The 57671-nt window shown below is 58.2% G+C and carries 49 protein-coding genes and 3 pseudogenes (1 of these 52 running past the window's edge); 25 read left to right on the top strand and 27 right to left on the bottom strand.

Going from position 1 to position 57671, the window contains the following annotated elements; translation table 11 throughout:
• Window positions 1-26, bottom strand: the 5' end (the start) of a protein-coding gene (locus AC1Q5O_RS23805; RefSeq protein ID WP_492566448.1) for a LysR family transcriptional regulator. It extends 862 nt beyond the left edge of the window; 26 of the gene's 888 nt are visible here — the first part of the coding sequence; its start codon is at window positions 24-26; its stop codon lies beyond the left edge, outside the window.
• 227 nt (window positions 27-253) lie between these two features.
• On the opposite strand from AC1Q5O_RS23805, the gene AC1Q5O_RS23800 reads away from it, so the two are divergent.
• The 11 genes from AC1Q5O_RS23800 (at window position 254) to AC1Q5O_RS23750 (ending at window position 13039) form a co-directional block, all read left to right on the top strand.
• A complete protein-coding gene (locus tag AC1Q5O_RS23800) occupies window positions 254-907 on the top strand; it encodes a hydrolase (protein ID WP_492566446.1) in 654 nt (217 codons plus the stop codon).
• 240 nt (window positions 908-1147) lie between these two features.
• Complete coding sequence (locus AC1Q5O_RS23795) at window positions 1148-2188, top strand: Atu2307/SP_0267 family LLM class monooxygenase (protein ID WP_492566444.1); 1041 nt, start codon at window positions 1148-1150, stop codon at window positions 2186-2188.
• Window positions 2189-2219: 31 nt separating this feature from the next.
• Window positions 2220-3086 (top strand): SDR family NAD(P)-dependent oxidoreductase, encoded by an 867-nt coding sequence (locus tag AC1Q5O_RS23790; RefSeq protein ID WP_492566442.1) that lies wholly within the window; start codon window positions 2220-2222, stop codon window positions 3084-3086.
• 135 nt (window positions 3087-3221) lie between these two features.
• The gene (locus AC1Q5O_RS23785) at window positions 3222-4064 is read left to right on the top strand and encodes an alpha/beta fold hydrolase (RefSeq protein WP_492566440.1); all 843 of its coding nucleotides are present in this window, start codon (window positions 3222-3224) and stop codon (window positions 4062-4064) included.
• A 112-nt stretch (window positions 4065-4176) separates the two neighbouring features.
• Window positions 4177-5919 (top strand): monovalent cation:proton antiporter-2 (CPA2) family protein, encoded by a 1743-nt coding sequence (locus AC1Q5O_RS23780; protein WP_492566438.1) that lies wholly within the window; start codon window positions 4177-4179, stop codon window positions 5917-5919.
• Between the two features lie 232 nt (window positions 5920-6151).
• Complete coding sequence (locus tag AC1Q5O_RS23775; protein WP_492566436.1) at window positions 6152-7162, top strand: alpha/beta hydrolase; 1011 nt, start codon at window positions 6152-6154, stop codon at window positions 7160-7162.
• A gap of 225 nt (window positions 7163-7387) precedes the next feature.
• Window positions 7388-8062, top strand: coding sequence for a response regulator (locus tag AC1Q5O_RS23770; RefSeq protein ID WP_492566434.1), 675 nt, complete (start codon window positions 7388-7390; stop codon window positions 8060-8062).
• Window positions 8059-9381 (top strand): sensor histidine kinase, encoded by a 1323-nt coding sequence (locus tag AC1Q5O_RS23765; RefSeq protein WP_492566432.1) that lies wholly within the window; start codon window positions 8059-8061, stop codon window positions 9379-9381. Before AC1Q5O_RS23770 ends, AC1Q5O_RS23765 begins: the two co-directional genes overlap by 4 nt.
• A 156-nt stretch (window positions 9382-9537) precedes the next feature.
• Window positions 9538-10227, top strand: a complete 690-nt coding sequence (locus AC1Q5O_RS23760) for a CPBP family intramembrane glutamic endopeptidase (protein ID WP_492566430.1) — start codon at window positions 9538-9540, stop codon at window positions 10225-10227.
• Window positions 10228-11197: 970 nt separating this feature from the next.
• Window positions 11198-11965: an alpha/beta fold hydrolase gene (locus tag AC1Q5O_RS23755; RefSeq protein WP_492566428.1), complete on the top strand. Its 768-nt coding sequence runs from the start codon at window positions 11198-11200 to the stop codon at window positions 11963-11965.
• 108 nt (window positions 11966-12073) lie between these two features.
• Window positions 12074-13039, top strand: a complete 966-nt coding sequence (locus AC1Q5O_RS23750; protein WP_492566426.1) for a zinc-binding dehydrogenase — start codon at window positions 12074-12076, stop codon at window positions 13037-13039.
• Window positions 13040-13055: 16 nt separating this feature from the next.
• Here the strand turns inward: AC1Q5O_RS23750 and AC1Q5O_RS23745 are convergent, their stop codons facing one another.
• The 4 genes and pseudogenes from AC1Q5O_RS23745 to AC1Q5O_RS23730 form a co-directional block, all read right to left on the bottom strand.
• Window positions 13056-13454 (bottom strand): RidA family protein, encoded by a 399-nt coding sequence (locus tag AC1Q5O_RS23745; RefSeq protein WP_492566424.1) that lies wholly within the window; start codon window positions 13452-13454, stop codon window positions 13056-13058.
• Between the two features lie 60 nt (window positions 13455-13514).
• On the bottom strand, window positions 13515-14459 hold the full coding sequence (locus tag AC1Q5O_RS23740; RefSeq protein WP_492566422.1) for a pirin family protein: 945 nt from the start codon (window positions 14457-14459) through the stop codon (window positions 13515-13517).
• A gap of 320 nt (window positions 14460-14779) precedes the next feature.
• A pseudogene (locus tag AC1Q5O_RS23735) lies at window positions 14780-15021 on the bottom strand (P-type conjugative transfer ATPase TrbB); the annotation flags it as partial.
• A gap of 327 nt (window positions 15022-15348) precedes the next feature.
• Window positions 15349-15984 (bottom strand): TetR/AcrR family transcriptional regulator, encoded by a 636-nt coding sequence (locus AC1Q5O_RS23730; protein WP_492566420.1) that lies wholly within the window; start codon window positions 15982-15984, stop codon window positions 15349-15351.
• Window positions 15985-16078: 94 nt separating this feature from the next.
• Between AC1Q5O_RS23730 and AC1Q5O_RS23725 the strand changes: the two genes are divergently transcribed.
• Window positions 16079-17017: an alpha/beta hydrolase family protein gene (locus AC1Q5O_RS23725; protein WP_492566418.1), complete on the top strand. Its 939-nt coding sequence runs from the start codon at window positions 16079-16081 to the stop codon at window positions 17015-17017.
• 89 nt (window positions 17018-17106) lie between these two features.
• A complete protein-coding gene (locus tag AC1Q5O_RS23720; RefSeq protein WP_492566416.1) occupies window positions 17107-17856 on the top strand; it encodes an SDR family oxidoreductase in 750 nt (249 codons plus the stop codon).
• Between the two features lie 340 nt (window positions 17857-18196).
• On the opposite strand, the pseudogene AC1Q5O_RS23715 reads toward AC1Q5O_RS23720, so the two are convergent.
• A pseudogene (locus AC1Q5O_RS23715) lies at window positions 18197-18436 on the bottom strand (putative quinol monooxygenase); the annotation flags it as partial.
• A 127-nt stretch (window positions 18437-18563) separates the two neighbouring features.
• Entirely contained in the window at window positions 18564-19208 is a 645-nt protein-coding gene (locus AC1Q5O_RS23710) for a hydrolase (RefSeq protein WP_492566413.1), read from the bottom strand.
• Window positions 19209-19564: 356 nt separating this feature from the next.
• Between AC1Q5O_RS23710 and AC1Q5O_RS23705 the strand changes: the two genes are divergently transcribed.
• From AC1Q5O_RS23705 to AC1Q5O_RS23695, 3 genes are all read left to right on the top strand, one after another.
• Complete coding sequence (locus AC1Q5O_RS23705) at window positions 19565-20500, top strand: LysR substrate-binding domain-containing protein (protein ID WP_492566411.1); 936 nt, start codon at window positions 19565-19567, stop codon at window positions 20498-20500.
• Between the two features lie 249 nt (window positions 20501-20749).
• Window positions 20750-21595 carry a type IV toxin-antitoxin system AbiEi family antitoxin domain-containing protein gene (locus AC1Q5O_RS23700; RefSeq protein WP_492566409.1) on the top strand — a complete coding sequence of 282 codons (846 nt, stop codon included), beginning with the start codon at window positions 20750-20752 and terminating at the stop codon, window positions 21593-21595.
• The gene (locus AC1Q5O_RS23695) at window positions 21585-22502 is read left to right on the top strand and encodes a nucleotidyl transferase AbiEii/AbiGii toxin family protein (protein WP_492566407.1); all 918 of its coding nucleotides are present in this window, start codon (window positions 21585-21587) and stop codon (window positions 22500-22502) included. Before AC1Q5O_RS23700 ends, AC1Q5O_RS23695 begins: the two co-directional genes overlap by 11 nt.
• A gap of 61 nt (window positions 22503-22563) precedes the next feature.
• Here the strand turns inward: AC1Q5O_RS23695 and AC1Q5O_RS23690 are convergent, their stop codons facing one another.
• The 6 genes from AC1Q5O_RS23690 to AC1Q5O_RS23665 form a co-directional block, all read right to left on the bottom strand.
• A complete protein-coding gene (locus tag AC1Q5O_RS23690) occupies window positions 22564-22926 on the bottom strand; it encodes a 4Fe-4S binding protein (protein ID WP_492566405.1) in 363 nt (120 codons plus the stop codon).
• Window positions 22923-24482: an FAD-dependent oxidoreductase gene (locus tag AC1Q5O_RS23685; RefSeq protein ID WP_492566403.1), complete on the bottom strand. Its 1560-nt coding sequence runs from the start codon at window positions 24480-24482 to the stop codon at window positions 22923-22925. Before AC1Q5O_RS23685 ends, AC1Q5O_RS23690 begins: the two co-directional genes overlap by 4 nt.
• Window positions 24483-24545: 63 nt before the next feature.
• Window positions 24546-25337 (bottom strand): ABC transporter ATP-binding protein, encoded by a 792-nt coding sequence (locus tag AC1Q5O_RS23680; RefSeq protein ID WP_492566401.1) that lies wholly within the window; start codon window positions 25335-25337, stop codon window positions 24546-24548.
• Window positions 25310-26188, bottom strand: a complete 879-nt coding sequence (locus AC1Q5O_RS23675) for an ABC transporter permease subunit (RefSeq protein ID WP_492566399.1) — start codon at window positions 26186-26188, stop codon at window positions 25310-25312. Before AC1Q5O_RS23675 ends, AC1Q5O_RS23680 begins: the two co-directional genes overlap by 28 nt.
• A gap of 11 nt (window positions 26189-26199) precedes the next feature.
• Entirely contained in the window at window positions 26200-27177 is a 978-nt protein-coding gene (locus AC1Q5O_RS23670; protein WP_492566398.1) for an ABC transporter substrate-binding protein, read from the bottom strand.
• 43 nt (window positions 27178-27220) lie between these two features.
• Window positions 27221-28555, bottom strand: a complete 1335-nt coding sequence (locus AC1Q5O_RS23665) for an LLM class flavin-dependent oxidoreductase (RefSeq protein WP_492566396.1) — start codon at window positions 28553-28555, stop codon at window positions 27221-27223.
• A 433-nt stretch (window positions 28556-28988) separates the two neighbouring features.
• Between AC1Q5O_RS23665 and AC1Q5O_RS23660 the strand changes: the two genes are divergently transcribed.
• Both AC1Q5O_RS23660 and AC1Q5O_RS23655 read left to right on the top strand, forming a co-directional pair.
• Window positions 28989-29588 carry a peroxiredoxin-like family protein gene (locus tag AC1Q5O_RS23660; protein WP_492566394.1) on the top strand — a complete coding sequence of 200 codons (600 nt, stop codon included), beginning with the start codon at window positions 28989-28991 and terminating at the stop codon, window positions 29586-29588.
• A gap of 25 nt (window positions 29589-29613) precedes the next feature.
• The gene (locus AC1Q5O_RS23655; RefSeq protein WP_492566392.1) at window positions 29614-30132 is read left to right on the top strand and encodes a cupin domain-containing protein; all 519 of its coding nucleotides are present in this window, start codon (window positions 29614-29616) and stop codon (window positions 30130-30132) included.
• Between the two features lie 46 nt (window positions 30133-30178).
• Here the strand turns inward: AC1Q5O_RS23655 and AC1Q5O_RS23650 are convergent, their stop codons facing one another.
• The 7 genes from AC1Q5O_RS23650 to msuE are packed head-to-tail and all read right to left on the bottom strand — an operon-like array spanning window position 30179 to window position 36512.
• On the bottom strand, window positions 30179-30700 hold the full coding sequence (locus AC1Q5O_RS23650) for a hypothetical protein (RefSeq protein ID WP_492566391.1): 522 nt from the start codon (window positions 30698-30700) through the stop codon (window positions 30179-30181).
• 34 nt (window positions 30701-30734) lie between these two features.
• Window positions 30735-31535 (bottom strand): ABC transporter ATP-binding protein, encoded by an 801-nt coding sequence (locus tag AC1Q5O_RS23645; RefSeq protein ID WP_492566389.1) that lies wholly within the window; start codon window positions 31533-31535, stop codon window positions 30735-30737.
• Window positions 31529-32548 (bottom strand): ABC transporter permease, encoded by a 1020-nt coding sequence (locus tag AC1Q5O_RS23640; RefSeq protein ID WP_492566387.1) that lies wholly within the window; start codon window positions 32546-32548, stop codon window positions 31529-31531. Before AC1Q5O_RS23640 ends, AC1Q5O_RS23645 begins: the two co-directional genes overlap by 7 nt.
• Before the next feature lie 15 nt (window positions 32549-32563).
• Window positions 32564-33595, bottom strand: coding sequence for an ABC transporter substrate-binding protein (locus tag AC1Q5O_RS23635; RefSeq protein WP_492566385.1), 1032 nt, complete (start codon window positions 33593-33595; stop codon window positions 32564-32566).
• A 52-nt stretch (window positions 33596-33647) separates the two neighbouring features.
• Window positions 33648-34775 (bottom strand): LLM class flavin-dependent oxidoreductase, encoded by a 1128-nt coding sequence (locus tag AC1Q5O_RS23630; protein WP_492566383.1) that lies wholly within the window; start codon window positions 34773-34775, stop codon window positions 33648-33650.
• A gap of 28 nt (window positions 34776-34803) precedes the next feature.
• Window positions 34804-35943 carry an acyl-CoA dehydrogenase family protein gene (locus tag AC1Q5O_RS23625; RefSeq protein ID WP_492566382.1) on the bottom strand — a complete coding sequence of 380 codons (1140 nt, stop codon included), beginning with the start codon at window positions 35941-35943 and terminating at the stop codon, window positions 34804-34806.
• 5 nt (window positions 35944-35948) lie between these two features.
• Window positions 35949-36512, bottom strand: coding sequence for an FMN reductase (msuE, locus tag AC1Q5O_RS23620; protein ID WP_492566380.1), 564 nt, complete (start codon window positions 36510-36512; stop codon window positions 35949-35951).
• A gap of 21 nt (window positions 36513-36533) precedes the next feature.
• Between msuE and AC1Q5O_RS23615 the strand changes: the two genes are divergently transcribed.
• Window positions 36534-36920: a hypothetical protein gene (locus AC1Q5O_RS23615; protein WP_492566378.1), complete on the top strand. Its 387-nt coding sequence runs from the start codon at window positions 36534-36536 to the stop codon at window positions 36918-36920.
• A 118-nt stretch (window positions 36921-37038) separates the two neighbouring features.
• Here the strand turns inward: AC1Q5O_RS23615 and AC1Q5O_RS23610 are convergent, their stop codons facing one another.
• The 3 genes from AC1Q5O_RS23610 to AC1Q5O_RS23600 form a co-directional block, all read right to left on the bottom strand.
• Window positions 37039-37707 (bottom strand): HNH endonuclease, encoded by a 669-nt coding sequence (locus AC1Q5O_RS23610; protein WP_492566376.1) that lies wholly within the window; start codon window positions 37705-37707, stop codon window positions 37039-37041.
• Between the two features lie 331 nt (window positions 37708-38038).
• Window positions 38039-41116 carry an AAA family ATPase gene (locus AC1Q5O_RS23605; RefSeq protein WP_492566374.1) on the bottom strand — a complete coding sequence of 1026 codons (3078 nt, stop codon included), beginning with the start codon at window positions 41114-41116 and terminating at the stop codon, window positions 38039-38041.
• A complete protein-coding gene (locus AC1Q5O_RS23600; RefSeq protein WP_492566373.1) occupies window positions 41113-42255 on the bottom strand; it encodes an exonuclease SbcCD subunit D in 1143 nt (380 codons plus the stop codon). The genes AC1Q5O_RS23605 and AC1Q5O_RS23600 overlap by 4 nt, the downstream gene beginning before the upstream one ends.
• 79 nt (window positions 42256-42334) lie before the next feature.
• On the opposite strand from AC1Q5O_RS23600, the gene AC1Q5O_RS23595 reads away from it, so the two are divergent.
• The 5 genes from AC1Q5O_RS23595 to AC1Q5O_RS23575 all read left to right on the top strand — a co-directional run bounded on the left by AC1Q5O_RS23595 (window position 42335) and on the right by AC1Q5O_RS23575 (window position 51105).
• A complete protein-coding gene (locus AC1Q5O_RS23595; RefSeq protein ID WP_492566371.1) occupies window positions 42335-43162 on the top strand; it encodes a BrxR family transcriptional regulator in 828 nt (275 codons plus the stop codon).
• 275 nt (window positions 43163-43437) lie between these two features.
• Window positions 43438-46008: an ABC-three component system protein gene (locus AC1Q5O_RS23590; protein ID WP_492566369.1), complete on the top strand. Its 2571-nt coding sequence runs from the start codon at window positions 43438-43440 to the stop codon at window positions 46006-46008.
• Window positions 46005-46700, top strand: a complete 696-nt coding sequence (locus AC1Q5O_RS23585; RefSeq protein ID WP_492566367.1) for an ABC-three component system middle component 1 — start codon at window positions 46005-46007, stop codon at window positions 46698-46700. Before AC1Q5O_RS23590 ends, AC1Q5O_RS23585 begins: the two co-directional genes overlap by 4 nt.
• Window positions 46697-49834 carry an AAA family ATPase gene (locus AC1Q5O_RS23580; protein WP_492566365.1) on the top strand — a complete coding sequence of 1046 codons (3138 nt, stop codon included), beginning with the start codon at window positions 46697-46699 and terminating at the stop codon, window positions 49832-49834. The genes AC1Q5O_RS23585 and AC1Q5O_RS23580 overlap by 4 nt, the downstream gene beginning before the upstream one ends.
• A 395-nt stretch (window positions 49835-50229) precedes the next feature.
• The gene (locus AC1Q5O_RS23575) at window positions 50230-51105 is read left to right on the top strand and encodes a hypothetical protein (RefSeq protein ID WP_492566363.1); all 876 of its coding nucleotides are present in this window, start codon (window positions 50230-50232) and stop codon (window positions 51103-51105) included.
• 31 nt (window positions 51106-51136) lie between these two features.
• Here AC1Q5O_RS23575 and AC1Q5O_RS23570 read toward each other — a convergent pair whose 3' ends face one another.
• From AC1Q5O_RS23570 to AC1Q5O_RS23560, 3 genes are all read right to left on the bottom strand, one after another.
• Window positions 51137-51637 carry a DUF1612 domain-containing protein gene (locus AC1Q5O_RS23570; protein WP_492566361.1) on the bottom strand — a complete coding sequence of 167 codons (501 nt, stop codon included), beginning with the start codon at window positions 51635-51637 and terminating at the stop codon, window positions 51137-51139.
• A 130-nt stretch (window positions 51638-51767) separates the two neighbouring features.
• Window positions 51768-54023, bottom strand: a complete 2256-nt coding sequence (locus tag AC1Q5O_RS23565; protein ID WP_492566359.1) for a hypothetical protein — start codon at window positions 54021-54023, stop codon at window positions 51768-51770.
• A 138-nt stretch (window positions 54024-54161) separates the two neighbouring features.
• Entirely contained in the window at window positions 54162-55343 is a 1182-nt protein-coding gene (locus AC1Q5O_RS23560) for a TIR domain-containing protein (protein ID WP_492566357.1), read from the bottom strand.
• A gap of 222 nt (window positions 55344-55565) precedes the next feature.
• Between AC1Q5O_RS23560 and AC1Q5O_RS23555 the strand changes: the two genes are divergently transcribed.
• Entirely contained in the window at window positions 55566-56696 is a 1131-nt protein-coding gene (locus AC1Q5O_RS23555; protein WP_492566355.1) for a DUF3800 domain-containing protein, read from the top strand.
• A 26-nt stretch (window positions 56697-56722) separates the two neighbouring features.
• Here AC1Q5O_RS23555 and AC1Q5O_RS23550 read toward each other — a convergent pair.
• Window positions 56723-57044, bottom strand: a pseudogene (locus tag AC1Q5O_RS23550) (SMC-Scp complex subunit ScpB); the annotation flags it as partial.
• Window positions 57045-57671: the final 627 nt, after the last annotated feature.

Genomic DNA, 57671 nt, shown 5'->3' with positions numbered 1-57671 from the left:
AAGGTCCGCAGGTCTTCAATGTCCAAATCAACGTTCCTGTATTCACGACAGATGAGTGCTCGAATCGTTCCAATTGTATCACAAATAGAAAGGACGGGGCCGACGTTGGCGTTCCTCATTTCGCGACACAGCTTCACGAGAACAGGCGCTACCGCATCACAAATGAAAATGACACTGTCGATCAGGGCGCCCTCGGAAGGCAGTACGCGCCTGCCGATTTCCCCACGCCTCAACAGCAGCAAAGGATGCTTCCATGACTTTTCGTAACGGCCTTGATTCGCTTCTTCGCCCCGAAGACTCGGTTCTCGTTCTGATCGACCACCAGCCCTACCAGCTAGCGAACCTGAACAGCCACGACCCGCAAGCTGTGGTCAACAGCACGACCGCGCTGGCGAAGCTGGCAAAAGCCTTCGATGTTCCGACCATTCTGACCAGCGTGATCGCGGGGCGCGGCGGTCATCTCTTCAAGCAGATCACCGACGTATTTCCGGACCAGGAGGTCATCGATCGCACCTGGGTGAACACCTGGCAGGACGAGAATGTGGTGAACGTCGTCAAGGCGACGGGCCGCAAGCAGCTGATCATCGCCGGCCTGTGGACCGAGGTCTGCGTCGCAATGCCTGTCATCCAGGCGGCCGGTGAAGGCTGGGACGTGACCGTGATCACCGACGCGTCGGGCGGAATTTCGAAGGAGTCTCACGAGGTTGCCGTCCAGCGAATGATCGCGGCCGGCGCGAACCCGATGACTGTGATGGCGCTTGCTGGCGAATGGCAACGCGATTGGGCGCGCACCGGACATGTCGAGCAGCTGACCGAGATTCTCATCCAGCACTTCAGCGGCAGCGGCATCGCGTATCTTTGGGAGCAGCAGCTTCTCAATACGCCGGTGCCAGGCAAAGTCGCCTGATCCGAACCGGGTAATGGGAAGGGCGCGCAACCGATCGCGCCCTCCTTGCCGCTGTTTTCATCAACGCCGTCGACGGCGAGACGGAGTTTGCATTGGTGCCGGAGGCCGCCGTGAAACGGCACGCACGGCCGCAGTCGAGGCGACCTATCGCGCTGAACGATATCGGGTGCAGAAGAGGTCGAGCAGCAGCCTCGTTCTCGCGGCCACCCCCATCGACCAAAGAGTTTCGAAGGAGCCTTCATGGAAATTGGTGTCGACAGTTTTGCCGCGATCCTTCCTGATCCGACGACAGGAAACCTTCCCTCCGCGACCGACCGCATGGCCGATCTTCTTGAGGAAGTGGAGGTCGCAGACCGGGTCGGGCTCGATGTCTTCGGCATCGGCGAGCATCACCGCGATGAATTCCTCGATTCCGCACCGGCGATCATACTCGCCGCAGCAGCGGCACGCACCAGCCAGATTCGATTGACGAGTGCGGTGACGGTACTGAGCGCCGCCGATCCTGTACGCGTCTTCCAGGAATTCGCGACCCTTGACCTGATTTCCAGAGGGCGTGCCGAGCTCGTCGTCGGCCGAGGTTCATTCGGCGAGGCCTTTCCACTCTTCGGTCTGGACAAACGGGCATATGACGAACTCTTCGCCGAGAAGCTAGACCTGTTCCTGAAGCTTGGCGAGACAAGTAATCCCGTCTGGGAAGGCCAATTCCGCCCGGCGTTGAACGGTCAGGGGGTGTTTCCGAGGCCCCACCAACCGCGACTGCCGTTATGGCTTGGCGTCGGCGGTACGCCGCAATCCTTCGCGCGTGCCGGCGCGCTCGGGCTTCCGCTGATGGTGGCGATCATTGGTGGAACATTTGAACGGTTTCGTCCACTCGTCGATATCTATCGCGAGGCCGGTATGCGCGCAGGGCACGATCCCGAAAAGCTCAAGGTGGGCGTTCACGCGATGGGCTTCGTCGGTGAGACCGACGCGACGGCAATGGATGCCTTCTTCCCGGGCTGGGCGCATCTGACGACCAAGGTCGGACGCGAGCGGGGCTGGTCACCCCCGACACGTCAGCAGTTTGAAGACATGGCGGGCCCTCAAGGCGCCTTCCTGATCGGCGCTCCGGCGACGGTTGCCGAGAAGATGCTTCAGACCAGCAAGGCGCTGGGCGGTCTTTCTCGCATCACCTTTCAGATGAGCACCGCCTCCTTGGAAACGGCGGCAATGAAACGCTCGATCGAGCTTCTCGGTACCAAAGTCGCGCCAATCATTCGAGCAGCTACGGTGCAGGCATGAGAAGCGTTGCATTTCCGAAGGGAGATACATGATGGCAATGCGCTCTGCCCGACGTTGGCGTTCCGTGGCGATCACTGACGCTGGCTCCGGCCTGGGCCGTGAGATCGCACTTGGATTCGCCGCCAAGGGCTGTGTCGTCTTCGGTACAGCAATGTCCGCTGCTCAGGTACAGGATCTCAGGGAAGCTTCAGGCGGCCGCGTTAGCCTCGCGGTCTGCGACATCACCAGGGAGGACGCCGTCAGGGCCTGGGCCGGCGGCGTATCGGACGCGCTCGATGGAGCCGGGCTGGACACCTTGATCAGCAACGCAGGTATTCCAACGCCCGGTCCGATCGAAATCCTTGCGCTGGACGCCATACGGCACGAGTTCGAGGTGAATATGTTTGGTGGCCTTTCGGTGATCAACGCATTCCTGCCGGCTCTGCGCATAGCCCATGGACGGATCGTTCAGATCAGCTCCTGGATGGCGAGCGTGCCGCTCCCCTTCAACGGGGCATCGGGTGCGTCAAGGGCCGCGATGGAGGTACTGTCGACAGTTTATCGCGCAGAACTGAGACCCTTTGGCATCGACGTGGTTGTGATTTCCGCCGGCAGCATGAAGACCGACGGCGCAGCGGAGACGGCGGCTCTGGCGCGAGTGGCAGACGGAATGACCTCGAAGCAACGCGAGCTCTACGGCAAGGCGTTCGCAACCTTCGCAGATCGGCTCAACAGCCTTCAGGCAGGCGGGATCGAGCCGAGTGCGGTGGCAGCTCGCGTTATCGAAATTGCCGAGCAGCACCCAGCGCCAAGCCGCGCGGCTGTGGGTTCCGAAGCTGAGGAGATGTTTCGGATGGCGCGGGAGAAATTCGATGCGGAACTGGATAAGCTGTGCCTGCAGTTCGTCGGCCCGCGTTGACCCGCATGTGAAGCAACAAGAACATCCGGATGCCGATGGTCGACCAGTTAACGCCTCAACGGCGATCGTTCGCCATCGGGAAGGGATGGCAACCTAGTCTCCTCTGTCGAAAACCCAAGGAAATGAAAGAACACCATGACGACGATTACGACGCAGGACGGAACCCGGATCTTCTACAAGGATTGGGGTTCGAAAGATGCGCAGCCCATCATGTTCCATCACGGCTGGCCGCTAAGCGCGGATGACTGGGACAACCAGATGCTGTTCTTCCTCGGCAAGGGCTACCGCGTCATCGCACATGACCGGCGCGGTCATGGCCGCTCGGACCAGACCGATACAGGGAACGAGATGGACACATATGCGACCGACGTCGCGGAGCTTGCCCGGGAACTCAATCTGAAGGACGCGGTTCACGTCGGGCACTCGACCGGTGGCGGCGAGGTGATCCGTTATGTCGCTCGCAGCGAGCCTGGCCGTGTGTCGAAGGCCGCTCTGATTGGCGCGGTGCCACCGATCATGTTGGCGACGCCGCGATATCCAGGTGGCCTGCCAATGCAGGTGTTCGATGGACTTCGCGAGGCGCTCCTGCGCAACCGCGCTCAGTTCTTCCTCGATGTCCCAACTGGCCCCTTCTACGGCTTCAATCGCGAAGGTGCCGAAGTAAGCGAGGGGTTGATCCGCAACTGGTGGCGGCAGGGCATGATGGGCGGCGCAAAGGCCCATTACGACTGCATCTCCGCCTTCTCGGAGACGGATTTCACCGAGGACCTAACGGTTGTTACTCTGCCGGTTCTGCTGATGCACGGCGAGGACGATCAGGTGGTGCCTATCGACGCTTCGGCCCGCAAGGCGATCAACCTCCTGCCGAACGGCACGCTGAAGACTTATCCGGGCCTATCGCACGGCCTGTTCGCCACGCATCCCGAGCTGATCAATGCCGATCTGCTGGCGTTCATCGAAGGCCGTGACAAGGTTTAAGCGAGGTGGCGGACACCCTGCCTGGCCTCGCTTCCAACTATCGATCACGGGCGACGGCTTATCGTCCGTCGCCCTTCGATCATGAACAATGCAAAGCAGGAAAGGCACATCGATGGCTGAAGTGAGCCTGGGGCAAACGATTGGACCGGCAGTTGTCCTGATGGGAGCGGCTGTTGTCGCTGTACCGCTATTCCGCCGGCTAGGGCTCGGATCGGTGCTCGGCTACTTCGCCGCTGGCGTTGTTGTCGGGCCATCGGTGCTGGGGCTGTTCACCGACACCCAATCCATCCTCCATTTTTCCGAGCTTGGTGTGGTGATGTTCCTGTTCGTGATAGGACTGGAACTGCGCCCGAACAAGTTATGGGCGATGCGAGCCCAGATTTTCGGGCTGGGCCTCGTCCAGGTTTTCTTCGCCACAGGTATCCTCACACTGACGGGCGCGTTGCTCCTTGGCCTTTCCGCGACCGTCGCTTTCATCGCCGGGGCGGGCTTTGTTTTATCCTCGACCGCCGTCATCATGTCGGTGCTGCAGGATCGGGGCGAAATCTCGAGCGCAGAGGGACAGAAGTCGGTGGCTATCCTCTTGTTTGAGGATCTGATGATCGTACCGCTGCTGGCGGTGGTCGCCTTTCTCTCACCGCTCTCGCATGGGCAGGCAGGATGGACTAACGCCCTCGTGGCCGTTGCGGCGCTACTCGTGCTTCTGGGCGTATCGCGCTGGGGCCTGAATCCGTTCTTCGCCTTGCTGGCACGCGCCCGCACCCGCGAAGTGCTGACGGCAGGTGCGCTACTGGTCGTGCTCGGCGCAGCACTGCTGATGGACGTCGCCGGCTTGTCGATGGCGATGGGCGCGTTCCTCGCCGGAGTGATGCTTTCGGGCTCGAGCTACCGCCACCAGATCGAAAGCGATATCGAGCCGTTTCGCGGCTTGCTGATGGGACTTTTCTTTCTTGCGGTCGGCATGTCGCTGAACCTTTCGATCGTCGCGGCCGAATGGCCGCTCCTGCTGGCTCTGCTGGGCGCGTTCACGGTCACGAAGGGCGCTGTGGCCTATGTGGTCGCGCGTCTGTTCGGCGGCTCGAACCATCAGGCCCTGCATCGCACATCTATGTTCCTCCAGGGCGGTGAATTCGCCTTCGTCCTTTATGCGGCAGCGACCTCGGGCAGTGTGATCGAAACTCGGGAGAACGCACTGTTTGCTACCGTCGTGATCCTGTCTATGGTACTGACCCCGCTGCTCACGATAGCGACCGACCTTCTGCTTCGAACGGAAGCGTCGATGGATGGCGTCGATGCCGCCCACGATCTCAAGGGACGGGTCCTTGTCATCGGGTTTGGACGCTTCGGTCAGATCGCGTCGCAGATACCTCTATCGCAGGGCGTGGAGCTTTCTGTCATCGACACGGACCCTGACCGCATCCGCGATGCCGGGCGATATGGGTTCAAGGTCTTCTTCGGCGACGGAACCCGGCTCGACACGCTGCGCCACTCCGGTGCGGGGGAAGCCGATGCGATCATGGTCTGTGTCGACGACCCGAAGGCTGCGATGAAGATCGTGGAACTGGCGCAACACGAGTTCACCCAGGCGAAGCTTCTTGTCCGCAGCTACGATCGTGGAAACGCGATAGAACTGATCCGCGCCGGCGTTGATTACCAGATTCGTGAAACGGCCGAATCCGCTTACCTGATGGGGGCCGAAGGTTTGCGGGCGTTGGGCTACGGGGAAGCCGATATTGAAGATGCCACCATCGACATTCGTCGGCGCGATGCCGAGCGCCTGTCCGAGCAGGTTCACGGGGACATCATGTCGGGCAGCAACCGGCTGCTCCTTCAACCCGTGCGAAAGCCGCTCTGATGGTCAGGCTTTCTGCAAACGTACCTGTGACCGTCTCTGCTGTGAATCTTTCCGGAACGAGCGTGCGGATGCTGAATGAATAAAATGATCCATCTGCACATAAAGCGTGAGCAGTGGCTGACGCCTTGAAAGTAAATGGTGCGCCCGTGGAATTGCGTGAGCTTCCAGTCGGCCACGGACTGGCGCACGAAGACATCAGCGAGACGGATGGATGGATTGGGAGAAACTTTCAATGAAAGACGGTCAAAAGCCAATTGTTTCACAAGGAGTCCGCGTAGACGAACGCATAATCCCCGTCCCCGCCTCAATCAGCGTCGAAGCGCAGGCGATGTTGCATGCCGCCGTACGCGAGGGAACGCCGCTCAACGCGCTCTTTCCAACACCGTCACCACAAGATCATGAGGCATGGCGGCAGATGCAGATCGCTGCCGACAGGTATTATGCCGAAACTCTTCTGGACGCTGTGAAGGAAACGAAAGGAAATCTCGAAACGCTACATCTCGATACAACCACCGTTCATGTAGCAACACCGGAAAATATTAGACTTGGGGATTGTGTTCTTATCGATCTGCATGGCGGCGCGCTTGTTTTTGGCGGCGGCGATTCCTGTCGGGAAAGTGCGCGAGTACAAGCAGAGCGGCACGGCATGATCTGCTACGGTATCGACTACCGCATGCCGCCAGATCACCCCTATCCCACCGCCCTCGACGACTGCATGGTGACCTACAGGCACCTGATTCAGCGGTATGGCGCGAACCGTGTCGTGTTTAGCGGTCGCTCGGCTGGCGGTAATTTGGCGATGGCTACGATTCTGAGGGCACGAGACGAGGGTCTGCCTTTTCCGGCCGGTGCTGTGCTACTTTCCCCGGAAGTGGACCTCACTGAATCGGGTGACAGCTTTCAGACCAACCGGACGATCGACGTCGTTCTGCCGAATTCGCTGATGTCGAACAACCTGCTTTATGCGAATGGAGAGGATCTGTCTCATCCTTACCTGTCTCCGCTTTTGGGAGATATGTCGGCCGGCTTTCCGCCGACTTTCCTGCAAAGTGGAACCCGCGATCTGTTCCTCTCCAATGCGGTGAGACTTCATCGCAAGCTGAGACGTGCGGGAGTTCCGGCAGAGCTGCATGTTTTCGAGGCAATGCCGCATGGCGGATTTGGAGGCGCTCCGGAGGATCAGGAACTCACGGAGGAAGTCGTTCGTTTTGTCACCGGCTGTTTGGCGAAGACGGTTCGCTAGGTCAATGCCTTACCCGTTAGTACCTCATGCACGAAAGAGTTCAGTCAATAGGGCGACTGCGGCGAAGTCGTCACCCCAGCTTTGCGTCGAAGCTCCCGAATGCATGTCAAACCTGGGCAAGCCAGGGAAAATGAGGCGTGTCCGTATTAGGGCACGACAGCTCGGCGACAAGAGGTTCCACTTCACTAATTCAGGCGCACCTTCCCGGGTTGCGGGAGCGCCATCATGAGGATACTTCTCGTTGAAGATGAGACGGAGTTCGCCAGAGCACTGCGCGGCGCACTCGAACGCGACCGTTTCGTGGTTGATTGGGTGACGAGCCTTTCACTCGCCAGTGAAGCGTCACGGTCGGGCGTGCATGAACTCGTCCTGCTCGATCGCACACTGCCCGATGGCGACGGCCTCAGCCTCATTCAGCAGCTGCGGGTCGACACTCCGGGCGTGCCGATCATTGTGTTGAGCGCCCGCGGCGAGCTGGCTGACCGGGTGACCGGGCTCGACGATGGCGCCGACGATTACCTGGTGAAGCCTTTCGACCTGGAGGAAATGCTTGCCCGTATCCGTGCTGTTCAGCGCCGTCCGAACGAGCTTGCGCCAGACGAGATCGTCATCGGTGACCTCGTGTTCGACATGGCCTATAACGAAGCCAGGGTGCGCGGCACGCGCCTGGGTTTGCAGAGACGGGAAGTGAGGGTGCTCACCACACTGCTGCGTCGGCGCGGGCGCACGGTCCTGCGCGAGTCCCTTGAGGAAGCAGTCTATGGCTTCGACGACATGATCCAATCGAATACACTCGATTCCCATATCTCACGGCTGCGCCGAAAACTCAGTGATGTGGGTGCCGGCGTCGAAATCCATACGGTCAGAGGAGTGGGCTATTTGCTCAGGGAAAAGGATTGAAGCGCCGTCAGCCATCATTGAAGGCACGCCTTATTACTGGGTACCTCATCCTTCAATTTCTGGCGATCGCCGCTGCCGCCATCGGCTTCATCATCTTTTTCGTCAATTCGACCCTCGATGGGATGTACGTCGAGGAGGCCGTCGTAAAAGTCGCCGCAGATTCAATCGTCCGCGATGCGGCTGGAACTGCGGTAGTGGAAGTGACGCCAGAGCTGGCGAAACTCCGAGACAAATTGCCAGATCTCTGGTTCGCGGCCCGGCTTGGCGACGGCAATACGGTTGCCTTTGGCCAGGTGCCAGCAGAGTTCGCCCCCCTTGTTGATCACCTCGACAAACTGGCTTCTGCGGACATGCGCGGGCAGTTCGCGCCATTTACCCTTTCCGCCATCGTGCGACAGGAATCGGGCCCAATGGGTGACATCAAGATCATCGCACACGGCCGCGTCCGCCCCTTCACAGCGCTGATCACGTTGGCGTCGAATGTCGTCGCCATCACCATTTTCCTGACCCTGGCGCTCATCTCCATCTTCGCGACCCCAATGATCGTCAAGCGCGCCTTGGGCGGCGTTATAAAGACCGCAGAAGAAGCGGAACGTATCGACGCCGAGCGCCGTGGAATCCGGCTCTCGGAAGACAAGGTTCCGCGTGAAATCGGCCCGCTCGTCCTCGCTTTCAACGAAGCGCTCGGTCGCCTTGATGAGGGCTATGATCGCCAGCAGCGGTTCATCGCATCGGCTGCGCATGAGCTGCGGACACCAATTGCGATACTGCGGATGAAGATCGACGCTGCGAAAGACAAAGGCATGCGTTCGCTTCTGCAAGATGTGTCTCGACTTGCGACCCTCTCGGAGCAGCTGCTCGATCTTCACCGATTGGACAACGGGGTGCCGACCGAACGGATCAACCTCGTTGTCCTCGCGCGCAGCGTCGCTGCCGATCTGGCGCCAGTGTTGATCGCGTCGGGCAAGACAATCGAGGTGGCGGTTAAGCGAGCCGGCTCGATCAGGGGCAACGCCGGATCGATTGAGCGTGTGCTCACCAATCTCATACAAAACGCAGTCGAGCATGGCGGTGACAAAGTCATTGTGCGGATCGACGGATTCGCGTTGGAAGTCGAGGATAACGGTCCTGGCATTCCGGGGGAGGAACATGAGCGCATATTCGAGCCCTTTCATCGGCTGCGGCCGCGCTCTTCCGGTACCGGTTTGGGTCTCAACCTGGTGAAGCAGGTCGTAGACCACCATCGCGGCCGCGTCGCCGTTACAACGGCGCCCGGTGGAGGGGCGATCGTACGGGTGGCATTTCCCGCGGCTGGGTAGTGACCGCCCAGCCAATATTGACGCAATGTTTCCCTGCGCAACTACCCGGACGGACTGATAAATCTGGCTGATGGCTGCTACATGCGTCCACATCCACGGTTCGCATTTTGCAATGCACTGCGCCCCGACAGGCGTGCTCAGCGATAGGTGAGATTGATGATGATTGCAGATGATCGATGGGAAAGACCTGGCTGGCCGGAAATACTCATTGGACTCGTAACATACGTGGTTCTTCTTCTTTCTTTCGGCGTGCTGATGGGATTTCTTCCGGGAAACGACCCTGTTCTCCTCGGAGTTGTCGGCTCGACCGCAGGGGGAGTTGTAGGCGTCGGCGCTTTCGCCACAGCATATGGCCTCCGCATACGGGATCTGCGCCCGTTCGGCTTCACACCTGTCTCGCCTCACTGGCTGATGATCGCGGCAGCAACGGGCATCGTCAGCTATGGCCTCAACCTGATCGTACAGTTCACATATCTTGCCCTGTTCGGAACCAGTGATCCTCAGGGCATCCTGCATGCGGCCGCACGTGGCGGCCCGCTTCCGTTTCTCTTGTCCTTCCTGGGCGGCGCCATCTTCACACCCTTCGGCGAGGAAATCCTCTTCAGAGGTGTCGTTGCGAATGCGCTCAACCGCTACGGCGCGTTTGCCGGCGTCGTTCTGAGTTCAATCATATTCGGACTCGCGCACGGTGTCAGCGTAATCCTACCCATCGCGATCATGGTCGGTCTTCTAGCCGCTGTCCTTTTCCGGGCAACCGGATCGATCTGGCCCTGTGTCATCCTGCACTGCGTCTATAACGGGATGAATAGCATCGCGTCGGCGTTTGGCTTCGCACCTATGCCGTAATTGCGCACCGCGATGGTTGCGAACCTTAACCGGGCTGTTCAGCGAGCACTTTTCAAACTCAGACAATGTTACCACAATGTTTGCCTGCTTTTTGGGGCTATGGGCGGTCATGGCGGGCTTGCAGGGCACCGCTGCTCTGCCTTGCTCTTGTCGCCGAAGAAGCGCCCAACGCTCATTTCTCAAGGAGATCAACAGAATGCTGCAACGTCCTTCCGTCGAACATCGTCGGTCTGCGATAACCATATTCTCCATAGCCCTGTTCGGCCTCGCTGTAACAGGGTGTGTGTCAGCCGAAGAACGCCAGTACAGGGACGCGAATACATGCCAGAGCTTTGGAGCGCCCTATGGGTCTCGCGCTTATACGAACTGCATGCTGGAACAACAGGCGCGGCGCGACAACGCGCGACGGGAGTCGCTCGAGCGGACCCGATTGACACAAGAGATTGCAAGAGATGCTCAGATTATGGCCGACCGCGCTCGCTGGGACCGCTGCAGACGCGATCCTGACCGGCGTGAGTGCCATCGATAAGGACCAAACGTCGGCAGCTGCACATCGCGTGCCAAGACTGAATAAACGCGCCCGCTGCCACTAGGCGTTTACGAATGCATAGCACAGCGTTCCGCTTTCAGCGACACAGCTTGTCATGAAAAAGGGCTACCAAAGCTCGTGCAGGAACAATAAAATTCATGCCTCCACGGCAGTAAAGGATTGAACGATGACTGCTTGTAAAGGCTCTGGTCTGCGTGTCGCTCTGAAATTTTCGTGCTCGTCGACATCGGTCAGTCTTGTCCGTCCGCGGATGTCGACCAAACGAGAGCCCGAATACCTCCGGCAGGCCAATAGCAAGACCCGGAGCATCCACGACGGTGATGACTAGACCGAACGCTTCACCTCCGACGTCAAGTTTCGCCCGCGCCTCAGATTCTCCGTCCGGAAATTCACAAAAACAGATATAAGCAGGAAGTGATCATGCTCAAGTTTGCTGCAACGGTTGCTATCGCGACCGCCCTTCTATCCGGTGCCGCTATTGCTCAACCGGTCAAGCCCACTATCGTCCTCGTTCATGGTGCGTTTGCTGACTCGTCAAGCTGGAACGGCGTCGTCATCAACCTTCAGAAGGACGGCTATAAGACGGTCGCTGTCGCCAATCCGTTGCGCAGCGTCTCGAATGATGCAGGCCTCGTCTCCGACGTCATCGGCAGCATCGAGGGCCCGGTGGTGCTCGTCGGTCATTCTTACGGAGGTCAGATTATCTCTAACGCTGCGCGTGGGCACGACAACATCAAGTCACTCGTCTATGTGGCTGCCTTCGCACCAGATTCTGGCGAATCTGCATCCGATCTGGCGGGCAAGTTCCCCGGCGGCACGCTTGGGGATGCGCTTGCAACCCCTGTCAAGCTCATTGACGGCGGTGTCGATCTCTACATCGACCAGACGAAGTTCCGCGACCAATTCGCGCACGACGTTCCCGCCGAGATAACTGCGTTGATGGCGGTCGGCCAGCGGCCGATCACTGAAGCGGCTTTGACGGAAAAGTCTGGCGAACCGGCCTGGAGAACACTGCCTTCCTACTTCGTCTATGGTGATGGCGACAAGAATATCCCGGCTGAGGCACTCGGCTTCATGGCGAAGCGTGCAGGTTCCAGGCGGACAGTCGTGGTCGATGGAGCATCGCATGTCGTGATGGTCTCGCACCCGCAGGCTGTGACGGATCTGATCGAAGAGGCTGCGAAATAAATCCTGCTTTCGGCCAATAGGCAACCACCCGTTGCGCGTGTTTCCACCCGCAACGCGATACGTAACCAGATCCAAATCTGATCGAATACTGAATCGGGGAGTGTCACATTGAAAGCTGTTACAGTTTCAAAGACAGGTGCAGAAACTCACCTGGTCCTTGCCGACCATACAGAACCTGATGGCGTGCCGGACGAGGCAATCGTCGCGGTTCGCGCGTTCTCGCTGAACAACGGTGAAGTTCGCGGTGCACTCTATGAAGGTACCGATGGCGATCGACCCGGATGGGATTTGTCCGGCGTGGTACAGACGGCCCCGGAAGGATCCGGTTTCCAACCGGGTGATCGCGTGGTGGGCCTGGTATGGAGCGGTGGCTGGGCGGAACGTGTCGCCGTGCCGACGAGCCGGCTTGCCAAAATTCCCGACGACGTAAGCTTTGAAGCGGCCTCGACCCTGCCTGTCGCAGGTCTGACCGCGGCCGTAGCGCTGCAGAAGAAGGCGATCGGTCTAGGAAGCCGTGTTCTCGTCACGGCGGCCACGGGTGGTGTCGGCATTTATGCGATCCAGCTCGCAGCGGCTGCAGGCGCCCACGTGACGGCCTTCGCGCGGGATGGCTCGAATGCGGAATTCCTGCGCAGCCTTGGCGCGAAAGATATCGCGGTCGGCGTCGAGGCTGGCGAGAAGGGTGGGCCCTACGACCTGATTCTTGAGGGCGTCGGAGGCTCGCTTCTGGGCGAGGCGCTGATGTGGCTGGCATCGCGCGGTGTCTGCGTTCTTTTCGGTGATGCTTCGGAGGATACGCTCACGACCTTTGACGCCCGTCGCTTCCGCCTTCAATCCGGCGGAGCATATGGCGCTACGGTGCTCTATGGCTTCTTCCTCCTCGAGGAGCTGACCCGGCCGGAGGGTGCGGCCGACGGGTCGGCCATTCTTGCCGATCTTGCGCGGCGGCTGTCTGATGGAAGTCTGCGTCCGGTTATCGGAAAAACCGCACCATGGGCTAACATCGATGCAACAGCCCGCGAACTCCTGAAAAGAGAGTTCGCGGGTAAGGCCGTCCTTACAGTGGGCGGATGAGGAAAAGCCTCAGGATTTACTTGCTCTCCGGTATGCGCGCGATGACCTTGATCTCGAAATCGAACCCGGCCAGCCAGTTTACTCCAACGGCAGTCCAGTTGGGATAAGGCGGCTTGGTGAAAAACCTTTGCCTGACCGCCATGATCGTTGCGAACTGGCTCTCCGGATCCGTGTGGAACGTCGTGACGTCCACGAGATCATCGAACGTGCAGCCTGCGGCATCGAGTGTAGCCTTGAGGTTGTCGAATGCCAGTTGAACCTGGCGTTCGAATTCAGGTTCAGGTGTTCCATCACCGCGGCTACCAACTTGCCCTGAAACGAAAAGAAGATCACCTGATTGGATCGCTGCCGAATAGCGATGTTCTTCGTAAAGAGCATGTCTGTTGACGGGAACGATGGCCTGGGGTTTTGTCATTTCTCGTCCTCTCTTAATAGTTGTCGATGGGTATGTTAACCAATCTGGTCCGACATTCGATTACTTCAACTGTTCGGGCAGCGGAATGAACTCGGCCTCGTCGCCGGGCGGCAGACGAAAGCGACCATGCTCCCAGTCACCCTTGCGCCAGGCTTCTTTCGCGGCATCGATCTTCTCCTGCGACGAGGCGACGAAGTTCCACGAAATATAGCGCGGTCCATTCATTGTCTCGCCGCCGAGCACCATAAGGCGCGCGCCTGCCTCGCCTGCTGTCAGGCTGATCCGATCGCCGGGACGGAACACCATCATCTGGCCAGCAGCAAACGGAGTTCCGGCGATCAGGATGCTGCCCTCGACGACATAGACGCCCCGATCTTCGTGATCATCGGGCAGTGGCAGTTTTGCGTCGGCGGATAGAATGACATCGGCATAGAAAGTCTCAGTGAAGGTCTTGACCGGCGCCCGCGCGCCCCAGGCCGAGCCGATGATCAGCCGGATCTGCTTGCCTTCATCCTCGATGACCGGCAGCGCCTCGCGGCCGTGATGCTCGAAACTGGCCGCAGTGTCTTCCGCGTGATCCGGCAGCGCAACCCAGGTCTGGATTCCGAAAGCGGTGCGGGGACGGCTGCGCATCTCCTCGCTGGTGCGTTCGGAATGGGTGACGCCATTACCGGCGATCATCCAGTTCACCTCACCGGGGTAGACCATCTGGTCGGCGCCGGTGCTGTCGCGATGGTGAAAAGCGCCCTCATAAAGATAGGTCACGGTCGCCAGCCCGATATGCGGATGCGGACGAACGTCGATGCCACCGCCAGTCAGGAATTCCGCCGGTCCCACCTGATCGAAGAAGATGAAGGGGCCAACCATCTGCCGTTGCGGGGCGGGTAATGCACGGCGCACTTCGAACCCGCCGAGATCGCGGGTGCGCGGGATGATGAGCGTCTCGATTGCGTCGAGGCTGCCAGTTTCGGGGCATTCGGGGTTCTGGGTGGGATTCCAGCTCATGTCAAATTCCTTCGCTCAAACTGGTCATAGAGGCCGTCGCAGGTGGCGGACGATTGGCGGTTGGTCGCCGCATCTTTTGGCAGGCGTCAACCCAAGCTGGTAGGGCTGGTGATCGATCTGAACGGCCACCGAGTGGTTGGGGCGAAGAAGCGAGCCAAGTCCAATATAAAAGGTCATGAAAACATCTTTTGTTGCCGATGAGACTAGTGTGATTGGCAGGCTAAACCGCCTCCGACAGTGCTTGAAAAGACACTGACATTTATATTTATGGTGCGGTAGCGCCCGTTCATGCGAAGCTGTGTCACACCAAGGGGAACGGGCAAGTCCGCACCGACACGGTGCCCAACCAAGCGGACGATGCGTTCGCCGTCGGCGGCCGTCACCCTCTCTCCGGGTCGGCCAGCCCGTAGGAGAGATCCACCCAGATGCGGCCATCGGGATTCACCATCACCTCGACCACAGCCGGATTTTCCAGAAACCTGGCGATTGCCGCTCCAAACGCGATGCGCAGCATGCGCACGCCGCGTTGGATCGCTCCCTGCCTGAGGTGGGTGGATGCCATCTCGTCCCCGTTTCTCGTTGGGACGCGACAGATGGTCCCGGGATCAGGGATTATTAAAAGAGCCCGGAATCAGGCCGGTTCAACAAGTTTCAGTCGTAGTAGTAGCGTGGCGTGCAAATATAGGAGAATTTTGGCGAGGGCCTCGTCTTGACGGATTAGTCACTGCGATTGTTCGCCGACTGCGTGTAAAAATGCCGGCGGCGATTCGGTGGCCCTTACAAAGGCAGCAATCGGGTGGAAACCAGTAAGGCTTCTTTTGGGAAGGAGAGCACCGAAAGCTTCCATTTCTGGTATCGATCCTATCGAGCGTCTTCGTGGCAATTGCGGCTATTTTGCCTTCCCCGCACCATAACGCAGGCCATCCAGCAGCAGCATGAGCATTCGTTCGGTGTGCGCCGGCCCATCCTCCCCCGAAGCCACGGCGAGGTTTCCGATCGCGCGCAGCAGGTCGTAGGGCGCAACGTCAGCTCGGACTTCTCCCGCACCGGCAGCGGCATTCAGCAGCATCGACAGAGCCGGTTCAAATCGGCTTCGGAAATAGTCCGGCAAGGTGGCGAATGCCGGATCGCCAGAATGGAGCGCCGCGGCCAACCCCTGCTTGGTGGCCAAGAAACGCGTGTAGCGCTTCAGCCAAGCTGCCAGCGCATCGGCTGGCCCGCGCTCAGCGGCAAGCGTCGCTGCCGCATCGGCGCAGGCATCAACCTCGCGGCGGAATACCGCCGCCACCAAGTCGGCACGCGTCGGAAAACGGCGGTAGAGCGTACCCAGTCCAACACCCGCTTGGGTCGCGATCTCCCTTATGGGCGCATCCACCCCCGAACGGGCGAACACGATCTTGGCGGCTTCCAAAAGTGCTTCCTCGTTCCTGCGCGCATCGGCACGCATTCGCGGTGCGGACGCTTCGGCATCGCCAGGAGCCGGTGACGCGGCCTCGACTGCATTCCGGAATTTGGTCGACAACATTTTCCGCGATCCTTCTTGCTAAACGGATCATTGATCCGTATTTACAGTATAACGGATCATTGATCCGTTTGCCAGTTCGGAGGTTCACAGTCCTATGTCCAGCTCGTTCGCTGAAGCCCGCGCGCATGCCGCCGGCTTACCCGCTATTGTCTCCATCTCTCCCATTACCTTGCCGTCCCCGGGACGAAGCGTTGACCTGCACGTTCGGGTTTCCTTACCGATCGCAGGCGATGCGCTGCCCGTCATCATCTTCTCGCATGGCAGCGGCCAGTCGCTTCACGCCTATGGCCCCCTCGCTGATTATTGGGCGGCGCATGGTTTCGTCGTGATCCAGCCGACACATCTGGATTCGCGGATGCTCGACCTTGCCCCGGACGATCCTCGCCGCCCCCAATTCTGGCGCTTCCGTGAGGAAGACCTCGCCGCCGTTCTCGACGGGCTCGATCGCATCGAGAACGAAGCATTGATGATCCGGGGGCGGCTCGATCACTCGCGCATCGCGGTTGCCGGCCATTCATGGGGCGCGCAGACTGCCAGTACCTTGCTCGGCGCCACCCATCCCGATCCTGACAATGGATCGGTGGTCAACAGGAAGGACAACCGCGTGAAGGCGGGCGTGCTGCTGGCGACGCCAGGTCGAGGCAATGACCTGACCGAATATGCAGCCCGTACCTACCCATTCATGTATCCAGATTTCTCGACCATGACGGCGCCGACCCTGATCGTCGTGGGAGACCATGACGTGGGCAGGCTTTCGACACGTGGCGCTGAATGGTGGCGTGATGCCTACGATCTGAGCCCCTCACCCAAGGCATTGTTTACGGCCTTTGGCGGCGAGCATGCTCTTGGCGGCATTCCCGGTTACGAGGCGCGCGAGACGACAGACGAACGGCCGCAGCGGGTCGCCGCGATCCAGCGCCTTTCGACCGCCTTCCTCCGCAGCGCGCTCTATCCCGGCGATCCCGCATTTTCGGATACGGTCGCGACGTTGGCAGCTGATGCTGCGCCGGAAGGCAGCGTCGAGACGAAGTAAACCAGGTACGCCTGTTCCTCCTCCCACCAAAGCGCGTCCAACCCTATCCACGGTTCGCGCTGCACATCCCCACAAACAGGAGTTTTCACATGAACACGATCCTTATCACCGGCAGTTCATCGGGTTTCGGGCTTGAGACCGCCCGCTATTTCCTCGATCACAACTGGACTGTCATTGCCACGATGCGCAAGCCTCATGAGGACGTGCTGCCCGCATCCGAACGTCTGCGCGTCGTTGCACTCGATGTGACCGACGCTGCCAGCATCACCCGTGCCCTGGACGAAGCAGGGCCGATCGACGCCCTGGTCAACAATGCCGGTGCCGGTCTGATGGGTGCGCTGGAAGGCGTGTCGATCGATGCAACGCGCCAGCTTTTCGAGCTGAACACTTTTGGCACCATGGCGATGACGCAAGCCGTGCTGCCCGGCTTCCGCGCGCAAGGGACGGGCGTGATCGTCAACGTGTCGTCCGCCGTGACGCTCAAGCCGTTACCGATGTTGTCTGCCTATACGGCCGCCAAGGCGGCCGTTGAGGCATTCAGCGAAAACCTCGCCTTGGAGGTGGAGCCGTTCGGGATACGCGTGCGGCTCGTCATTCCCGGTCGGGCGCCGGAAACTTCCTTTAGCGCGACCGCCCGCGATCGCTCGCAGAACGGCATACCCGAAGCCTATGCCGGCTGGGCGAAACAGGTGTTCTCCGCAACACCGCCGCAGCCGGCCGAAATCACCACTGCGAGCGACGTGGCAAAAGCGGTCTGGCACGCAGTGACCGATGCCTCTTCGCCGTTTCGCATCCCGGCCGGCGCGGATGCCGTAAAGCTTGCCGCACAGGTCGCATAACGGCTTACTTCTGCCCCTTCACCGGCCGTCCCGCTCGGAAGTTTCGAATGAGACGATGCGCTCCGTCATCCCAATTTCACTCGCTGCCGAGAGACACTGAGCGATGACGAGTGGCCGGGTTCCGCGATCCATGACGCGGGCGCCGATCGACGGAAACCGTTTTAAGGCCGAGATTAAATGCCGCGAGATGCGCCGAACTGCGGTGGGAGTCTACAGCCTTTACTGGTTTCTCAGCCTCATCGCGCTTTGGGTTACCTGTGGTGTCGCGCCCGTCGCGACGCGGCCACGAAGATCGAGACCGCAGTGTTTTCAATAGGAACCTCCCGCTCGAAAGACCTTGTCAAACGACACGCTTCAGCATGTGTACGAAACGCCTCGTTTCGATATTTTTTGCGCCATTAGCGTGAAAATGTTGGATGTGGGGACCGTATTCGTGGTGCTTGATCTGCTCCTCGGGAGACGCCCATTCTTCAACAAACACGAAGAAACCAGGTTGCTCCTGATCTTCGAACAGATCGTAGCGGATATTGCCGTCCTCATTGCGCGAAGGTTCGACAAGAGCCAATAGATTTCTGCGGAGTTCATCCTCTTTTCACGCCGCCGCCTTGAGCCCGACGACCATGCATAATTCACTCATTATTCTCTCCTCGCAGATGTGCGGCGACAGCTCTCGCGGCCGCCGCAATCATCAGATGTCAGGTGTCTGTTCAGCCTTTTGCCGCGTGTTCAGCGGCTTTCTCCGGATTGAAGCCGTCGGAGTGGTCGAAGACGCCCATAAAGCCAGGAACTGTTGCGTCGCGCGCCCAGTCACGCTGGAGTTCGCAATACATCTGGACGCGGCTGATCACTTTAGCGCCAGCCTGTTCAACGCGCCGCAGTGCGGCCTCGTGCGCGGCAAGCGAAGTACCGCCGACTGCGTCTACCGGAACATAGACCTCATAACCTTCCTGAAGCGCATCCAATGCGGGAAAGGTCAGGCACGCCTCTGTCCAGAGTGCCGTCATAATGAGTTTTCTGCGGCCGATCGCCTTGACGGCCTGTTTGAATTCCGTGTCTTCCCAGCTGTTGATCGAAGTCCGGTCATAAGTCGGAAGGTGACCTAGCACATCCTGGAGTTCCTGGATCGGCGGCTTGTTGCGTCCGGTCTTGACGTTGACGGTCGAATGGATGATCGGCAGGTTGTAGTTTACTGCAGCTTTCGCCGTGCTGACGATGTTAAACACAAGTTCGTCGCGAGGCATCGAGCGAATCGAAGAAACTTGGACCGGTTGATAGTCGATGATGATAAAGGCCGAATTCTCCGGAGTGAGGAGATGGTCTGTCTGGGCGTTACGGATTGATTCACTAGCCATGGAAATGGTTTCCTTAATTGCGATTGCGCGCTGAATGCGGGCCGGAGCCCTTTATCAAGTGGAAGGACGAGCGCACGTCTTCCCACAGGGAAGAGGGGCCACACGCGTGGTCCGGGTCGCCCCTCTGTCATCCTGTAAATCTTGGCACAAAGGCCGTGTTTGAAGCCTGGCCATCCTGGCGGGTTCGGTTGCGCCATCGATTATGTGGAGGCCGCTTCCCAAAGTAGATCGTAACTCGGCTCACCCATTGATCGTCACCCCCACCCTTGGCAAAATTGATGCGAAACAATGCCTAGCAGCGCGACGATGGCGTCGGAAGGTTGCGTGATGCAACGCAGCGTCCTATAATAAGGACGATGAAAGACCTCAACGATCTGTACTATTTCGCGGTAGTCGTGGACCATGGCGGCTTTTCGTCGGCAGGGCGCGCACTGGGAATTCAAAAATCCAGGCTGAGCCGCCGCGTCCTTCTTCTTGAGGAACGTATGGGCGTCCGCCTCCTCAACCGTTCTTCCCGTCACTTCTCCGTGACCGAGGTTGGCCGCGCCTTCTACGAACGGTGCGCTGCAATGCTTGTGGAAGCGGAAGCGGCCGAACAGATTGCAGCCGAAGTGAATGCAGAACCCCGTGGCGTGGTGCGTATGAGTTGTCCCTCCGGACTGTTGTTGTTCCAGTTCAGCGAACTGATTGCGCGTTTCATGATGCAAAACCCCCGAGTCCAGGTGCATTTGGAGGGAACGAACCGCCGGGTCGATGTGATTGCCGAAGGTCTCGATCTCGCCATCCGCGTCCGTTTTCCACCGTTGGAGCCAACCGATCTTGTTATGAAGCGACTTGACGAAAGCTTCCAGTGTCTCGTCGCAGCACCAGGCTTGGTCAGCGAAGCTGTGCAATCACCCGCCGATCTGCAGAACCTTCCGAGCCTTGCTTTGGGGCGCCCCAAGAGAGAGCACGCCTGGCAGTTACGTCATCCGGATGGTCAGGTGGCAACTCTTCCTCATTCGCCTCGATTGGTCACGGATGACATGGCGGCTCTTCGTGAAGCGGCTATCACCGGTGCGGGTGTCGTACAGCTACCGACCATCTTCATTTGCGAAGATATCAGGGCCGGTAAATTGGTAGACATTCTGCCCGATTGGAGGCCCGAGGCGGGAATAGTTCACGCTGTCTTCCCGTCGCGGCGCGGGCTGCTCCCTGCAGTCAGGGCGCTTGTCGATTTTCTTGCACATGAATGTGCCGTCCAGCGCGCGCAAGCCAACGCGATCATTCCTCCTGTCAAGGTTTCGATGTAAAATTAGGCTCGTGAGCCCATAAACCGTAACCGTGAGGATCAAATATTCCGATTTTAGCTGGGTGATACGCAGCAGAACGATCTCGACGCTCATCGTCAGCACCGTCTCGGCGAGAGCTGCCAGGGATCAGCCTCAAAGCTTAACGGCCTACTTTGGATGACAACGTTTTTGTCTATTTCAGATTGACGTAACCGGGTTACTGTAAAGTCACGCTGGAAATCGCTTTGAACTTGTGCGAGAATGTCTATCATGGATGGACACAGCACACCGAAGCTAAAGTACATGCTCCAGTCGGTGCCGCCGGGCTTTCTAATAGACTCGGTTTGGACGGCGCGCAATGACATCTCGCGGCAATCGGTCTCGGCCTACGTAAAACAGGGCTGGCTCGAGCGGATAACGAAAGGCGTCTATCGCCGCCCCTTCTCGCCAGGAGATAAATTGGAAGTCACGACAGGATGGAAGATTCCACTGTTGTCCGCCCAATGGATCATGGGACATGATTTCCACGTGGGAGGCTTGAGCGCCCTCAGTTTGCGCGGCCATTCACACTATCTGCAGCTTGGTGGCGGCGCCCGCATATATCTCTATGGGCCGGATATCCCGGACTGGCTCGTGAAGCTGCAAACCGATGCCCGCTTCGTTCGGAGAGGCGATGCGCTATTCGGTGAAGAAATCACCGGCGTCGAAGACAGTGAATTCAGCCTGTCCGAGGACGCAGACGCGGAGCTCGCGTTGAGCCCATGGCGCTGGCCGATCAGGATGTCGTCAGCCGAGCGGGCACTCTTAGAGGCCCTCGATGAACTGCCGAAAAACGAGAGCTTCCACATCATCGACATGACGTTTGAAGGGATGGTCAACCTACGCCCAAAATTACTGACGACACTATTGACCCAATGCCGGAGCGTGAAGGTCAAACGCCTGTTCTTCGTCTATGCCGACAAACATGCGCATGCGTGGCGTAAGTATATCGACATGTCGCGTATCGACATGGGACGCGGCGACCGGGCTCTTGCTCCCGGCGGCCGGCTTCACCCTATCTATCGCATTACAGTCCCGGCAGACCTGGTACCACGGGAGGCTGCGCATGGCGCGTGAGCGATATATGCGGCAGGTCGAACTGCTCGTCCGGACGTTGCCCTACATCGCGCGGCAGGACGTGTTCGCACTCAAGGGCGGAACCGCAATTAATCTCTTCTACCGTAACATGCCGCGTCTGTCGGTCGATATTGACCTCACCTATCTGCCGATCGAGGATCGGGAAGCGACGTTGAACGGCATTGACACAACGCTCGATCGCATTCGCGAAGATCTACTGAAAAACCTTCGCGGCGTTGCCGTCCAGCGGATCGCCGGTGGGGGCAATAATGACACACGGATACTGGTCCGGCAGGGCACCACCGAGATCAAGATCGAGACATCGCCGGTCTCGCGTGGAACGGTACACCCTCCTGATCTAAGGTCCGTGACTGACCTTGTCGCCGACACGTTCGGCTTCGCCGAAATGCAGGTCGTCTCCTTTGAGGATCTGTTTGGTGGCAAGCTTCATGCAGCTGTTGATCGTCAACACCCGCGGGATCTCTTCGATGTGAAGCTGCTCTACGAGAATGAAGGGCTGACGGATGCACTATTTCGCACCTTCCTCATTTATGTCGCCAGCTCGGGCCGGCCGCCGCACGAGCTTATCAAGCCCTCGTTCTCCGAACTCGACGAAGCGTTCGTCAAGGAGTTTGAAGGTATGACCACCGCGCCTGTCAACCTCGGTGAACTGAAGGATGCACGGGTGCGTCTGACCGACGACTTACTCACACGGTTGGATGATAGCGCAATGCGTTTCTTGCTTTCACTGCACGATACCGAGCCGGATTTTGAAGCCATCGGCATGCCGCAGGCGGCAAACCTGCCGGCCGTCAGATGGAAACTGCTCAACCTTACGAAACTGAAAGAGCAGAACCCGGAGAAACACGCCCAGCAGCGCCAGGAGATTGAAAACATATTGTCTTAGCGTCCGGACGACGGTTATAGCACGCTCTGGCACACTGAATCTGAAAACGTTTATCAGCTCTTTAAGGTGCCGTGCAAATCGCCATGTCCCGAGCACGCAAAAACACCTTCTCCATCTGCCAATGCTCATTGGAATAACGGGGATCCGCGGCCCACTCGTCCCATCCGTGATAACGACGTAATTCACCTAGCAATCCTGACGCGAGGATCGATTCCCTATCGACCGGATCGGGCCGGTCGCAGTAGGGTCCGACGTAGATTGCATCTTCAACACAATAGAGCTCACACATAAAACAGGTCTGGCATTCGTTCTGTCGAGCAATAAACGGAGAACTGTCACTACCAATTTCAAGTACGTTGGTCGGACATATTTCGACACAGGCATTGCAGCCTGAACAACGCTCTTCAATGACGAGTTCAATCATGATGCAAGCTCCGGTTTCGGTGCAGGATCAGTGCGGGTCCAGACTTTTTGGAGCCCACCTACAAGTATCCGCCTGTTGAATCGAGCGGACGTCTGGGGCCTGTCATCCCGCTGATGCATGCCGCGGCTTTCGTTCCGAGCAAGAGCGGAGGCTACACACCAGCGGGCGGTCGCCAGCATTGCCGCCGTTTCACGCGTCCTCAGCACGGTTTGGAAGTTACCTGCGGCATGTGAGTGAAACTCCGTCCAGATGTCTTCAAGAACCGTCCCTGACTGCTCTAGTCGGTCGCCACTGCGGAAAATGTTCTTGTCATACGGTAACACTTCTCTTTGAACGGCGGCCAGCGCCGCAGCCAGGTCGACGTGCCTTGTTGCAGAACCGGGTCGCAGTCCCGCCTGCCCGATGGGTCTGCCACCGCCTGCTGCTTCGTGTTTCCTTGCGTAACGTGCTGCTCCTTGCCCCGCCCACTGGCCGGATGAGACGGCCCAAGCTGAGTTGATGTTTCCGCCGCCGGAAATCGCGCCGGCGACCAACTCGCGCGTCGCGGCATCGCCAGCAGCGAATAGTCCGGGCACAGAAGTGCGGCAATCCCGGCCAGCAACCCTCAGGCCGCCGATACCACGAATAGTCCCTTCTCCGTGAAGGGTGACCTCGAAGCGATCCTTATAGGGATCAATACCCCAGCGCCTGAAGGGCAGCATGAAATTTGGCGATATCACCGGCACTTTCGCTCGTATGTCTTCGGGCGTCCGATGCAGGTCGCAGAAAACCCGCCCCTTGAGTAGGGCGCGCGCCAGAGGCCGCATTGTATCGGGGCCTGGGGGCATCGGGATGACTACACCATCCTCATCGTAATAGGTGGCAAAGGCATAGGACATCGACCGCGTCATCGTCGAATGATTGGGGGCGACAGTATAATAGCTTGTAAACTCCATACCGGAGAGCTCTGCCCCCGCCTCCGCAGCCATGAGATAGCCGTCACCAGTGTTGGTATGCGAGCCAAGCAACCGGGATAGGAACGACGTGCCACCGGTCGCCAGTACCACAGCTCCTGCATTGACTTGCCAATCGCCACCCTTCTGGCGACGGATACCACGCGCGCCGGACACCGAACCATCGGAATGCTGGAGCAGTTCCAATGCCGGGCTGTGGTCGAGGACCGTGACATCAAGACTGTCGACCAGATTGCGCAGGGCGCGCATGTATTCCGGCCCCCGCAGCGCACGGTACTGCATCATTCCGTTCTCATCTTTCGAGAAATTATAGAATTTCGCCAGTGTGGGCAGACTTTCCCAAGTCAATGCCAGCACACGGTTCATCCATTCCGGGTCGTTCAATCCGAAGCCCGTCTTGAGACGGTTGCGGATTGTGTTCTCACGCAATTCGGCAGGATCTGGCGGTACCCACCAATGACCGGGACCAGCCGTCGCGGTAACGCCGCTGGTGCCGCAGTAGCCTTTGTCGACGAGTATAACAGAGGCCCCGGTCCGACGAGCGGCGGACGCCGCCCAAGTTCCCGCAAGTCCGCCGCCGATGACAAGAACATCGGTGGTCAATTCCAGTGTATCTTGCCGATGATTGCTCACGGTATAAATGGCCCCAGCCTTGGTTCGGAGAGCCTAATCATTGTCGTATTTTCCGTGACGCACACCCAACCAGTCCAGAAGATCGCCGCGTATACGTGCGAAGGCCGGATCGGCAACGTCGCGCGGACGACGCATGGCTATGTGTTCCTCATGAGCAATGACGCCATCTTTCATCACCAGGACGCGATCAGCGAGGAGAACGGCTTCTTCCACATCATGCGTGACCAGAAGGATTGCGCAGCCATGCCGCTGCCACAGTTCCCCGACCAGATCCTGTGCCTTGATGCGCGTAAGGGCGTCGAGAGCAGCGAATGGCTCGTCAAGCAGAAGGAGATCGGGCTCGCGCACCAAGGCGCGGGCAAGCGACGTGCGCTGCGCCTCACCTCCCGATAGGACCTTAGGCCATTGGTCGGCCCGATGGCTGATACCAACTTCCTCAAGAGCCGCGAGCGCCCGCTGCCGGTCAGGCCGCCCAGGTAAGCCAAGAACCACGTTTCGCCAGACCTTCTTCCATGGCATCAGGCGAGGAGCCTGGAAGGCAACCGCACGCCGGACGGGCACTTCAACCTCGCCGATCATTTCGCGATCAAGGTCGGCGAGTATCCGTAGCAACGTGCTCTTGCCGCAACCACTCGCGCCGAGGAGCGCGACGAACTCACCGGGTGCGATGTCGAGATCAAGGTTCTTTAATACCTCACGCTCGCCAAAGCGGCGCGTGAGCCCGCGCACTCTGACTGCCAAATCGGTCGCTTTTGCCCGACCCAAAACGTCCACTGGCGTCTCGGTTTCGACAATTTTCAAGTTCCGTTGAACGCTGGCCGCCATGCAAGGAACACCTTCTCTAGAGTTCGGACCATGAAATCGACAGCGAGGCCAAGCAGCGCATAGACCGCAAGGCAGACGACGATGACATCCGTTTGGAAAAACTCACGGGCGTTCGCCATCAGATAACCGATACCCGCTGTCGCATTAATCTGCTCCCCGAAGACGAGCGCAAGCCAGGCAATGCCAAGTGCATAGCGCAGACCGATCAGTGCATTCGGGAGCGCTCCGGGCAAGATCACGTGGCGGATCATCGCCAGCCGCGAAAGTCCAAGCGTGCGACCCGCTTCGATCAGTGTTGAATCGACATTGCGAATGCCCGCATAAACATTCAGGTAAAGAGGAAATGCAGTACCGAGCGCAATCAGCGCGACCTTCGGGGTCTCTCCGATGCCGAACCAGATAATAAGGAGCGGGATAAGGGCAACGTTCGGGACGGTCCGCAACATTTGCATAGGCGCGTCGATCAAGTCCTCACCGAGCCGGAATAGCCCAGCCACGACCGCGAGTGTCACACCGATCGTACCTCCGATCGCGAGTCCGCTGAGTGCACGTCTGAGTGATATCCACATTGCCTCTTGAAGTTCACCCGTTGCAAACAGCTTTGCAGCGCTTGAAATGACAGTTGCCGGCCCCGCCAGTATTTCGCCCGGCAACACTCCGGAGACCGAGGCGACATGCCAGATCAGCACGAGAAGCACCGGGCCGGAAAAACGCCTCACCCAGCGCGGAATACTCCCACGCCTTGCAGATGCCGGTGTGATTGTTTGCAACGGTAGTCCAGTCACGCCTCTTGGGTTAACACTGTCCATCCGCCCAATATTCAGGATAGGATCTCTCTGAAGCGAACTCATCGTCCAGTCCGTCAATTGGCCGGAAGATCGCGATAGACATAGTCGCTCAGATTGAGCGAACCGGTGAGAACACCTGCCTCTTTCCAGGTATCGAATACGTTCTGCAGCGAAGCGGCAAAGGCATCGTCGAGCGTGCCACGCTTATAGGCGGCTTCATCGGGATAGATACTCTCGATGGTTTGTCGATCCTGCTTTGTGAAAGCACTGTAGAAGTCGATAAATGCATCCTTGTTTTCCGTCGACCATTTGTAGCCGCGCTCGACGCGATCCGAAAAGTCCGCAATCGCCGCAACCTTACCAGGATCAGCCAGCGCTTTGTCGGTTGCACTTAGAACATTGTTTCCCGTGTTGACGCCGGGGCCGTCGATTAACACCGTCGCTTTCAGCGTACCGATGCTGCGAGCCTTGTAGACGCCCCAGGTTCCCCAGGCATCGATGCTTCCGGCCTGAAATGCGGCGCTCGCATCGGTCGGCGTCAGGAACGCGAGTTTCACGTCATTCACGGTAAGCCCGGCCTTTTTCAGGACGCCCAGCGTCAGATAATGGGCGACACTGCCGCGTGTTGTTGGCGAGATCGTCTTACCCTTCAGGTCCTCTATCGATTTGATCGGGCTTCCGGCAGGGATGATAATCGAGCTTCCGAGGCCACCGTTGGTGAAGTAAGCCGCTACCTTGATTTTCGATCCTCCGGCAATTGCGCTGACGGTCGGGGAATCCGCAGCTCCCCCAATATCAACGGCATTTGCCTTCAGGGCCTCATGAAGATTGACGGCTGCAGGAAAGACCGACCACTCAATCTGATAGGGCACGTCTTTCAGCAAGCCCGCGGCCTCCAGCTTTGCCCGCGTAGCCCCTGTCTGGTCGCCAATACGAAGTGTGACCTTGCTCAGATCCTGAGCTGCGAATGTTGAGGGCGCTGTTCCGAGCGTCAGCCCGGAGACGAGGCCTGCGATGGCAAGATTGATATAACGGCGTGAGACTGTTGTCATAGCGGTTCAACTTTCGTTAGGGTCAAATATCCAGAGGGAAAATTCACTCGGCTGCGGCCGCAATCTCTGCGGCATACCTGTTGACCGGGATGGGGATTCCAAGGTTGCCGCGGAATGTTTCGGCCTCGTATTCGGTGCGGTAAATCCCACGTTCCTGAAGAATTGGAACAACCGTCTCTACAAAGACTTCCAGTTCCTTAGGCAGCGAAACATTGATGACAAATCCGTCCGATCCACGCCCCTCAAGCCAGCGCTGCAACGCGTCAGCCACCTGGGTTGGCGTGCCGACGAATTCTGTTCGCGGCGTTGCAAAGCGCAATGCCGCCTGCCGAAGGGTAAGGTTTTCTCTCCGCGCCGTATCGAGAATCCTGTTGGACGCACTTTGGTTGCTGTTGGCTCCGTGCGCTCCAATATCGGGGAATGCGCCATCAAGATCGTGCTGTAGAAAATCATAATCATTGAAAGGACGGCCCAGCATGGAAAGGGCATTCTCGATAGAAGTGAGATTGACGAACTCCCGGTATTTGCGCTCCGCTTCCTCTTCAGTGGATCCGATGACAGGGCGAATCCCGGGCAGGATGAACAAGTCGTTTGGATCACGGCCAAAGCCGGCGGCCCTATTCTTGGTGTCCCGGTAGTAGGCTTTGCCTTCCTCAAGATTCTCGTGATGGACGAATATCGCGTCGGCCCGGGCGGCAGCAAAATTCTTGCCGTCTTCAGAAGCTCCGGCCTGAAAAATTACTGGCTGACCCTGCGCCGATCGGGCGATGTTGAGAGGCCCTCTAACCTGGAAGAATTCGCCGTGATGATCAAGCGTATGAAGCTTCGCCCGGTTAAAGAACACGCCTGAGGCTTTGTCGTGAACAAGCGCGTCGTCTTCCCAGGAATCCCAGAGACCCTGCACGACATCAAGATACTCTCCCGCAAGGCGATAACGTGTGTCATGGGCAAGATGGGAAGACTTGCTGAAATTGGCGGCACTGCCTTCAAGCCAGGAGGTCACGACGTTCCAGCCAGCCCGTCCGCCGCTGATGTGATCGAGGGAAGCAAACTGCCGCGCCACGTTGAACGGCTCGCTGTAGCTGACGGTCAGCGTGGCGACGAGCCCAATGTTTGACGTCGCCCCGGCAAGTGCGGAAAGGATAGTGAGCGGCTCGAAGCGATTGAGATAATGCGGGCTGGATTTTTCCGTGATGAAGACGCTGTCGGCCACAAAGAGGAAATCAAACTTGGCGCTTTCGGCAAGTTGTGCCTGTCTTTTATAATACGCAAAGCTCGTGCTTGCGTTGGGTTGGGAATCCGGGTGACGCCAATCGCCCCATCCCATGCCAACTCCGTGGAGCATGAATCCAAGCTTCAGTTTCCGGCTATCCGCCATTGCAAACTCCCCGATCGTTTTCGACCCGGCGCAAGCTTCGCATCGTTGGTCAGAACACGAGAAGCTTAAGACGATTCAAATAGTCGAGTTAGATATGGAATTGCAATTTCAACATGCATACGGGAGATAATTGCTACCGATCGCTCCAACGGTAACATTGATCACCAACGTCCAACGAGTTTCCAGGGTGTGCGCCAATGCGCTCCACTGACGCCCAGGGAATACCTTGCTAACAAACCATAGGCGGCTGGAGGATATATTCGCCCCACCCAGGCAAAGCAAAAATTCCTGTCTGTGGCTCCTGTTCTAAAGACCGTATTTTTGTTGCATGACCAAGCAACCGGAGCGACAACAAATGTCAGAACCAGAGAGCCTTAATCATACACTCGCGCAATTCCAGTCTAACCGCGCAAAAACCATGGAGCCGCAGGCCTTGCGAATTAACATTGATCAACGCCAGCTGCTTGTCGATACGGCTGATCGGTCCGGTTTCGTCAAAGCCGGAGACAAGGTTGACGCCTTTGCACTGAAGGAAGTGGGAGGCGCGGAGCTTTCGCTTCGTCGACTCCTTGAGACAGGTCCATTGGTTCTGGTGTTCTTCCGCTTCGAGGGATGTCCCGCCTGCAATATCGCCCTGCCCTACTACAATGCCCATCTCGCTCCCGCGGTTAGAGAGTTGGGTGCAACTCTGGTGGCTGTCAGTCCGCAGGTGCCTGAGCGTCTCGTTGGCATCAAGGAACGCCACAATCTTGATTTTCTGGTCGCAACGGATTTCGGCAACGACCTCGCGCGTAAATTGGGTATCCTCTACGGCTATGACGAACCATCCCGGCAGGCGGCTCTCGCGAAGGGAACATCGATCGGCGATATCACTGGTACGGGCACATGGGAATTGCCGATGCCCGCAACCATCGTCATCGACCAGACAGGCACCGTCCGTTTTGCCGATGTCAGTCCAGACTGGCTTGTCCGGACCGAACCTGAAAACGTTATTCAAGCCGTCCGCCTGATCCGCGAACGTGCAGCCGCGTAAACCACGCAGTAGCGAGAGAATTACATTGTCAAAAGACCATCATCACGATCATGACCACCATGACCATAGCCACGATCACGAACACTCGCATGAGGAGATCGACTGGCGTGACAATGGCGTAAAGGTCATTCCCGGAAATCAGTTGGATCCCAATACGGCCCAGACACCCGGCATGAACCGCGCGACTGCAATTAACAATGCGCGAGCCGGCGCTGAGAAAATCTGGGCTGGCACGGTGACGATCCACGCCAATGCAAAGACCGGGGCGCATCACCACGGGGACCTCGAAAGTATTATCTACGTGGTGAAAGGCAAGGCCCGCATGCGTTGGGGCAACCATCTCGAGTTCACCGCGGAAGCGGGGCCTGGCGATTTCATCTACGTGCCGCCCTACGTGCCGCACCAGGAAATCAATGCGAGCGAAGACGAGACGCTCGAATGCGTGCTCGTGCGTTCGGGTCAGGACCCCGTCGTCGTCAATCTTGATATTGAACCGGTGGAAAAGCCGGAAGGCGTCCTTTGGAAAGACCCCATTCATCGATAGGCACGGCGTTGTGTGGACCGGCCGTCCGATCTCGCGCGGACGGCATTCAGACAATCTCAAGCACGTTGGTTGCCTCAAGATTTGATCCGGCAGCGTCAATGACAGTGACCTTCACGGCCCAAAAGCCGTTCATGGCAACCGTCAAAGGAGGCACCGTGAAAGACCCGCCGCCGTGACGCGTGATTGTATGGCGAAAGGGTCCGAGGCCGAATGAAGGTTTTGCCAGCTCAAAGGTGATCTCGACTGTATCGACTGCGGGTAGTCCATCTTTCTCCAAATCAATGATCGTAATGGCGACATCGCCAACATGCGGCGGATCGACAAGGATTGTCGCCCTGAGCCTCGGTGGCGGAAGAGGGCCCGGATCGCCCCCCTCCGCAATCAAACGAAACAGGCGTGCGGCAGCACGAGGATCCCCGTCTTTTGCCGCAGTCACACAGGTGGCCGCAAGATCGTTTGATACCAATGGTATCCGCACCGAACGGTCCTTCAGACCGGAGAAACCCAGCCTCTTATCAAATCCGCAACTGATCAGCAGGCCGATCGCGCCGCCGGCAATGATCGGCATTTTGGAGTTTATGATCGGCGTCAGTGGCATCCGGCTACCAGGTGGCCGCAAGGCCAAGATGCTGGAGTGCCACACGGCGCAATTCGCCAAGTCTTGGATCGCCCCGATGACGCGGATAGGGCAGATCCACCGGAATATCGGCGACGATCTGTGCCGGTCGGGGCCCGAAGACGAGAACGCGCTGGGTCAGAAATAATGCTTCCTCGACATCGTGGGTGACGAGAATGGCGGTCATTCCAGCCTTCTGCCAGAGAGCCACCAGCTCCGCCTGCATGGTGAGCCGCGTCAGCGAGTCGAGCTTGCCCAGCGGTTCGTCGAGGAGAAGCAGACGCGGATCATTCACCAGCGCGCGCGCAAGTGCGACGCGCTGTGCCATGCCTCCCGAAAGCTGGTGGGGATAGGCCTTTTCGAAACCGTCAAGACCGACGAGCCGCAATGCCGCATCCACACGGTCACCACCGGTCCTGATGATGCCCTGCGCTTCAAGCCCGAGAGCTACATTGTCCCAGACGGTTCGCCAGGGGAAAAGCGTCGGATCCTGGAAGACCAGGATCCGCGAGGGATCCGGATCGCCGATCTCCTCGCCATCAACCCGCAACGAACCGCTGGTCGGATGATCAAGACCTGCGAGAAGCCGCAGCAAAGTGGACTTGCCGCAACCGGAGGGACCGAGCAGCGCCACGAATTGTCCCGGTTCAACCGCAAAGCTCACCCTATCGAGAACGGGCAGCGGTGCACCCTCGAGTTCGAACTGATGCGATACGGCGCCGATATTCACCTGAACACCGGTCAAGTTCGGCGGTGTTCGAAAATCGGACGGGGCAAGCGCTACCATCTGACAAGCCCTTTCTGCCATGAAAGTACCCGGTCACGGATACGGAAGAGGATGGTGATAAGGCTCGAGCACATCAAAGCCATGACGATCAGCGCGGCATACATGTTGGCATAAGCGGCCCAGCCTTGCGCCCATTGCAGATACCAGCCGAGGCCTGCCTTGACACCCAGCATCTCGGCAACGACCAGCACTGCAAAAGATGTCCCAAGCCCCATGAACAGGCCGACGAAGACATGCGGCAGGGCGGCAGGAATGGCGACCTTGAAGATAAGGAACCAGCGACTGGCCCCAAGCGTGCGCGCAATATCGTAATAATCACGATTTACGCTGGCGATGCCTGACCAGGTGAGGATCGTCACCGGAAATGCGGTCGCCAGCGCGATGAGAAAGACGCTCGCCGATCCGCTCGAGGGGAAGATAAAGAAGGAAAGCGGCAGCCAGGCCGTTGCCGGGAGCGGCCCGATCAGCCGCAGGATGGGGTGAACCCAATAGCCCGCCGCCCTCGACCAGCCGATGGTGACACCGGTTGTGAAGCCGACGACCGCACCGAAGAAATACCCCTTGGCCAGCAGCAGAACCGAATGAAGAACACTCTCGCCAAGGCGTGCCCAATCATCGATATAGACCTCCAGAATACCTTGCGGTGACGAGAAAAATGGGACCGGAAGCACGGCAAGCTTGGCTGTCAGCATTTCCCATATTCCAAGCCCTACCGCCGCAACGGCAAACCAGGGACCATAATAGCGAACCCAGATCGCGGTCTTGCCGAGGATAAATCCTGTGGTCAGAACCAGCACGAGCAGCGCTGCGATAAGAACCGACAAGATCGCAAGCTCCCTCCCGTAAGGCGCGGGAATGATCTCGGGCCAGAATTCTATAACCGCCGCGGAACCGAGCCAGAGTGCGGCCGCAACTGCACCCGTCCGCCAAAATCGGGCAGATCTCCTGCCCGACTGGGCAGAAGTTGCCCGAGCGGCCGAGAATGCCGTATCATTCGACTCTATGGCGGTCATGCCTTACCCCTTTCGTCAAGCTGACAGGACATTCGCGTAGACCTTGGCGGCAAACGCATCCGGATCGGTCGACTGTTTGAAAACCTGCACATCGCGCAGCTCACCTGCGTAAAGGGCGATCTCCTTCTTAAGATCGGTACCCGTCGGATTGTGGTTGTGCGTCTGGGCGAGCAGTACCGCGATCAGGTCATCGGTCGATTTGTCCTTTGGCGCATTCGGCAGGAATGCCTTGGCTGCGTCTTCCGGCTTCGCAACAGTCCAGTCCTGCGCTTCCAGCAATGCACGCGTCAGAGCCGTGGCCGTCGGCAAATCATCACGGATCAGGCTGCCGCGCAGACCGACGATGCAGCAAACCCGCTTCTCGAAACCATGGTCGAGATTCGAGGCGATCTGCACATAATTGTTGTCCCGGAGCCAGAAGAATGCTTTCGGATCACCGTCGGCGATGGCATGGATCTCTCCCTTCTCGGCAGCGACCTGCAACAGCTCACCCGGATACTGCCGCCATTCGACGTCGCTGATGGGGTTGATCCCTTCCTTGTTAAGAAGGATCGAGAAGAAATTCTTGCCAGGGCTGGCCAGATCCGAAACGCCGATGGATTTGCCCTTGAGGTCTGCAAGTGTTTTCAACCCGGTGCTTGCCGGTGTGATGAGCCGCGAGCAGCCGCCATGGGTACCAGCGGTGATTTTCACGTCGAAGCCCTGTTCCAGTGCTTTCAGCCAGCGCAACGCCATGCCCACCCCGCCATCGGCCTTGCCCGTTGCAATGGCCTCGAGAAGCGCTTCGGTCGAAGCACCGAAATTCACCAGTTCGACGTCAAGGCCGTACTTGGCGAAGATCCCCTGCTCTTTGGCGACAAAGACAGGAGCGAGACAGATCGCCGAAGCGTTCGTGGCAAACTTGATCTTCTTCAGTTCCTTTGCGGGTGCTGCTGCGGTCTGCGCTCCCGCAAGCCCGGTCAGAGCCATGGAACCGAACGGCGCTGCCAAGCCCAATGCACCGGCACCGCGCAGCAATGTGCGGCGGTCAAGCGTGAAATTCCCCATTTCCCATCTCCTTGAAATTGTGCTGATTGAATCCAACGGCGACGGCCTGCATCTACTCTGCCGCCTGCGCATGTTTGGTCGCCGTATCCCGCTGCGCCACGAGCTCACGCACGCGCGGCAGGAGGTCACGTCCGTAATGGAAGGCATCCTCGATCGGATCGAAACCGCGGATAAGGAAAGTGGTGATGCCAAGGTCGTAATAGTCGAGGAATGCCTCCGCCACCTGATCCGGAGTCCCGACCAATGACGTTGTATTGCCCTGCGCGCCGGTCAGCCCGGCAATCCCGGTCCATAGGCGCTTGTCGAGGACAGTGCCCTGCGCCGCCGCAGCCAAGAGGCGCTTTGAGCCCTCATTGGCCGGACTCCGACCTCCGATCTGGTTGAAGCGCTGGTTGTTCGGATCGCGGACCTTGCCGGCATCGATCAGGGCCCTGGCTTTTTCCAGAATGGCGTTGGCCTTGGCCCAGGCCGCTTCTTCCGTCCCCGCCAGGATCGGGCGCAGCGAGAGGCTGAACCGCGGCGATCGACCATAAGGCGCTGCTGCCTCGCGAACACGCTGGACCAGTTCCTTCACCTGCGCATGGGTTTCACCCCACAGAGCATAGATATCCGCATGTTTACCGGCCACTTGAAGAGCCGCATCGGATGCTCCGCCGAAATAGACCGGAATACCATCCGGCTGCACCGGTTTGATGCTGCCGAAAGCCTTGTCGACCTTGTAGTACTGGCCGTCATAATCGAATGGTTCCTTGCTCGTCCATTCCTGACGAACGATGTCGAGATATTCCGTCGTGCGTGCGTAGCGCTCGTCCTTCGTCAGATGATCGCCATCCTGCGCCAGTTCGACGTCATTGCCTCCGGTGATGATATGAACGCCGACACGCCCCCCGCTGATGTGGTCAAGAGTTGCAAGCTGTCGTGCCGCGACGGTCGGCGCCGTGAAGCCGGGACGGTGGGCGATCATGACGTTGAGCGTCCTGGTCACGCTGGTCACGTGCTGGCTGACGAGAATGCTTTCGGGAGACGTCGAATTGAAGGCCAGAAGCACGCGGTCGAAACCGCCGTTTTCCTGCACTTTCGCGAGTGCCTCGATATGGTTCAGGTCAAGTGCCTGGCCTGTAGAGCGGATCGTTTCCGACCCGTTGGCATTTCCGACATACCCAATGAATTCAACTGGCATGGTGGCCTCCTTTAACGTGTAATCGATCTCAGTTTCCCAGTGCAGCTCGCCCCGCAGCGATCCGCACAGTGTCTTCCTGGGGTGAATGGATGCGGCCGCACAGAACGTTGCGGTAATGACGTTCCAGCGGGTTGTTGCGGCTGATGCCGTGGTTCCCTGTCAATCTCAACGCTTTTTCGACAGCGGAGATGGCATTCTCAGTGACGGTCAGCTTGAGGAGATTGCTTTCAGGCGATGATGGAGCTTCACCCGTATCCGCATCGCGTGCAGCCGAACGGAGCAGTCGCGCATTCGCGGCGAGCAGCTCCTCAATTTCACCGAGGGCCTGCTGGATACGAGGGACCGTCGCCAAGGCAGCGCCAAGATTGGCGGGCTTGCGGTCATGGAGAAACTGAACGAGCCAATCCCGGGCAGCCCGCGCCACACCGTCATAGAGTGAACCGAGCAGTACTGCCATCCACACGGCTTGGCCGGCTTCGCGATCTTTCCATTGCTCGGGCGGACGAATATCAACCGCATGATCGAAGGGAATACGGACGTCCTGAAATATCGCGTCGTGGCTTGCCGTCGCGCGCATGCCGAGCGGGTTCCACGTCTCCTCAATGCGTATACCATCGGCATTTGCCGGAACCAGGAAAGCACCCACGCGCGGGCTTTCCTCGTCCGTTCGCCCCCAGACAATGCACCAGGTGAGCCCGGCTATGCCTGTCGAATAGATCTTGCGGCCACTCAGTGACCAGCCTTCTTCGGTACGACGAGCTGTCGTGGCGGGAAGACCGCCACGAATTGGTGTTCCAAGCTCCGGTTCAACCCTCAAGGCATTGATAAGTGCACCACGCTGCGCCGCATCAGCCAGCACACGCCGGACCAGATGTTCCGGCCAGCGCCCGCCCGGCAGCGTTGCAAGGTTGATGTATTGCATGATGAGGATAAGTGCGGTTGATGGTTCGCCCTTGGCGATTTCGCCGATCACAGTCGCAGCATCGCCAAGCCCGGCCCCCCGCCCACCGTAGGTGACCGGCGAGGTCAGTGCCAGCAATCCGTATTCCTGCAGTTTCCGGAAGTTCTCGTGCGGGAACGCACCGCTTTCATCATCAAGACTTGCAGTCACAGCAAATTCCGCTGCAACCGTTCGGGCTGTCTCGCCAAGCGTCAGTGCCCGCGTCATCGCACCTACTCCGCCGCACTGATGGCCGGGCCCGCCGACTGCCCGACAAAGGGACGGGCTTCTTCAACCGCCTGGGCGATCCGGGCGTTGATATGTTCGGCAACGATCTCATGATTGAGGAAGTCGCGGTCGACGGCAAAGATGCCTGTCGGGAGCGTGTGCGCCATGAAGAAACCAAACAAAGGCCGCAACTGATGTTCGACAATCAGCGCATGCCGATCGCTGCCGCCTGTGGCGGTCAGCAGGATTGGCTTGCCCTGCAGGGCGAGCGGCTCGAACAAATCGATGAAATGCTTGAAGAGCCCGGTATAGCTGCCCTTATAGGTCGGTGTACCAACCACAAGGATATCGGCCGTCACGACACGATGGAGAATGGTTGTGGCGGCAGGACTAAGTTCACTGGCATGCCGGGCGGAGCCGAGGGAGTCTCCCACATCAATCAGGTCATAGACTTCAGACGTCAGACCATATCGATTAGCGATCCGCCCGACTAGGTTGGTGACGAGCGATCTTGTCTTGGAAGGACGATGGAAATTGCCGGAGACACCCACGACAGTCGGATTGGGCATGAGCGATATCCCTGATAACAGATGCTGCCGCTAACACGGCCATCCATTAACACTACCAAAGTAATAGAGATTAAAAAGAAAGCAGACGCTGAACTGCGCGCCGATACTGGTATATTTTTCTCAATCGCGGCCAGAAGATGGGACGCTGTTTGGTTCACTCGCCTGCCAACAACGCGGCAGATCGAATCCGGTGACATCCAGAGCAGCACTGGTATAGGGTCGCTCAACGTCCATCAGGCATTTTTGGGACCGTGCAATCTTGCGACAGTGCCGATGCTGCGACATCCCGTGTACGTGGTAACAGATGCTGTCGCAGCGTTCCTAAACCAGGCCAGGAGAAGTGTTGCACAGGTTATGGGTAAACCTTCGGTTGTGCGCGCCGCAGATGCCTTGGAAATCTTCCTTTGAAAATGCCGATAACAGGCGATTTTCCCGCATTTTTGATTGTAGCGAAAAAGTCTACAATGCCAGCATCAGTGGCAGAGAAAAACAAACAGGTAGGAACGCTACACAATCAAACTGGTTTTTAATTATGTTTGCGCTTTTCTAGAAACGCTTCCAGAGCACCATTCTCCAGCAGCTCAAAAGCCAATCGTTTTGCATCTTGGATCGATGATAAACGTCGCCTTCCTTGGATGTCATTCACTCGTAGCCTGAATTTACAGTCTACCGGCTCAACTTCTAGATTAACACCCTTCTGGCGAATGTGGCACGTGCCGTGCTCTCCATATTTCCAACGCGTTGACTCGACAAACCGCTGTTGTCTTGCTTCAACCGATCGAAGTACACCCATATGATTGGTGGCCACACAAGTATCGGTCAGATGGTCACAACATACTTCGCCAACTTCCATGGGCGGCCATTTTTCATGTTGGACGACAAAGACGTGGCGTATTGATGTGCCACACAGCTCGCATTCACCAGAAATCTCTCCTAAATCCTCGTAACCGACACACTCCCAACCAGTAAAGGGTTTTATAATACCATGCTGACCGGCATGGCATCCCTTGCATAAAGTTTCACAGTAATCGTGAGGATATTCCCACGGCAGTTTTCCCGACAGATATTGCTTATGATGAACCTGAAGGATCGCCCCTTCCAATGAACCACGACCGCATTTTATACAGATGCCGCCATCGCGCTCGATAATTTCATCTCTGTAGTTCAACCAATCTTTGCGGTAATAATAGCGCATCAGTCGGGACCCTTTCTGCCTATTCAAGGCAATCGAACAAATCCGCCATCCCGATTTCACGCCGTTTTGACAGTCCCTCACCGAGATTCAAACAAGGATGCTTTATTTGATTTAGCCCTCGTCCGCCTTCGAAATGCACGCGTCCGCCATTTGGCATCCGAACAGTTAAGATGGCGGCACCGCATCGAGGACAGGCGTGTGTACGACTGAACGCGCCTCCTGGCCGTTCAGTGGAGGCTTCTTTCAGAATCCAATTCTCACAAACGTACGTTGTGCGACCAGATTGAAGGACCCGTGGATGTCCTCGTCTTCTTATCCATCTGTGTGTCATTCAGATCACTCCTCTTGCTTCGATAAAGCTCCCGCGCAGCTCTTTGCGAACGTAGAAGCCATTCGGTATAGTCTCCTGAACCAATGGCACGTGCGAAATTAGTCCGACCACACGTCTTGGTCCGACAAGATTGGTAAGAACGTGCAGAACTTGATCAAGCGTCCCGGATTCGTTCTCCGTATCAAGACTGCCGAAGCCCTCGTCGATGAAAATCGTATCGAGGCGCACCTGCCCGCTCACACTTTCTACGATGTCCGACAGGCCAAGTGCCAACGCCAGTGCAGCCATAAAGGTCTCCCCACCCGACAACGTCGATGTGGGTCGTGTTTTCCCGGTGTGAACATCGAACACGCGAATTCCGAGCCCGCGACGGGATCTCCCGTTGCCGCCTTCGACTTCCCGCTCCAGGCTGAAGCGGCCACCGGTCATGGGACCAAGACGTTGGTTGGCAGCCGTCAGCACCTGGTCGAACATTGCCCCGATCGCATAGGTTTCAAGATCGAGCCGCAAAGGATTCTCTGCATTGAAAAGCGCCGCAAGGCTGCGGAGTGAAGCAGTTTCCGTCTCGATTTGATCAAGACGCCTCAGTTCGCCAGCGATGTCGAGGAGGAGCGCCTCGAGACGCTGCCACCGGGCTTCGGCTTGAGCGCAGGCTGTCTTTGCGTGATCAAGCTCATCGCTGGCTTCCCGCAACGTCTTCTCTATCGCGCCCATCTCAGGCCGCTCATAGCCTTCGATGATCTGTGCAGCGACCTGATGGTTGTTGCGGGCAATCAGCAAATTATTGCGGTACTCAGCGATTTCCGCCACATCCTCCTCAATGGTCCCAATCAGCTTTTTGAAGAACTGATATTGGGCGCTCGTCAGGCCGCTCTGTGTGAGCCGACCTTCAAATGCGGCCAGTGCCTTATCGCGTCGAAAAACGGCTGACTCCTGGGCGGCATTCGCCGCTTCCAGCTCTTTGCCGGCAGCAAGCGTCGCATCACGAGTTTCTCGTGCCGCGATTTCGGCCGATTTCATGGCGGCATCACGGAGGACCCGCTGGCGCCGGTTTTCCGCTATGGCTTCGGTCAGAGCATCGGGAAGCCGGAGCCCTTCCGGAATCGTGCCAATAGCTTGATCGAACCTGTCACGTGCCAATGCTTCCTGTGTATTGGCGGTTTCATGGTTTGATCTGCAGCTATCGCGTTCGCTTTCAGTCGAGGTGATCTCTTCGCCCAATTTCGCTAGCTTGGCCTCAGCTTCCAGAAGATCGATTGCGGGCCCTATCGCATCAATCTGGCTTGCCAATACAGCAATCTTGCCGCGAACTTCATCAACAGACTGCTCGGGCTCTGACGATTCAGCCAACCTGTTCTTGCGTTCGAGCCATTTCGTTTCAGCCGACGCAAGATTGCGCACAGCAAGCTGATGTGCAGCATGGTTTTTCTCCAAATTGGCCTTTGCGTCTCGAAATGCCTGGTCCAACCCCACATTTTCGAACTTGCCGGTTGCGGGCGCGGGATGCTCCAGCGAGCCGCAGACAAGGCAGGCCTCACCGGGCACCAGCTTGGCCGCCAAGTGCAAAGCCTGAGCATCGGCAAGGGCAGCTTCCGCAACCTCAAAACGACCCTTTGCTTCGGCAACTTTTTGCGCTGACCGTCCTTCCTCGTTCTGATACCCGGCCATTTCCGAGCGTGCCTGTTCGACTGCTTTGGCTGCCGTCTGGTACTGCTCGGCGGCAATCAACGTCCGCTCCGCCGCGGATCGCTCCATATTCAGCTGTTGCCGTGTTGCGTCACCTTCCCTCGCCAGTTTCAGTGCGCGCTCATCTGCTATTTTCTGGTTTCTCAGTTCCTCGTGATGTGCTTCGATGAGATCAAGCGAGTTCCGCGCGTTTTCAAGCGCAGTGCTGGCCTCAGTCGCCTTCTCCGCTTGTGCGGCAGCGTTGGTTAAGGTTTGTTGGTAATGATCAAGCTTTTCACCGGCCCGCCGCAAACTCTCGCTTTCCTCCGCTCGGGTTACTTCATGGTCTAACGCAGTTTGCGCTGCAAGCGCCTTTGCGGCAGCCGTTTCGTCGGTTGTCGCGGCATTTGCCATCTTCATGGCAGCTTCGACTACCTCTGCCTGAGCGTCGATCGAATGCTTTTCAATATCCGTCAGTGATTGTGCGCATCTGGCATGTGTGACTCGCTCCTCCAGACCCTGGATGTGCTCAGCTTTCGCTACAAGCCCTTCGACTATCGAGCTGGCCTGCTCGGTAGCGCAAAACTGTTCGTTGAGTTGATGTGCGCGATCATACGCTACTTTTGCTGTACTGGCCGCAAGCGCGGCCGCAGTTTCGCGCAGCACTGCCGCCTGATGGGCAGCATTTGCCTCTTCTATGCCTTCCGCCAATGCTTCCGGACTCACAAACCCATCAGCGACGAGACGTTTTGCGCAGACCTCCCTATCCTGGCGGACTAGCTTTTCTGCCGCCAAGGCGTCCGCCTTGAACTTTGCCGCCATGCGTTGATAAATCGATACGTCGAAGAGCTCGCGCAGTATCTCCAGTCTCTTGTCCGTCTTCGATGCCATGAAGGTTTCGAACTTACCTTGGGGCAACAGGACAATTTGCCGGAACTGTTCGGCGCCATATCCAAGCAGCTGGGTCACCGCCTCTTTAACCAGACCTGTCTTCTTTTCGGCAATGATCTTCCCGGGATTTGCCTCCGTAATTTCTTCCGGCGCAAGGCCGGTTGCGTCAAACAACCAAGCTTCATGGGAGTCCCTGGTCTCGCCCTCCCCACGCTGCTTGCGCCGCGCCTGTTCCGGCCGGCGCCGCAACACATATCTATTGGAACCAATGTCAAAAATGAACTCCACCTCGGTGGCAATATCCGGATCGGCATGGTCGGACCGCAGGGACGTCGTGTCCTGTTCGGCACTTGCCGCTTCCCCGAACAGTGCAAAGGTCATGGCGCTGAAAATAGACGACTTACCGGATCCGGTGGGCCCATAGATGCCAAAAAGCCCAGAAGCAACGGCTTCCCGAAAATCGACCACTGCCCGATCGGCATAGGGGCCGAAAGCCTGCATCGAAAGTCTAACTGGTCTCATGCCTCTATCTCCTCATTGCGAAGATTCGTCATCGCGGAACTGATCAGCACCAGCTCAGAATCTGCCGGGTCTTCGTTCCGGACATGCATCAAGAAATCGCTGATCATCTGGGCCGGATCGTGCAAGGCCGCCCGCGTTTGTAGTAACGGCAGGGTGTCCAACGCCTTTTCATCCCGCGCATAAGTGATCTGGCATGCATGCGGAAAGACATCCCGAAGCCGCTTCATCGGGTCGATCATCGGCGTATCATCCGTCAATACACACTTGATGAAGTCACCGGACGGTTCAGCCAACAGCAGATCAGCAAGTTTGCCCTTCAATACTTTTACCCCGCGAGCAGGCAGGAAAGGAATGGCGTTGATCGTCGTTGTTCCATCCGATCCAAGGTCAACGAGGCTCATCGACTTTTCGCTACCAGCTTCATCAAATCCGAAGGCAAGTGGCGAGCCGGAATAACGGATATGGTCCGTCCCCACCGATTGCGGGCGATGCAGGTGTCCAAGCGCTACGTAATGTGCACCCTCGAATGTCTCGTGGCACACCGTCTCTATACCGCCAACTTTCCCCAGTGGCCTTTCACTCTCACTGGGGTGAGCACCATCAACAAAAGCATGTGCAACAACCACCCAGCGCGCTCCGTCTGGAACATGCCGACGCGCTGCGGAAATCTGGGCACGCATGACATGCTGGGGTACAGAAATAGTCTCATCTCCAAAACATTCCCGGGCCGCATATTCATATCCGAATGGAAGCGCCGAAAACGCGACGGGACCAAACTCGTCCTGCAAAATGAGTGGTAGTTCATCGGCGAAAAGAGCCCCGCGGATCAACGCTCGCCGTGCATCTGTCATAATAGACATGGAGCCAATCCTGTCGCCCGAATCGTGATTGCCGGCGATCATAACGACTGCTGTTTCGGTCTCGCACGCCACCTTGCCAAGAAAGCCATTGAATTGTCGGACGGCACTGGCAGGTGGAGAGGCCCTATCGAAAATATCGCCCGCAATAATAAAGACGTCGGGTCGATGCGTATGGATTGCCTGAAGCGTCTGATCGAGAATCGTGCCGTGGTCGTCCTCAAGAGACATGCCGTGGAATTGCCGCCCTAGATGTAAGTCCGCTGTATGGAGAATCCGCATGACGGCAAATACCTGTATAATTTTTACACATGTACTTTTTAGATGGACTTTTGCCGCAGAGTCAAGCTAGATTATCGACATGGAGTTCGATGACCTGAAATATGCACAACGGGAGCGGCTGGTCTTCCTGGATGAGTGCCTGACATGGCGAGGCATGGCCAACCGCCGCGATCTTATTGTGCGTTTCGGTATTTCCGCAGCGCAGGCCGCTCTCGACTTTCGTCTGTATCTCCAACGCCAGAAACAAACCCCGCCGGTCTACGATGCTACACGCAAGGTTTATCTTGCTGCGAAGAATCACATATCACTCACGCACTCAAATCTGCGCGAAGCATTCGAAACCGTGTTGAGAGAGGAGGCGAATGATGCCCCAGCCGTCTTGCCTCAGCCAGAGCGTCGCGCTGATCCTACTATCGTTTCGCAACTCTATCGGGCTATGCGTGAGCAGTTGGCACTGCAAATCAGGTATACATCCATGACATCTGGTGCCGATCCGGGGCAATGGATTGCACCGACACATTTCACGTCGGACGGTGAAAGCGTTCATCTGCGCGCGTTCAGCTTCAAGCACAATGATTACCGCAGTTACCTGCCAATTCGCGTCGGGGCTGACAGCAGTTTTGAAACACGACCACTCGTGGAACCGTTACCCCACGATGCGGACTGGAACACTATTGCAAAGATTTGGCTCAAGCCAAAGGCCGGTCTTACCCCGGAACAAGCAGTTGCTGTCCGGCGTGAGTACGGTTTCGATGGGGAGCTCCTATGCGTTGAAACCCGGAAGGCGCTTGAATTCTATCTTGATCGACGCTGGGGACTTGATCAGAAAGGGGCTCGCCTCGAACGCGTAAGGACGGATTATGAGGCACTTGCAAACTCGTCGAACCCGCTCTCCGTCCGTTCTTAACTTACAATAATGTGTTCGCCTTGAGCGGATACGAACTTGCGACCCGCACATCTCTAAAGAGCCCATCACGCTTATCCATGATAGTGTCCCCTCAGCAGCCTTCATGGGGTGCCCGGAACCGAGAGTTGGCTACATTTGCGGTCGAGTCGACGATTAGTTGTACGAGAACCTATTCAAATCTTGCGAATTGCTCATACCTTCTCCATAAACTTTCAAAATGGCGACCGCATGCGCGGTCGTGGCCGAGGGGAACGGGTTGTCGAAAATCAGTGAGAATGCTGGCGCAGCAGCAGTTATGCCTGCGCGTAAGCGGCAAGCAAAAAAAGGCTTCTCAGTTGGCTGATCCGCTGCTTGCTCAAGATATCATCGACGGTGCGGCGGTCCGCAACCGACCAAACCTGTTCGTCATCGGTTGTTTCGACCGGCGCATCACCTTCTACTCGCAGCAGGTGCGCGCATTGTCGCTCGTCCATGCGCTCAAGTATCTGGGCTATCTCAACGCCAATCCACGCATCGCGGTGATCGGCGGCGGCGCGGCTGGCGTGACCGCCGCGGCGGCAGCCGCGCTCGTTTCGAACAGCAATGTCGTTCTCTTCGAAACAGCGGGCGAGTTGCTGTCACTCCAGTCGACCACCGAACGCCGCCGGCTCGATCCGCACATCTATGATTGGCCGGCGCACGACACCGTCGATCCGGTCGCCAACCTCCCGGTCCTCGACTGGGAGTCCGGAACATGTCGGTCGGTGCGTGAGGACGTACTGGTCGGCTTCGGGGATATTTCGGTCCGGCTCGGCCAGCGCTTGCAACGCCGGACGCGTCATCGCGTGCTGGGCCTGACCTTGGCCGCCGATGGCTATGACCTCCGCTTCATCGCTCTTGACGACCCGGCGCCGGCTCCTGGAGATGAGCCGACCGAGCGTTTCAACATGGTACTGTTGGCGGTGGGGTTCGGTCTCGAGCCGCGTGAGCCCGTCGAGAACATCCAGAGCACGAGCTACTGGTCGGATGCCGGTGTGCCGGCGGCAGAATTCGAAGGCAGACAGACGCCGCGCTTCTTCATCAGCGGCGCGGGTGACGGTGGATTGATCGACCTTGTCGCGGCCGGCGCGACGAACTTCGACCATGCCGGGATGATATCCATGATCTCTCAACATCCCGGTATCGACGAACTCTCTCCCACGCTCGCCGACATCGACGTGCGTGCACGTGCCGCCGATGCCGTCGGCAACCGGTTCGATTTTCTCGCCGCCTATGATGACGAAGTGCTAGGCCAGCTGACGGCAATTGGTCTGGTCGCAGCGGTTGCGGCGCAGTTGCGGCCCGGCGTGCGCTTGACGCTGCAAACCCAGCACGTCGAAATGTTCGAGGTCTCAACCTCGACGCTCAACCGGCTTGCTGCGTATCTCACGATCAAAGCCTGTGAGGCGGACGCCCAGCGGACATTCCGGCACGTGCAATGTGGTGCGGTCGTCCGGGTAGCGGCGCCCGTCCCCGCGCCCGAGCCGGCCGCCGATTTCTGGCTCGACTGCGCCGGCGAGACGGTTGCGGCCGACGCGGTGATCGTCCGGCGTGGCCCTGGCCGCGCGCTGGTTCGCGGACCGTTCGACGATCATTTGGCTAGCTATGCGGACACGCACCGGGAATGGCTCGCGCGTCACGGCGATGCGACCCTTGTGCCGAAACTGTCCGCGCACGCGCGCACGCTCTTTCAGGATGCGGCGCGCAACGCTCGGATCCCACTCGCGCCGCGCGTGCAACGCCAGATGGCGCAGCAATTGCCAATCTCAGTCCAGCTGCGACGCGACGCTAACCAGGTGCGCTGGTCCGGCGCGATCCCGGCCAATCAACTCGTCAGAGCCTGGAGCGCGGATCAGGCGTTCGAAATCATCCTGCCCGACGGACCGGACCTGTTGGGGCCAGCGGCGGTCGCCATCCTGCGCGTCGCCTGCCACAGCCGCACGAGCCGCCTGCACGCAGCGCCCGCCCTCTGGTCCCAGCATGTCCGCGCACTGAGCATCGACTCCCTGCACGCCGAGGGCATCGCGATGCCGACGATCGTCGGCGGCAATCCCGGCGGCGCGGCACAGGATCCGGTCATGATCGCGTCGGATATTCTGGCGCGGCAGATCCATCGCGCACTCGACAGCTGGCTGCTCGAGCAGCTGCACGCGCATCTCGTCCCCTTCTTCGCCAGCAACGCTGATCCGGGACGTTTGATCGGCCTCGCGATCGCACCCGATCTGCGCGCCGCCATGGCGGAAACCTGGGCGCAGTGGCACGCAGCCTTCGGGGACGATGCTGCACTGATCAGCCACTTCATGCGGCTAATGATTTGCGCGGTGGATGATGACGATAATCGTGTCGCTGGGCAGGTGCTGGTCGGCCCGACCAAATGGAAAGAGATCGTCCGCGGCACTGTCGTAGCGCTCGCCATCGCCACCGCCTGGCAGACGACATCTCCTAAGAGCGCTGGCCCCGGCAACCTCATGCGGCAGCGCGACGGCGACAGTGACTGGGTAGGCCATGGATGCGCAGCCGATCTGATCAACGGTAGCGATATGTCGCTGTGCGCCGCCACGTATATGTGGCAGACTCAGTTCGTGATTCTAATCGTCAAGACTACGATAGAGGTCGCGCGGAACGCCGAGCGCCCCTTCGCTCAGGTCGAGACCGATCAGCCGGCACTGAGCGAGACTGATGGATCGGGTCCGGTGATCATGTCGATCAACCGCGAGTTTTCCGAAGCGGTGGCGGCGGGACTTGCGGCGTTGCGCGCGTTGCTGGCGGCAGTCGAGACCCGCCATTTCGAAGCATTGGACAAAGCGATAATGAAAGGTGCGGCATGACCGACCAATCGACTCTGTCGCCCGGTCTCGCGGATTTCGCAGAGCGGATCCGCTCGGCAGCGCTGGCGCTCGATCTCAAGGTCGAGGACCGGCCCGAACTAGCAAGCGCGACTTTCAATGGCGGCTCGAGCAAATCGACCTCGATCAGCCCAACCGACCTTCCCGCCGAGAGTCATGGCATCCGCATCGACCGGTTCAATGTCGTGCTGGGGGTATTGCCCGACATCGCCACTGTCGAAGCCGTTCGCGAAACGCTGCGCCGATGCCGCAACCAGTGCGTCGCCGCGCGCTCCTATCTCGGGACGAACGAGACGCTTGACCTGCAGCTGATGCTGCTCGGGCCGCGGTCGAGCGAGCGGCAAGATGCATGGCGCGCGCTGGCATTGTTGGTCGAGCGCGACGACCGTGTGGCGCGAAAACTCGCTTGGCTTCGGCCCGAGGACGAAACGCGAGACGAGGAAAGTTTCACCGAATTTCTCAAGCGCACCTTCCTGGCGCGTCCGTGGGTGCATGACGAAGGCAAATTCGAGGATGCGGCGCTCGATGAACTGAGCGGCGGCGATGCGTCAAGCCAGGGGCTGCCACGCACACTGGCCGACGAATGGGAGCGCATTGCGCTCGACGAGAAGAAAACCCCCGACGACATCGTCAGCGCCCTGGTGAAGGCCTGGGAACGGAGAGGTCAGGTATGAGCGACATCTACCTGTCCCGCATCGCGATTCATGATTTCCGTACCTTCGGCGATTTCGAGATCGACATTCCGGCAGCTCCCGGCCTAGTGTTGCTCACCGGAACCAACGGCCTTGGCAAAAGCAGCTTTTTCGATGCCATCGAATGGGGCCTGACAAGCAAGATCCGCCGCTTCGATCCCTATCTGAAGGACAGCGGCAAGAAGAAACTCGTTGAGAAGGATTATCTCACGAGGCGTGGCGCCGAACCGGGTGCGCATCGTGTCGCGCTGACATTTTCCCAAAACGATCCGATCGAGCGCGGCGCCGTAAAGACCACGCCGATGGCTGACATTATCGCTCAGCTGGCGCGGCCCGACCGACGCACGATCAACGATCTCGGCGCCTATCTCGCCTTGACCCATTTCCTCGGCCAGGCGGCGCAACAGCGCTTCACCAGCCGTGATCCGCACGATCAGTGGCGAGCGTTGAAGGGGCCAAGCGGAATCGATCGGCTCGAGCGCATACGCGCAGGTCTTCGCGGGCGTCCAACGGTGATGGCCTTCAACCGGCGCATCGAAACCGAGCAGGCCTCCGTCGCGACGATCGAACGCCAAATTGCCGATTGGCAGGGATGGACGACGCGGCTCGAACGACTGCGCGCCGCTGCGCGTGCGACCGGTATTCTAACCGCCACCGAAATGTCCGAGCGCATCGACCAGCTCGAGGCCGATTTGCTTCAACTGACATCGGGTCAGCCGCTCGCGATCACGGGCGAGAATGTAGCGCAACGTCTGGCAACGATGGGCGACCGGATTGGCGAGGCGCTGCACGCAACCGGAGACCGTAAAATAGCGCTCGAGACTCTGGCGCCGCTTGCTGCACAATTCGCCATCAGCCAGGCCGAGAGCCTGCTAGACTCCCCTGCGCTGGTACGTCTGCGCAGCGTCTTGAGTGACGCACAGGCGCAGGTTGATGGGGTGTCGGCACTCGTCGCGCCAGCGAACGACACGGTGACGACGCAGCAAGCCGCCATAGCTAACATCGAGCAAAATATCGCGATACTGGAGGCGGGCCGCACCGATCTCGCACGGCGCACGCAACTCGCGGAGCTGATCGCGGCGGATGGGATGGATCGCGCGCAGCTGATCGAAGCAATCGCCGCGCACAGGGCGACGATTGCGGAGGCGGATCAAGTGATCGCGGCACATGCCGTGGCGGTCGCCGAACTGGCGCGGCTGCGCAGCCTTGCCGCCACCGCCAAGGCGCAAGATGAATCGGTGCGCGATTATCTCGATCTGGAATCCGACGCGGTCATAGCCGCTGGCGCGCTGACGCAAGGGCGCGAAGCCGCCGAGCGCGCGGCGACCAACGTAGCACCACTCGAGACGCAGCTAGCCGATCTTGATACCAGTATCGCCGATGCCGAACATGAACGCGCCGAAGCCGATCGGCACGCCACTGCGATCAGCGCAGCCTTGTCGCAACTCGCCAGCCATCTGCACGAGGACGACACCAATTGTCCGGTGTGTCGTACGCCCTTCGAACCCGGTGTACTAAAAGCGCTGGCCGATACCGCCGCGGCAGGGAGCGACGGCCGGTTGGCGCAGGCCGACGAAGCCGTTGAGCGACTGCGGGCTTCGCGCGCCGATCTGGCAACCAGAATCTCAACCCTTCGCCTACCGATCGAAGCGGTCGAGAAACTCCAACATGAAGCCGAGGCGGCGCAACGCCCGGTCATCGACGCCCGTAAGGCGATTGCATTGGCACTCGGCGTGCCTGACGGCAGCGACTATGTTGCCATCACCGCGGCACGGCGACGCAATGCGGAGTCGGCGGTCGCGACCGCCGAAGCAGCCCTCGAACCGCAGACAGCAAGAGCGGCCACTGCGACTGAACAGCGCACCTCGGCAGCCGGCGACCTCGATGATTTGATCGGCCGCGAAAGCCAGCTCGGCACGCGATTGTCGCAATTCCAGGCGGAGGATGTCGCATGCGCCGAGCGTATCGCCGCGCGGAACCTGTCCAATGCGACAATCAGCGATATCGAGACGCGGCTGACTACCGAACGCGGACAGGGCGAGGCGGCGCGGGCGGGATTCGCGCGCCTGACCGACGCCGCGGCCGCGGTCGTCGCAGCCGTGCAGCGTGACCAGGCGGCGCTTGATGCCGCGCAGCGCGATCTGGCCGCAGCAGATCTCACCCGCGCCCATGCCGAGCAGTCGGCGCGCCAGCTGCAACGGCGATGGAGCGAAGCCGGCCTGCCCGCCAGTCCGAGCCAGGATGGCTACCAGCGCGCCGTCGCCGCACTAGACGCGGCGTTGACTGGACTGCGATCTCTCACCGAACGGCATTTAGTGCTGGCGCGGGACAATGAGGATGCGCTGTTGCAAGGCGAGATCGACGAGATCATGGCGTCGATGCGCGCGGCCGGTGGTGACGGCGGCGTTGGCGATCCGGCTGCCCATCTCGCAACGCTCGAAGCCTCGCGTGTCGCCGCCCGCGCCGCCGTCAAATTGACCGCCGCCGCCCGCAATGCGGTCAAACGCTACTCGGAAGATCTTCAAGCCCAGGCGAATGATTTCTCGAACCGTGTGCTCGATCCGCTCAACACTGTAATCGACGATTTTAACGAGGCAATGCTCAGCACACCGGGCGAGAGCATCCAATTCAAGGCGGATACGCGGGTTGATGCTACCAGTTTCGGCATGGCGCTCAAATATCGTGAGCGGGTCGAAAATGCGATCGAGACGAAGAAGGACTTGCCGCCACAAGTGGTGCTGAGCGAGGGGCAGCTCGCCGCCAATGGTTTCAGCATCCTGTGCGCCGCGAGCACCGCTTATCCCTGGTCGCGCTGGCGCGCGCTGCTGCTCGACGATCCGCTCCAACATAACGACATCATTCACACCGCCGCATTTGTTGACGTGATGCGCAACATGGTGGAGCTCAACGGCTATCAGCTGGTAATGTCGAGCCATGATCGCGGCGAGAGCGATTTCATCGCTCGCAAATTCGATGCCGCGAGCCTGCCCTGTTCGACGGTGCTGCTTACCGCACCTTCGGAAAGGGGAGTTGCGTGGGAGAAGCCCGAGCACAATCAGGCTGCCGCGCGCATTTTGCGCCGGGACAGCGAGTCGTCGACCGCCAACACCGCCTAACGCGGTTGGGTAACGCGGCTGACCTGCCCTCGCCGTCATCCAGCCATCTACCCACGGCTTGCTGGATCTCATATGCACCAAAGTCTGCAGCTCGCGTCACCATCAACTCGGCAAACTGGATAACTCGAGGAACATGTTCGCTAGTCGAGATCACACCGTCGACGACCGCCTGCTCAGACGATTCTCGTCACTTTGCCGGCAAGTATCGAGAGGCATCTAGCGTCCGATATAAGCGGACAGATAGTATACCACTTTGCAGCAACCAGTGATTTGATATCCACGAACTCGTTTGACCGGAGCGATCGATGCCAGCAAGTGGTCCAGGTATTACCGATGTAAAACTTCTATTTGCCAAATCTGGCAATCGTTGTGCATTTCCCAGATGCAAGGCTCCTATGGCACTTGACGACACGCTCGTTGGCGAGGTCTGCCATATCAAAGGCGCTCGTCCAGGGAGTGCGCGGTTCGACCCTCATCAATCGGCATCTCATCGCCATCATCGTGACAACCTGATCTTGATGTGTCCCACACATCATACCGTGATCGACGACGATGAGAATTCATATACGGTTGAGCGCCTGCTCCAACTAAAACGTGAACATGAGGCGAGCGCGACGTCTATCACTGAGGACGAGGTTTCGCGTATTGCAGTTTCGCTTCAACAGAAAGTCTCATCTGTTGGCCAGACGGGCGGTCTGTCCGCGCATACGGTACATGCCAAAACCATCACCGTGAACACTGCGGCACCACCTGGCAGCCCGCTCAACCAGCGTCAGGTCCAAGCCGTCGAGAACCTCTGGCAGATTTTGCAGCAGTTTTCGTCCGAATTCAGCATGGTCGTATTCGTTGACACAATCCTCCTTCCCCAAGAGATGAACGCGTATTTCATCGGCGCGGACGATATGCCTTTGATGGATTCGATCCTCGAATTCCGAAATCCTCAAATCGCGATCACCAAAATGGCAAACGCGGGTGGCAATGAGGCGGCGAGAGAGCGACCTTTCGTTAGCCAACGGCTCTGGTCCATATATTTCGTTATACAGGCGATGTATGGGCGGACCGCTCTGCTTCTTACGAACTCGTTCAAGGAGGAACAGTACAAAAATTGGCGAAACGACAGCGGCTGCGATCAACTACTTCGCGCAATCCTGCCCGGGCATACGGTTGAACATTTGAAAGCGATGGAGGCTGCCGGACTCCGCTCGGCAGTGGATTATCTGGAGGACCAGTTTTTGACCGAAGCCGGGATGCGGAAGGCTCAGTCGGCATAAAGGTATCAACCGCTGCGGATGCAGTTCCGCGTTAGAACACTCCCCACGCCCGAAATCTCGTGTTCGCTAATGATCCGAAGCGCGGCGTGATGGTGAACGGGTTTGCGATCATGCCGGTCGAGACGAGTGGCTTTGCAGTGACGAGATCAATCAGAGCCGGCAGGTTCGACGAGGCCCGCCGGCCAACGAGCTTTCGCTCCATCAGGGTGCGAGCCAGCGCCAGCCGGTCATGCTCCTTCAGCCCGATTTCGGCGGTCGCCAAAAGCTCGTGGGCGATGGCGAGCCGCCGCGTCTCCCGGTCGCGATGCGGGCGCCGATCGATCGAAATGGCTTTATGGCTTTCAGGCGGAGATCTATGGCGGCCAGGTAGGCGCCGGTAGTGATGCCAGCTTCGCGCGGGATCGCGGCACAAAACAGTCAGCACGAGCCAAGGCGCGTGCTGAAAGACCAAAATTTTGTTCCAAGTATCGAGGACAACGATCGCCTGAAGGGTGCTGACATTGTTTCCGTTGACGGCAGCGACTTGTACCAATCGGGTTAGTTGGGACTTCTCGCGGTGCAGTTGGGACTAAAGTCGTCGATTTGAGTTCAGAACAGTATCGTCCTCCTCCATATAAAAGGTAGCTAGCTGTACCCTCGCACCCATTTTCTTCAGAGCGCGCCTAACTCGCGGTTGTTCTGATCACGCCGACCGCACTATATGGTGCGGCGTCCCAGGCTTCTATCATGCGGCTTATGAAAACGCATCGGGACCGGCCCGTTTGCTCCAATGCATCGCCAGCAAGCCTCCTGATCGCCAGTTCTTCGAAAGCGAGACCGTCTCTCCGGAATGCGTGGAATACGATTACAACATCATCGGACTGGGTCGGCGTGACGAAAAAGCCGTTTACATTCTCGGGCGCAGGCTTTGTGCGCGATACATCAGAGCGCAATTTCTCGAAAGCTTCAGTGCATTCGGTTTGATTGTGTATGTTTCCTATGCTTAGCAGATCCATCGCCATTGCTGTCCAACCGCGGGGCCTGCGCGTCTCGAGTTGTCGCAAAATCGCGTCAAAGTCAGCATGAAGCCGTGGCGCTGGCTTTTCGCCTTGATGACCGATCCCCACGTTTTGATAGTAGCAATCAATCTCTTGCGACATTTCGGCAATGACGAGCCGATGTCCGTCGGTCGATCCGACATCAAAGTTTGTCTCAAGATAGAGGCCGAGGAAGTCCAACTCGAAGCCGATCACATCTGCCGTTTTCTGGAGACGTTCTCGGCGTTTGAAGTAGTCCAGAAACAACGTGGGCCGCTCCAGCATATCGGCAACACATGCGAGATCGGCAATGTTGAGGGTTGTCGGCAGTTCAAGGTCGTTCGCGATCCAGCCTGCGGCCTTGAGTTCGCCTTCCGCAGCGGACAAGATTGTAAGGTCGTCCAGAGTAACTGAAATCCGGACAGTTGTTGTTATCTCGGCGGGCTCTATGCCGAGCTCGCGCGCCACTTCAAGCGCGGTGGCGTCACCTTCTCTTCCGAGCTCGATTACACGAGCCAGGCGAGCTGACTGCACGGCTGGTTCTGCTACGAGTTCTCTGACATGCCGCCGGGCGCGCTCTGGCGCTCCTCTCAGTCCCTGTGGTGAAAGGGACGCCGACTTGCATTCCACTATCAGCACCGTTCGATCAAGGACCACAAGGACATCGGTTTCATAGCCCGTTCCCTGCCAGGACCATTTCGCTTCTGGCTTTATCGCTCCGCGTGGCAGGACCGAGCCTACGATACGAAGCGTTTCCTCTTCCAGGAAGGTCGCGCGCCTTTTATCCGATCGGTCTTTTAAGCCGGCCTCCGCGAGCAACGATTGGAGGATTTGATTGAGAAAGCTCACGGCGGTTTGAGGGAAGGCAAAAAAGTATGTATCCTGGCACTTGATGCCAGGCTTTGTCCACACCGGATTGGCGAGGAAAAAATGCTCAGGCTTCTCCGTCGAGAGAGCACCTTCAGGCATGCTGATAAGATCGAGCACCTCCCTTGTCTTCTCTTCCGAGAGGCCGCTGATCATTGCAATGGAGGCTACGGGCGCCATCGCATTCACGACTAGCCACCGATCAGCATGCGAGATCAGAGCAGCGCGCACCGAGTCGATGTTTTCGTTCGCGTCGAGGCCGGCGAGAAACTCTTCTGGATCCCCTTCAACACCAGGAAATTTTTGGAAGAAATCTCGAACCAGTTCAGGGATCGTTCTCGTGCGAAATATTTCCTTCAGTAATCGGAAGCGCTCCCCGACCTGATTTTCTATGCCTGCGACGGTAGCTTCGATCACCGCAATGACATCAAAGACACCGAATCCCTTGCGCTCCCGAACTGCGAGATCGAGCGGCGCGTATTGCCTTCGCAAGATTTCCAGCATCGACTGGTAGCCGCCCCAATTGCGCACCATCTGCGTATGTATCCGCAGTCGCTCCTGAAGGGAGAGCATCGTTGCAGCAACCGGTTCCGTTGTCGACTCTATGCGACTTCGTCGCACCGCAACGAACGCGTCGGGAAGCGCCAGCACGATATCGATTGCCTCTTGCATGATGGACATGTCCGCTGCCTGTTCGCCCCATTCCGAGCGCGGCAGAGACAACGATATCGCTTGAAGCAACTCGACATGGTGCTGAGACATGCCCTTTATCATCGACTGGCTACCGACGCCTAGCGGACCAACACCCACGCGAAGTCCCCAGCCAGCCATCACCGCAATTATATGCGGCGGATAGTAGGTTTGCAGAAGAGATCGCAAACGTGCCATGAGTTCGGGAAATGCTTCGGCCCCGCTATCCTGGGCTTCACTTTTATCTGCCCACATCGCTTTGGCGGCCTTACCGTCGAAGAGCCGAACAGCGGCCCCCCCGATCGAATAAGCGCCGTCGTCCGGTTGATTCTCGTCGCTATCCATCTGCTATCTGCACCTATTCTCAAACGGTAAGCGCGGTCTACGATCAAAAGCGAGCGCGTCATGGCTTTTTCTACCGGCATTCCTTCACCCCTGAAAACGAGACGCCGAACCGCTCAAGTGCTAACGCAAAAATCCAGACTATTGTCGTGTTCCGGAGCGAACGATCCCTCCTCGCTCCAGAACGTGGCGAATCTCTTCCGATTTATCTCGCAGTCGACCGGCTTCAAATCGGATCTGCCCTAGCCCGACAATGTTCGAAAACTCCTCGCACCCTTGTTCCAGAAGAATAATAGCCTTACGGAAACCGAGCCTGCCCTGAAACAGTCCCACCTCGTGGATCACGTTCATGCGGGCCAGCTTCTGACCTTCTGCATTCTCGTCCTCTGCCGTCATCACCAAGAAAGCAAAGGCCGCGTTGTCGAGCATCTCCTCCAATCTGTTTGACGTCGAAATACCAGCAGCCGGCTCACGGTTGAATTCATCGTATGCGAGGCCCAGCCTATCGACCAGGAAGTCCTTGAGGTCCCGCCAGTCTGAAGAGCGCCCGTGCCCGATAAAAATCTTTGTTCCCTTGCCCATGTCGAGTCTCTGTTCGCTACCTGTTTTCTCCAAGACGTGTGTCCCGACTAGAGATGGGGCCTGGGCCTTCCGATCAGTCCGCACAAGGTGTGAGCCGATTTGCCGAACGATCTCGGATAGTTGCTTGCCACACTCTGCAGGCTGATTAAGCGCAGTAATTTCGGCGATTATAAGCTGGTGGGGTGCCGTTCGCGCGCCGCCGTTTAAGGCACGCGTATCCTGCGTCATAAACTGGCCGCCTCCTAGAAAAGCGCGCGAGAACTGCTCGGCGCTGGCTATCTGGACGCCTAGAACTTGCTCGAGCAAGGAATTCAAGAAAATATCCTTCCGGCCTTCCAGCACGATGTTCAAACCGGACAACACCTCACCCTTCGATCGATTGAAGTCCCTTAGCGCCTCCGCAGATGCGCCTTCGCATTCTGCCATGTCTGGATTGCCGGCGAGGTGATAGACTGCAGTTTTCACCTGAGCCGCACTAAACTCTCCCCAATCTCCCACAGTATCCGACAGCCAGTCTTCGCCGATTCCATGCATGGCACTGAATCGGGCCCCTGCGGGCGGCTTTCTGAAGCCGTCGTAATAAACATTCGCTTGATAGCCCACATTCGATCCGCTCCACGCTTCGTGAATCGCCACAGCGGCGTCTGCAACTTTCTTTAGCTGGCCTTTGAAACGTCGCTGGAAACTGTTGGATGTTTCCTCCAGTTTGTCGGCGATTTGCAGAAAGTCTCTACCGTCCATATTGCCCTCGTCGCATCCATGCCGAGAATATCCCTCTCCGGACTTAGATAGTCCATCCGTCGAATACGATTACCAACATGAAATAGCTCGCAGAACGCGATGTCGTTGCCAAACCCAAGACACCAAAAAACCTGTTATTCAAGCCCAGAAATGAACGTTATCCCTTGACTAGGGCGCAATCAGTGCCCCGGTTGCGATACGACTTAATCGGGAAGGTTTGCCATGTACTATTACATCGATGAAAGCGGAAACACCGGTCTTAACCTGTTCGATGTAAACCAACCCAAGCTGTTCTATGGAGTGCTTGGCTGCCCGGCCAATCTTGATGTGATTGCGGAGCCACTGCTGACAGAGCTGAGGAAGGAACTAGGCGTAAAGCGCATCCACGGCGCCGAACTAGGCGTAGGCCGCCTTATCCCGATAGCAAAGCGGATTGCAGATTTCAGCAAGAAACACGACCTGCGGTTCTCCCTGCTCAAGGTTACCAAAGAGGATCACGCGGTGATCTGCTTCTATGATCAGGTGTTCGACTCCGGAATGAACAAGGCTGTGCCTTGGCATCACTACTTCACTCCCCTTCGTTACCCGATGCTGATGAAGGTCGCGTTCCTCTTCGATGACCAACTGAGGAAAGACGCTTGGGCGGCTCGGAAGGAAACCAATTCGGCGAAGAGCGCGTCCGCGCTGGTTACAATCTGCAATACTCTGCTTTCTCGTGTCGATCGGCTTCCCGACACACGCTCCCGAGAACTTGTTTCTGGCGCTTTGAAATGGGCGGCGGCCAACCCGTTCGAGATCGAGTATGGCGTCGGCAACAAGGACACGGCCCTGCAGATTTCGCCGAACCTAGTCGGCTTTCAGCAGGTTATGCAGGTCATGGCCGTGCAGTCGAACAAGAAGGGGCGCTCCATCCGCAAGATCACGGTTGATCGCCAGACCGAGTTCAACAAAGCACAAGGCGAACTTGCGAGCTGGTACGAGAGCCTCCGGGCCGTCAAGCACAACACCGATCTCGGTCCGGGTATGCCAAAATTCGATTATTCGATGATGCCGGAAGTCCCACCAACATTTACGCCCGGCGATGAAAGCGCCGGATTGGAATTGGTGGACGTAACCTTATGGATCACGAAACGTCTGGAGGAAAAAAAGGATGTTCCCGCCCAGCTCCGGCACCTGTTTGCCAGCCAGACCAAGCGCGGACTGATCGATGAAGTTTCACTCGATGCGATAGACAAGCGATGGCGGCACCTTCTGTCGCTGCCAGTTCCTGACAAGCCTCTTCCTGGCGATCTCGCTAAACACTTCAAAGAAGTGGAAAATGCAAGAATCGCAACGGTTGATGCGCTGGGATGACAGTGGGCGGCGAGCAACCCCTATCGCTAAGGTTCGTTGTCATCTGCTGCCGGAACCGCACTTTCTGAAGCCACCGCCGTTCGGCTGAGCAGCCCTGTGTCCTCCAGCGCCTCTACATCCGGCAGGTCACGCAACGGCTGCAGGCCGACAGGAAGTCCTTCCGTCGTGACATAGGTGTAGGGCGACGCCGGGCGTCGGGCTGCGCGGGCCGAAACCGAGGAAGCCGGCATTGCGGAGACCAGCGATCGTGTCGCGGCTGACTTCCTTGCCAACGATCTTCGACAGGTCGCCCCGGGTAAACGGCTGGAAATGGGCAACGGCCAGCAGCACCATGGCCTCGAAGTCGGACTACCAACCATCGAGCCCAGAGAGAGGCTGGATGTCAACTAATCCATCAGACAAATGGTATCATCAGCGCCTGCGGCCAGCGTCCGCTTTGCACCCGATGATTTCGGAGTTTGTGTTTTGCGACGGGGGTTTAGCACCAATGATCATAGCTGTTTAGCGCAAAGGATCGTAGTTTTCGGCTATTGTGGGATAGCAAGGAGTAGGAAACTGGTTGCGGGGGCAGGATTTGAACCTGTCTTTACGGTCTGACTGAATAGTTGGATAACGCGGCCAGAAAACGAATCCCTGTCCCGTTGCTGCCCAAGCCGAGATTTGTGTGTTTGACATTTTAACGCACTGTTTACGTTAGCTGTTCTTCTGAAAACAGTATCTATCTCTCGTTTAATTTCTGCTTATCGGACTATTTCGCTGAATAGTAGGACAGGCCGATTTAGGCTGGTGCCATTCAAACCAGTAGTGCCCTTCTCACATCGTCCAAGCACCTGTTTTCCTAGTGTTTCAGGAGTTTAGGCGGCTATAGGGACGTTCCTTTTCCCATTATCGGCATTTTCAACTGTTCGTTTTCTCGCGTCTTGCGCGTTTGTACACATTGAATTTGCTGGGGTTTTTCCGGGTGGTTTCGCCCGC

The organism is Phyllobacterium sp. MT110 (assembly GCF_058792715.1).
Note: the sequence above shows the minus strand (reverse complement) of the source record. Positions and strands in the feature narration are given on the sequence as shown.

What these genes read in the sequence shown, in the direction of transcription:
- AC1Q5O_RS23800 (WP_492566446.1), top strand. Translation starts at nt 254, where the DNA reads ATGACTTTTCGTAACGGCCTTGATTCGCTTCTTCGCCCCGAAGACTCG.
- AC1Q5O_RS23795 (WP_492566444.1), top strand. Translation starts at nt 1,148, where the DNA reads ATGGAAATTGGTGTCGACAGTTTTGCCGCGATCCTTCCTGATCCGACG.
- AC1Q5O_RS23790 (WP_492566442.1), top strand. Translation starts at nt 2,220, where the DNA reads ATGGCAATGCGCTCTGCCCGACGTTGGCGTTCCGTGGCGATCACTGAC.
- AC1Q5O_RS23785 (WP_492566440.1), top strand. Translation starts at nt 3,222, where the DNA reads ATGACGACGATTACGACGCAGGACGGAACCCGGATCTTCTACAAGGAT.
- AC1Q5O_RS23780 (WP_492566438.1), top strand. Translation starts at nt 4,177, where the DNA reads ATGGCTGAAGTGAGCCTGGGGCAAACGATTGGACCGGCAGTTGTCCTG.
- AC1Q5O_RS23775 (WP_492566436.1), top strand. Translation starts at nt 6,152, where the DNA reads ATGAAAGACGGTCAAAAGCCAATTGTTTCACAAGGAGTCCGCGTAGAC.
- AC1Q5O_RS23770 (WP_492566434.1), top strand. Translation starts at nt 7,388, where the DNA reads ATGAGGATACTTCTCGTTGAAGATGAGACGGAGTTCGCCAGAGCACTG.
- AC1Q5O_RS23760 (WP_492566430.1), top strand. Translation starts at nt 9,538, where the DNA reads ATGATGATTGCAGATGATCGATGGGAAAGACCTGGCTGGCCGGAAATA.
- AC1Q5O_RS23755 (WP_492566428.1), top strand. Translation starts at nt 11,198, where the DNA reads ATGCTCAAGTTTGCTGCAACGGTTGCTATCGCGACCGCCCTTCTATCC.
- AC1Q5O_RS23745 (WP_492566424.1), bottom strand. Translation starts at nt 13,454, where the DNA reads ATGACAAAACCCCAGGCCATCGTTCCCGTCAACAGACATGCTCTTTAC.
- AC1Q5O_RS23740 (WP_492566422.1), bottom strand. Translation starts at nt 14,459, where the DNA reads ATGAGCTGGAATCCCACCCAGAACCCCGAATGCCCCGAAACTGGCAGC.
- AC1Q5O_RS23730 (WP_492566420.1), bottom strand. Translation starts at nt 15,984, where the DNA reads ATGTTGTCGACCAAATTCCGGAATGCAGTCGAGGCCGCGTCACCGGCT.
- AC1Q5O_RS23725 (WP_492566418.1), top strand. Translation starts at nt 16,079, where the DNA reads ATGTCCAGCTCGTTCGCTGAAGCCCGCGCGCATGCCGCCGGCTTACCC.
- AC1Q5O_RS23720 (WP_492566416.1), top strand. Translation starts at nt 17,107, where the DNA reads ATGAACACGATCCTTATCACCGGCAGTTCATCGGGTTTCGGGCTTGAG.
- AC1Q5O_RS23710 (WP_492566413.1), bottom strand. Translation starts at nt 19,208, where the DNA reads ATGGCTAGTGAATCAATCCGTAACGCCCAGACAGACCATCTCCTCACT.
- AC1Q5O_RS23705 (WP_492566411.1), top strand. Translation starts at nt 19,565, where the DNA reads ATGAAAGACCTCAACGATCTGTACTATTTCGCGGTAGTCGTGGACCAT.
- AC1Q5O_RS23700 (WP_492566409.1), top strand. Translation starts at nt 20,750, where the DNA reads ATGGATGGACACAGCACACCGAAGCTAAAGTACATGCTCCAGTCGGTG.
- AC1Q5O_RS23695 (WP_492566407.1), top strand. Translation starts at nt 21,585, where the DNA reads ATGGCGCGTGAGCGATATATGCGGCAGGTCGAACTGCTCGTCCGGACG.
- AC1Q5O_RS23690 (WP_492566405.1), bottom strand. Translation starts at nt 22,926, where the DNA reads ATGATTGAACTCGTCATTGAAGAGCGTTGTTCAGGCTGCAATGCCTGT.
- AC1Q5O_RS23680 (WP_492566401.1), bottom strand. Translation starts at nt 25,337, where the DNA reads ATGGCGGCCAGCGTTCAACGGAACTTGAAAATTGTCGAAACCGAGACG.
- AC1Q5O_RS23675 (WP_492566399.1), bottom strand. Translation starts at nt 26,188, where the DNA reads ATGAGTTCGCTTCAGAGAGATCCTATCCTGAATATTGGGCGGATGGAC.
- AC1Q5O_RS23670 (WP_492566398.1), bottom strand. Translation starts at nt 27,177, where the DNA reads ATGACAACAGTCTCACGCCGTTATATCAATCTTGCCATCGCAGGCCTC.
- AC1Q5O_RS23665 (WP_492566396.1), bottom strand. Translation starts at nt 28,555, where the DNA reads ATGGCGGATAGCCGGAAACTGAAGCTTGGATTCATGCTCCACGGAGTT.
- AC1Q5O_RS23650 (WP_492566391.1), bottom strand. Translation starts at nt 30,700, where the DNA reads ATGCCGATCATTGCCGGCGGCGCGATCGGCCTGCTGATCAGTTGCGGA.
- AC1Q5O_RS23645 (WP_492566389.1), bottom strand. Translation starts at nt 31,535, where the DNA reads ATGGTAGCGCTTGCCCCGTCCGATTTTCGAACACCGCCGAACTTGACC.
- AC1Q5O_RS23640 (WP_492566387.1), bottom strand. Translation starts at nt 32,548, where the DNA reads ATGACCGCCATAGAGTCGAATGATACGGCATTCTCGGCCGCTCGGGCA.
- AC1Q5O_RS23635 (WP_492566385.1), bottom strand. Translation starts at nt 33,595, where the DNA reads ATGGGGAATTTCACGCTTGACCGCCGCACATTGCTGCGCGGTGCCGGT.
- AC1Q5O_RS23630 (WP_492566383.1), bottom strand. Translation starts at nt 34,775, where the DNA reads ATGCCAGTTGAATTCATTGGGTATGTCGGAAATGCCAACGGGTCGGAA.
- AC1Q5O_RS23625 (WP_492566382.1), bottom strand. Translation starts at nt 35,943, where the DNA reads ATGACGCGGGCACTGACGCTTGGCGAGACAGCCCGAACGGTTGCAGCG.
- msuE (WP_492566380.1), bottom strand. Translation starts at nt 36,512, where the DNA reads ATGCCCAATCCGACTGTCGTGGGTGTCTCCGGCAATTTCCATCGTCCT.
- AC1Q5O_RS23615 (WP_492566378.1), top strand. Translation starts at nt 36,534, where the DNA reads ATGCTGCCGCTAACACGGCCATCCATTAACACTACCAAAGTAATAGAG.
- AC1Q5O_RS23610 (WP_492566376.1), bottom strand. Translation starts at nt 37,707, where the DNA reads ATGCGCTATTATTACCGCAAAGATTGGTTGAACTACAGAGATGAAATT.
- AC1Q5O_RS23605 (WP_492566374.1), bottom strand. Translation starts at nt 41,116, where the DNA reads ATGAGACCAGTTAGACTTTCGATGCAGGCTTTCGGCCCCTATGCCGAT.
- AC1Q5O_RS23600 (WP_492566373.1), bottom strand. Translation starts at nt 42,255, where the DNA reads ATGCGGATTCTCCATACAGCGGACTTACATCTAGGGCGGCAATTCCAC.
- AC1Q5O_RS23595 (WP_492566371.1), top strand. Translation starts at nt 42,335, where the DNA reads ATGGAGTTCGATGACCTGAAATATGCACAACGGGAGCGGCTGGTCTTC.
- AC1Q5O_RS23590 (WP_492566369.1), top strand. Translation starts at nt 43,438, where the DNA reads ATGCTGGCGCAGCAGCAGTTATGCCTGCGCGTAAGCGGCAAGCAAAAA.
- AC1Q5O_RS23585 (WP_492566367.1), top strand. Translation starts at nt 46,005, where the DNA reads ATGACCGACCAATCGACTCTGTCGCCCGGTCTCGCGGATTTCGCAGAG.
- AC1Q5O_RS23580 (WP_492566365.1), top strand. Translation starts at nt 46,697, where the DNA reads ATGAGCGACATCTACCTGTCCCGCATCGCGATTCATGATTTCCGTACC.
- AC1Q5O_RS23575 (WP_492566363.1), top strand. Translation starts at nt 50,230, where the DNA reads ATGGCACTTGACGACACGCTCGTTGGCGAGGTCTGCCATATCAAAGGC.
- AC1Q5O_RS23565 (WP_492566359.1), bottom strand. Translation starts at nt 54,023, where the DNA reads ATGGATAGCGACGAGAATCAACCGGACGACGGCGCTTATTCGATCGGG.
- AC1Q5O_RS23560 (WP_492566357.1), bottom strand. Translation starts at nt 55,343, where the DNA reads ATGGACGGTAGAGACTTTCTGCAAATCGCCGACAAACTGGAGGAAACA.
- AC1Q5O_RS23555 (WP_492566355.1), top strand. Translation starts at nt 55,566, where the DNA reads ATGTACTATTACATCGATGAAAGCGGAAACACCGGTCTTAACCTGTTC.